General features: G+C 54.6%; 60 protein-coding genes and 2 pseudogenes (2 of these 62 only partly in view). 24 read left to right on the top strand and 38 right to left on the bottom strand.

Going from position 1 to position 53,752, the window contains the following annotated elements; genetic code table 11:
* The 4 genes from ACZ47M_RS08140 to ACZ47M_RS08125 all read right to left on the bottom strand — a co-directional run.
* A protein-coding gene (locus tag ACZ47M_RS08140) for a KaiC domain-containing protein (RefSeq protein ID WP_315342024.1) crosses the window boundary here: on the bottom strand, positions 1 to 676 show its 5' portion. 71 nt of this gene lie to the left of the window's left edge; only the first 676 of its 747 coding nucleotides appear in the window; it begins with the start codon at positions 674 to 676; the stop codon falls past the left edge of the window.
* Between the two features lie 84 nt (positions 677 to 760).
* Positions 761 to 1,264 (bottom strand): PUA domain-containing protein, encoded by a 504-nt coding sequence (locus ACZ47M_RS08135; protein ID WP_315342026.1) that lies wholly within the window; start codon positions 1,262 to 1,264, stop codon positions 761 to 763.
* Positions 1,257 to 1,784, bottom strand: coding sequence for a YkgJ family cysteine cluster protein (locus ACZ47M_RS08130; protein WP_315342029.1), 528 nt, complete (start codon positions 1,782 to 1,784; stop codon positions 1,257 to 1,259). Before ACZ47M_RS08130 ends, ACZ47M_RS08135 begins: the two co-directional genes overlap by 8 nt.
* A 9-nt stretch (positions 1,785 to 1,793) precedes the next feature.
* Positions 1,794 to 3,569 carry a tRNA uridine(34) 5-carboxymethylaminomethyl modification radical SAM/GNAT enzyme Elp3 gene (locus tag ACZ47M_RS08125; protein WP_315342318.1) on the bottom strand — a complete coding sequence of 592 codons (1,776 nt, stop codon included), beginning with the start codon at positions 3,567 to 3,569 and terminating at the stop codon, positions 1,794 to 1,796.
* Positions 3,570 to 3,656: 87 nt separating this feature from the next.
* Here ACZ47M_RS08125 and ACZ47M_RS08120 point away from each other — a divergent pair, with 87 nt between their 5' ends.
* Positions 3,657 to 4,409, top strand: coding sequence for a Nif3-like dinuclear metal center hexameric protein (locus ACZ47M_RS08120; RefSeq protein ID WP_315342032.1), 753 nt, complete (start codon positions 3,657 to 3,659; stop codon positions 4,407 to 4,409).
* Positions 4,410 to 4,414: 5 nt separating this feature from the next.
* Here ACZ47M_RS08120 and coaD read toward each other — a convergent pair whose 3' ends face one another.
* From coaD to ACZ47M_RS08105, 3 genes are read right to left on the bottom strand one after another with little or no spacing between them, the layout of a single operon-like run.
* Entirely contained in the window at positions 4,415 to 4,891 is a 477-nt protein-coding gene (coaD, locus tag ACZ47M_RS08115; protein ID WP_315342034.1) for a phosphopantetheine adenylyltransferase, read from the bottom strand.
* A 9-nt stretch (positions 4,892 to 4,900) separates the two neighbouring features.
* On the bottom strand, positions 4,901 to 5,671 hold the full coding sequence (locus tag ACZ47M_RS08110; protein ID WP_315342037.1) for a DUF835 domain-containing protein: 771 nt from the start codon (positions 5,669 to 5,671) through the stop codon (positions 4,901 to 4,903).
* On the bottom strand, positions 5,662 to 6,639 hold the full coding sequence (locus ACZ47M_RS08105; protein ID WP_315342039.1) for a bifunctional N(6)-L-threonylcarbamoyladenine synthase/serine/threonine protein kinase: 978 nt from the start codon (positions 6,637 to 6,639) through the stop codon (positions 5,662 to 5,664). Before ACZ47M_RS08105 ends, ACZ47M_RS08110 begins: the two co-directional genes overlap by 10 nt.
* An 88-nt stretch (positions 6,640 to 6,727) precedes the next feature.
* On the opposite strand from ACZ47M_RS08105, the gene hflX reads away from it, so the two are divergent.
* The 8 genes from hflX to porB all read left to right on the top strand — a co-directional run bounded on the left by hflX (position 6,728) and on the right by porB (position 13,989).
* Positions 6,728 to 8,038, top strand: a complete 1,311-nt coding sequence (gene hflX / locus ACZ47M_RS08100; RefSeq protein ID WP_315342041.1) for a GTPase HflX — start codon at positions 6,728 to 6,730, stop codon at positions 8,036 to 8,038.
* A gap of 324 nt (positions 8,039 to 8,362) precedes the next feature.
* Positions 8,363 to 8,920, top strand: coding sequence for a pyruvate/ketoisovalerate ferredoxin oxidoreductase subunit gamma (locus tag ACZ47M_RS08095; protein ID WP_315342043.1), 558 nt, complete (start codon positions 8,363 to 8,365; stop codon positions 8,918 to 8,920).
* A 38-nt stretch (positions 8,921 to 8,958) separates the two neighbouring features.
* A complete protein-coding gene (locus ACZ47M_RS08090; protein ID WP_315342046.1) occupies positions 8,959 to 9,276 on the top strand; it encodes a 3-methyl-2-oxobutanoate dehydrogenase subunit delta in 318 nt (105 codons plus the stop codon).
* 1 nt (position 9,277) lies between these two features.
* A complete protein-coding gene (gene porA / locus ACZ47M_RS08085; protein ID WP_315342049.1) occupies positions 9,278 to 10,465 on the top strand; it encodes a pyruvate ferredoxin oxidoreductase in 1,188 nt (395 codons plus the stop codon).
* Between the two features lie 5 nt (positions 10,466 to 10,470).
* Complete coding sequence (locus tag ACZ47M_RS08080) at positions 10,471 to 11,406, top strand: 3-methyl-2-oxobutanoate dehydrogenase subunit beta (protein ID WP_315342051.1); 936 nt, start codon at positions 10,471 to 10,473, stop codon at positions 11,404 to 11,406.
* 63 nt (positions 11,407 to 11,469) lie between these two features.
* A complete protein-coding gene (porD, locus tag ACZ47M_RS08075; RefSeq protein WP_315342321.1) occupies positions 11,470 to 11,787 on the top strand; it encodes a pyruvate synthase subunit PorD in 318 nt (105 codons plus the stop codon).
* 11 nt (positions 11,788 to 11,798) lie between these two features.
* A complete protein-coding gene (gene porA / locus ACZ47M_RS08070) occupies positions 11,799 to 12,983 on the top strand; it encodes a pyruvate synthase subunit PorA (RefSeq protein ID WP_315342054.1) in 1,185 nt (394 codons plus the stop codon).
* A gap of 10 nt (positions 12,984 to 12,993) precedes the next feature.
* Positions 12,994 to 13,989, top strand: coding sequence for a pyruvate synthase subunit PorB (porB, locus tag ACZ47M_RS08065; RefSeq protein ID WP_315342057.1), 996 nt, complete (start codon positions 12,994 to 12,996; stop codon positions 13,987 to 13,989).
* A gap of 45 nt (positions 13,990 to 14,034) precedes the next feature.
* Here the strand turns inward: porB and hypE are convergent, their stop codons facing one another.
* The 6 genes from hypE to ACZ47M_RS08035 form a co-directional block, all read right to left on the bottom strand.
* Positions 14,035 to 15,051, bottom strand: a complete 1,017-nt coding sequence (gene hypE / locus ACZ47M_RS08060) for a hydrogenase expression/formation protein HypE (RefSeq protein WP_315342059.1) — start codon at positions 15,049 to 15,051, stop codon at positions 14,035 to 14,037.
* A gap of 2 nt (positions 15,052 to 15,053) precedes the next feature.
* A complete protein-coding gene (locus ACZ47M_RS08055) occupies positions 15,054 to 15,341 on the bottom strand; it encodes a HEPN domain-containing protein (RefSeq protein ID WP_315342061.1) in 288 nt (95 codons plus the stop codon).
* Positions 15,338 to 15,661 carry a nucleotidyltransferase domain-containing protein gene (locus ACZ47M_RS08050; RefSeq protein WP_315342063.1) on the bottom strand — a complete coding sequence of 108 codons (324 nt, stop codon included), beginning with the start codon at positions 15,659 to 15,661 and terminating at the stop codon, positions 15,338 to 15,340. Before ACZ47M_RS08050 ends, ACZ47M_RS08055 begins: the two co-directional genes overlap by 4 nt.
* A 42-nt stretch (positions 15,662 to 15,703) precedes the next feature.
* A complete protein-coding gene (gene hypF / locus ACZ47M_RS08045) occupies positions 15,704 to 18,022 on the bottom strand; it encodes a carbamoyltransferase HypF (protein ID WP_315342066.1) in 2,319 nt (772 codons plus the stop codon).
* Between the two features lie 91 nt (positions 18,023 to 18,113).
* Entirely contained in the window at positions 18,114 to 19,223 is a 1,110-nt protein-coding gene (gene hypD / locus ACZ47M_RS08040; RefSeq protein WP_315342069.1) for a hydrogenase formation protein HypD, read from the bottom strand.
* 2 nt (positions 19,224 to 19,225) lie between these two features.
* Entirely contained in the window at positions 19,226 to 19,450 is a 225-nt protein-coding gene (locus ACZ47M_RS08035; RefSeq protein ID WP_010479816.1) for a HypC/HybG/HupF family hydrogenase formation chaperone, read from the bottom strand.
* A gap of 98 nt (positions 19,451 to 19,548) precedes the next feature.
* Here ACZ47M_RS08035 and mobA point away from each other — a divergent pair, with 98 nt between their 5' ends.
* Positions 19,549 to 20,136: a molybdenum cofactor guanylyltransferase MobA gene (gene mobA, locus ACZ47M_RS08030; RefSeq protein WP_315342071.1), complete on the top strand. Its 588-nt coding sequence runs from the start codon at positions 19,549 to 19,551 to the stop codon at positions 20,134 to 20,136.
* 58 nt (positions 20,137 to 20,194) lie between these two features.
* Here the strand turns inward: mobA and ACZ47M_RS08025 are convergent, their stop codons facing one another.
* Genes ACZ47M_RS08025 through hypA form a run of 5 tightly spaced genes read right to left on the bottom strand, consistent with a single transcriptional unit; the run spans position 20,195 to position 22,416 of the window.
* Entirely contained in the window at positions 20,195 to 20,425 is a 231-nt protein-coding gene (locus tag ACZ47M_RS08025; protein WP_315342073.1) for a hypothetical protein, read from the bottom strand.
* The gene (locus tag ACZ47M_RS08020) at positions 20,418 to 20,903 is read right to left on the bottom strand and encodes a hydrogenase 3 maturation endopeptidase HyCI (RefSeq protein WP_315342076.1); all 486 of its coding nucleotides are present in this window, start codon (positions 20,901 to 20,903) and stop codon (positions 20,418 to 20,420) included. Before ACZ47M_RS08020 ends, ACZ47M_RS08025 begins: the two co-directional genes overlap by 8 nt.
* 14 nt (positions 20,904 to 20,917) lie before the next feature.
* A complete protein-coding gene (locus ACZ47M_RS08015; RefSeq protein ID WP_315342077.1) occupies positions 20,918 to 21,229 on the bottom strand; it encodes a nucleotidyltransferase domain-containing protein in 312 nt (103 codons plus the stop codon).
* 45 nt (positions 21,230 to 21,274) lie between these two features.
* Positions 21,275 to 22,000, bottom strand: coding sequence for an Mrp/NBP35 family ATP-binding protein (locus tag ACZ47M_RS08010; RefSeq protein ID WP_315342080.1), 726 nt, complete (start codon positions 21,998 to 22,000; stop codon positions 21,275 to 21,277).
* On the bottom strand, positions 21,997 to 22,416 hold the full coding sequence (gene hypA / locus ACZ47M_RS08005; protein ID WP_315342083.1) for a hydrogenase nickel incorporation protein HypA: 420 nt from the start codon (positions 22,414 to 22,416) through the stop codon (positions 21,997 to 21,999). The genes ACZ47M_RS08010 and hypA overlap by 4 nt, the downstream gene beginning before the upstream one ends.
* Before the next feature lie 83 nt (positions 22,417 to 22,499).
* Between hypA and nikR the strand changes: the two genes are divergently transcribed.
* From nikR to ACZ47M_RS07980, 5 genes are all read left to right on the top strand, one after another.
* Positions 22,500 to 22,916, top strand: a complete 417-nt coding sequence (gene nikR / locus ACZ47M_RS08000; RefSeq protein ID WP_315342086.1) for a nickel-responsive transcriptional regulator NikR — start codon at positions 22,500 to 22,502, stop codon at positions 22,914 to 22,916.
* Positions 22,917 to 23,030: 114 nt separating this feature from the next.
* On the top strand, positions 23,031 to 23,720 hold the full coding sequence (locus tag ACZ47M_RS07995; protein ID WP_315342089.1) for an FmdE family protein: 690 nt from the start codon (positions 23,031 to 23,033) through the stop codon (positions 23,718 to 23,720).
* Between the two features lies 1 nt (position 23,721).
* On the top strand, positions 23,722 to 24,831 hold the full coding sequence (locus ACZ47M_RS07990) for an iron ABC transporter substrate-binding protein (RefSeq protein ID WP_315342092.1): 1,110 nt from the start codon (positions 23,722 to 23,724) through the stop codon (positions 24,829 to 24,831).
* A gap of 5 nt (positions 24,832 to 24,836) precedes the next feature.
* Positions 24,837 to 25,874: a FecCD family ABC transporter permease gene (locus tag ACZ47M_RS07985; RefSeq protein WP_315342324.1), complete on the top strand. Its 1,038-nt coding sequence runs from the start codon at positions 24,837 to 24,839 to the stop codon at positions 25,872 to 25,874.
* Complete coding sequence (locus tag ACZ47M_RS07980; protein WP_315342095.1) at positions 25,871 to 26,617, top strand: ABC transporter ATP-binding protein; 747 nt, start codon at positions 25,871 to 25,873, stop codon at positions 26,615 to 26,617. Before ACZ47M_RS07985 ends, ACZ47M_RS07980 begins: the two co-directional genes overlap by 4 nt.
* Here the strand turns inward: ACZ47M_RS07980 and ACZ47M_RS07975 are convergent.
* The 3 genes from ACZ47M_RS07975 to ACZ47M_RS07965 form a co-directional block, all read right to left on the bottom strand.
* A complete protein-coding gene (locus ACZ47M_RS07975; protein WP_315342326.1) occupies positions 26,614 to 27,843 on the bottom strand; it encodes an FprA family A-type flavoprotein in 1,230 nt (409 codons plus the stop codon). The genes ACZ47M_RS07980 and ACZ47M_RS07975 overlap by 4 nt on opposite strands.
* A gap of 186 nt (positions 27,844 to 28,029) precedes the next feature.
* The gene (locus ACZ47M_RS07970) at positions 28,030 to 28,914 is read right to left on the bottom strand and encodes a thiamine pyrophosphate-dependent enzyme (protein ID WP_315342098.1); all 885 of its coding nucleotides are present in this window, start codon (positions 28,912 to 28,914) and stop codon (positions 28,030 to 28,032) included.
* Positions 28,911 to 30,623, bottom strand: a complete 1,713-nt coding sequence (locus ACZ47M_RS07965) for a 2-oxoacid:acceptor oxidoreductase subunit alpha (protein ID WP_315342099.1) — start codon at positions 30,621 to 30,623, stop codon at positions 28,911 to 28,913. The genes ACZ47M_RS07970 and ACZ47M_RS07965 overlap by 4 nt, the downstream gene beginning before the upstream one ends.
* A 146-nt stretch (positions 30,624 to 30,769) precedes the next feature.
* Here ACZ47M_RS07965 and ACZ47M_RS07960 point away from each other — a divergent pair, with 146 nt between their 5' ends.
* Positions 30,770 to 31,294: a ferritin-like domain-containing protein gene (locus ACZ47M_RS07960; protein ID WP_315342329.1), complete on the top strand. Its 525-nt coding sequence runs from the start codon at positions 30,770 to 30,772 to the stop codon at positions 31,292 to 31,294.
* Positions 31,295 to 31,483: 189 nt separating this feature from the next.
* Here the strand turns inward: ACZ47M_RS07960 and ACZ47M_RS07955 are convergent, their stop codons facing one another.
* The 11 genes from ACZ47M_RS07955 to gapN all read right to left on the bottom strand — a co-directional run bounded on the left by ACZ47M_RS07955 (position 31,484) and on the right by gapN (position 42,739).
* Positions 31,484 to 31,912 (bottom strand): pyrimidine dimer DNA glycosylase/endonuclease V, encoded by a 429-nt coding sequence (locus ACZ47M_RS07955; RefSeq protein WP_315342102.1) that lies wholly within the window; start codon positions 31,910 to 31,912, stop codon positions 31,484 to 31,486.
* A gap of 217 nt (positions 31,913 to 32,129) precedes the next feature.
* On the bottom strand, positions 32,130 to 33,212 hold the full coding sequence (locus tag ACZ47M_RS07950; RefSeq protein ID WP_315342332.1) for an NAD(P)/FAD-dependent oxidoreductase: 1,083 nt from the start codon (positions 33,210 to 33,212) through the stop codon (positions 32,130 to 32,132).
* A 49-nt stretch (positions 33,213 to 33,261) separates the two neighbouring features.
* Positions 33,262 to 33,618 carry a thioredoxin family protein gene (locus ACZ47M_RS07945; protein ID WP_315342105.1) on the bottom strand — a complete coding sequence of 119 codons (357 nt, stop codon included), beginning with the start codon at positions 33,616 to 33,618 and terminating at the stop codon, positions 33,262 to 33,264.
* Positions 33,619 to 33,711: 93 nt separating this feature from the next.
* Positions 33,712 to 34,830: an ABC transporter ATP-binding protein gene (locus ACZ47M_RS07940; protein WP_464883394.1), complete on the bottom strand. Its 1,119-nt coding sequence runs from the start codon at positions 34,828 to 34,830 to the stop codon at positions 33,712 to 33,714.
* 4 nt (positions 34,831 to 34,834) lie between these two features.
* A complete protein-coding gene (locus ACZ47M_RS07935; protein ID WP_315342935.1) occupies positions 34,835 to 35,851 on the bottom strand; it encodes a TrmB family transcriptional regulator in 1,017 nt (338 codons plus the stop codon).
* A 1-nt stretch (position 35,852) separates the two neighbouring features.
* Positions 35,853 to 36,713 (bottom strand): carbohydrate kinase family protein, encoded by an 861-nt coding sequence (locus ACZ47M_RS07930; protein ID WP_315342937.1) that lies wholly within the window; start codon positions 36,711 to 36,713, stop codon positions 35,853 to 35,855.
* Positions 36,677 to 37,927 carry a glycosyltransferase gene (locus ACZ47M_RS07925; RefSeq protein WP_315342939.1) on the bottom strand — a complete coding sequence of 417 codons (1,251 nt, stop codon included), beginning with the start codon at positions 37,925 to 37,927 and terminating at the stop codon, positions 36,677 to 36,679. Before ACZ47M_RS07925 ends, ACZ47M_RS07930 begins: the two co-directional genes overlap by 37 nt.
* 6 nt (positions 37,928 to 37,933) lie before the next feature.
* Positions 37,934 to 38,770: a carbohydrate ABC transporter permease gene (locus ACZ47M_RS07920; protein WP_315342941.1), complete on the bottom strand. Its 837-nt coding sequence runs from the start codon at positions 38,768 to 38,770 to the stop codon at positions 37,934 to 37,936.
* A 10-nt stretch (positions 38,771 to 38,780) separates the two neighbouring features.
* A complete protein-coding gene (locus tag ACZ47M_RS07915) occupies positions 38,781 to 39,584 on the bottom strand; it encodes a carbohydrate ABC transporter permease (RefSeq protein ID WP_315342943.1) in 804 nt (267 codons plus the stop codon).
* Positions 39,585 to 39,703: 119 nt separating this feature from the next.
* A complete protein-coding gene (locus ACZ47M_RS07910; protein WP_315342945.1) occupies positions 39,704 to 41,044 on the bottom strand; it encodes an ABC transporter substrate-binding protein in 1,341 nt (446 codons plus the stop codon).
* 174 nt (positions 41,045 to 41,218) lie between these two features.
* Entirely contained in the window at positions 41,219 to 42,739 is a 1,521-nt protein-coding gene (gapN, locus tag ACZ47M_RS07905) for an NADP-dependent glyceraldehyde-3-phosphate dehydrogenase (RefSeq protein WP_315342947.1), read from the bottom strand.
* A gap of 68 nt (positions 42,740 to 42,807) precedes the next feature.
* Between gapN and msrA the strand changes: the two genes are divergently transcribed.
* Together msrA and ACZ47M_RS07895 are read left to right on the top strand one after the other, a co-directional pair.
* The gene (gene msrA, locus ACZ47M_RS07900; RefSeq protein ID WP_315343094.1) at positions 42,808 to 43,809 is read left to right on the top strand and encodes a peptide-methionine (S)-S-oxide reductase MsrA; all 1,002 of its coding nucleotides are present in this window, start codon (positions 42,808 to 42,810) and stop codon (positions 43,807 to 43,809) included.
* Positions 43,810 to 43,823: 14 nt separating this feature from the next.
* Entirely contained in the window at positions 43,824 to 44,267 is a 444-nt protein-coding gene (locus ACZ47M_RS07895) for a hypothetical protein (protein WP_315342949.1), read from the top strand.
* A 10-nt stretch (positions 44,268 to 44,277) separates the two neighbouring features.
* Here the strand turns inward: ACZ47M_RS07895 and ACZ47M_RS07890 are convergent, their stop codons facing one another.
* Entirely contained in the window at positions 44,278 to 44,664 is a 387-nt protein-coding gene (locus tag ACZ47M_RS07890; RefSeq protein WP_315342951.1) for a transcriptional regulator, read from the bottom strand.
* A gap of 200 nt (positions 44,665 to 44,864) precedes the next feature.
* Between ACZ47M_RS07890 and hcp the strand changes: the two are divergent.
* The 4 genes and pseudogenes from hcp (at position 44,865) to ACZ47M_RS07870 (ending at position 47,270) form a co-directional block, all read left to right on the top strand.
* Positions 44,865 to 45,832, top strand: a pseudogene (gene hcp, locus ACZ47M_RS07885) (hydroxylamine reductase).
* Positions 45,833 to 46,049: 217 nt separating this feature from the next.
* The gene (locus ACZ47M_RS07880; protein ID WP_315342953.1) at positions 46,050 to 46,199 is read left to right on the top strand and encodes a hypothetical protein; all 150 of its coding nucleotides are present in this window, start codon (positions 46,050 to 46,052) and stop codon (positions 46,197 to 46,199) included.
* A 40-nt stretch (positions 46,200 to 46,239) separates the two neighbouring features.
* Positions 46,240 to 47,040, top strand: a complete 801-nt coding sequence (locus ACZ47M_RS07875; RefSeq protein WP_315342955.1) for a hypothetical protein — start codon at positions 46,240 to 46,242, stop codon at positions 47,038 to 47,040.
* Positions 47,041 to 47,057: 17 nt separating this feature from the next.
* On the top strand, positions 47,058 to 47,270 hold the full coding sequence (locus tag ACZ47M_RS07870; RefSeq protein WP_315342957.1) for a hypothetical protein: 213 nt from the start codon (positions 47,058 to 47,060) through the stop codon (positions 47,268 to 47,270).
* Between the two features lie 121 nt (positions 47,271 to 47,391).
* On the opposite strand, the gene ACZ47M_RS07865 is transcribed toward ACZ47M_RS07870, so the two are convergent.
* Positions 47,392 to 47,868 carry a DUF1858 domain-containing protein gene (locus ACZ47M_RS07865; RefSeq protein WP_315342959.1) on the bottom strand — a complete coding sequence of 159 codons (477 nt, stop codon included), beginning with the start codon at positions 47,866 to 47,868 and terminating at the stop codon, positions 47,392 to 47,394.
* A 112-nt stretch (positions 47,869 to 47,980) separates the two neighbouring features.
* Between ACZ47M_RS07865 and ACZ47M_RS07860 the strand changes: the two genes are divergently transcribed.
* A complete protein-coding gene (locus ACZ47M_RS07860) occupies positions 47,981 to 49,321 on the top strand; it encodes a DUF438 domain-containing protein (protein ID WP_315342961.1) in 1,341 nt (446 codons plus the stop codon).
* A 26-nt stretch (positions 49,322 to 49,347) separates the two neighbouring features.
* Here ACZ47M_RS07860 and ACZ47M_RS07855 read toward each other — a convergent pair.
* A pseudogene (locus ACZ47M_RS07855) lies at positions 49,348 to 50,328 on the bottom strand (glycoside hydrolase family 1 protein); the annotation flags it as partial.
* A gap of 55 nt (positions 50,329 to 50,383) precedes the next feature.
* Between ACZ47M_RS07855 and galT the strand changes: the two are divergent.
* Complete coding sequence (gene galT, locus ACZ47M_RS07850) at positions 50,384 to 51,376, top strand: galactose-1-phosphate uridylyltransferase (protein WP_315342963.1); 993 nt, start codon at positions 50,384 to 50,386, stop codon at positions 51,374 to 51,376.
* Between the two features lie 119 nt (positions 51,377 to 51,495).
* Here galT and ribH read toward each other — a convergent pair whose 3' ends face one another.
* The 3 genes from ribH to ACZ47M_RS07835 form a co-directional block, all read right to left on the bottom strand.
* Complete coding sequence (ribH, locus tag ACZ47M_RS07845) at positions 51,496 to 51,960, bottom strand: 6,7-dimethyl-8-ribityllumazine synthase (protein ID WP_315343096.1); 465 nt, start codon at positions 51,958 to 51,960, stop codon at positions 51,496 to 51,498.
* Positions 51,961 to 51,987: 27 nt separating this feature from the next.
* Positions 51,988 to 53,148, bottom strand: a complete 1,161-nt coding sequence (locus ACZ47M_RS07840; RefSeq protein ID WP_315343099.1) for a bifunctional 3,4-dihydroxy-2-butanone-4-phosphate synthase/GTP cyclohydrolase II — start codon at positions 53,146 to 53,148, stop codon at positions 51,988 to 51,990.
* A gap of 67 nt (positions 53,149 to 53,215) precedes the next feature.
* Positions 53,216 to 53,752, bottom strand: the 3' portion of a protein-coding gene (locus ACZ47M_RS07835) for a hypothetical protein (RefSeq protein ID WP_315342965.1). The gene runs 432 nt beyond the window's last position; 537 of the gene's 969 nt are visible here — the last part of the coding sequence; its start codon lies off the right edge, out of view — the gene reads right to left on this strand; its stop codon occupies positions 53,216 to 53,218.

Genomic DNA, 53,752 nt, shown 5'->3' with positions numbered 1-53,752 from the left:
TCTCGAAGGGGTGCCTCCTCATGCTGTGGCTCGTCCCGCGCATCTTCCAGACTATCAGCGAGCGCTTGAGTTCTCCATCTATCTCGTCGAGGTCGAGGCGGATTATGCCATCAACGCCGTGCTCAACTCCCGGCCCACCGAAGCCTCTCTCTCCAACGCTTATCTGGCTGACGAAGATGCTCGTAACTCCCAAACCCGCGAGAACCCTCTTCAACTGCATGACTATGCTTCTCGCCATTGCGGGCTTGTTTATGTAGAGGGTCGTGACGGAGTCAACCACAAGTCTCTTCGCCCCGGTGTCTTTCACGGCCGTCCTGAGGACGTCTATGAACCCCTTAAGGTCTGTTAAATCAGGAACCAGGTACTTTTCGTACTCCTTGCTCTTGCCGATTCCCGCTGTGAAGGCGTCGACCATCGCGAAGAGCCCTTCCTCTTCGTACTTCCTGACGTCCCAGCCGAACTGGGCCATGTTCTGCCTTACCTGGACCGGGTGCTCTTCAAGGGCCACGTAGATCCCCGGCTCACCCATCTGGAGGCCGTTCCAGAGGAACTGCTGGGAAAAGATGCTCTTCCCCGTTCCGGGCCCACCGCTGAGCAGGACAACGTTTCGCTCCGGGATTCCCCCGTGGAGTATCTCGTCCATCCCTGGAATTCCCGTTTTCACTCTCTTGATCATGAGCGTCACCCCCTTTAGTTACCTTTCGTTACCATTGTACTCTAACGCCGATGTTCTTAAAAAGGTTACGTCTGGTGAAAAAAGTCAGCGGTTCCTTCTCAAAAACTCTCCAACGTCAGTCACGTTCAGGATGAACTTTTCCCTGCTCCCGGGGTTTATCCTGCCTATGCCGAGGATTACACCGTTCTCGTCGTAGATCACGAGCTTCTTTGTGCCCTGCCAGTTGTAAGAGCGCACGCCGCTCTTCGGCACGTCTTTCCCGGTCGTGAAAAGGAAGCCCGCCCTGGGGGTTAAGACCGCGTAGTTCTTCTTAACATCAACGAAGTAAAAGAACTCGACGTTGGGGTAGAACTTCTCCACGAGGTTGTCCACTTTTATCGTGCCAACGAAGGTGCCGTAGGCGTAGGGGTTTATCCTGAGGTTCTCCACTTCTTTCCAGACCCTCCCGTTCACCGCGTAGACGTCCCTGAACTTGCCCTCAACCACCGCGAACGTGCGGTGTTTAAGCTCGCCGTACTTCTCGGCCTCGCGGAGGATTAGATCGTACTCCCAGGCAGAGGCGCGGCGGTAGCGGAGAACCTCACTCATGGCTATCTCCCTCAAGACGCTCTATCAGCTCAGCAAGACCCTCCAAGTCCGTTCCCTCGAGCTCCCTCTCGAATTTAAGGCCGAATTCAGCTATCTCTTCCGGGCTTATCACCGTTTCAGACCCTTCTGCTTTTATCCCAGGACAGCCCTCGTCGTAGTAGAGCCAGAGCTTTTTACCTTTGTACTCGAAGGGCTTCTCGCCCTCGATGCCTAGGGGTTTCCTGGAGACCATGAACGGGTAGATCCTGCAGATTATTGGATTGACATCGTGGATCCCGCATTTGCCAGTCTCCAGGTCGTGGAAGACGCAGCCGAGGTCCCACTCCCTCACCGTGAGGACGAAGCGGATTTGATTTCCTTCAACAGAGAAAGTAACGAAGTCCTGGGGATCGTGGCCTTTTCTTGCTATCCTCTCGATGTCCTTCAGCGTCAGATAGACGTGTCTCCCCCTGCAACAGTCGAGGCAGTGGAGGCATTTGAACGGCACCGGCCTGGTGAAGGGTTTGGGCTTGAAGCGCATGGAATCACCTCAGGTGTTGAGGTGGGCGTCGAAGTTCTTGCTCTTTTTGTAGTCAGCGTAGCTTTTGTCGAGCCTTTTGGCGACGTAGGGGCCGTTCTTCCTGTAGCCGAACTTCCTGTAGTACTCCCTCACGCCAACGCCGCTTATAACGAGCATCTTCTTCATATCAAACTCTTCCCTGGCTATCCTCTCCGCCTCAGCCAGCAGTTCCCTGCCATAACCGCGGTGCTGCCACTCGTATTTTGGTTTCTCGCCTATAGGCACCAGCGGGCCGTAGACGTGGAGCTCCCTGACTATTGCCGAGGGACAGCAGTTTATCTCTTTCCTGTGGGCCTTTTCGCTCGGAATCCTCAGGCGGAGAAAGCCTATCAGGATGTCGTTTTTGACATCCTCAAAGCTGAGGAAGATTTCTTTCCCGCCAGCGGCATCATAATCCTCGCGGAGGAGCTTTATGTGCTCGGTTTCGGGCTCGATTCCGAACTTCTCCATCTGATGGCCGACTTCCCTGAAGCGTATCTCCCTCGGCCTTATGCCGCGCTTGATGAGCTCATTGAAGACGAGCTGGCCAAGGTTCGAGTGCTTCACGCCATCAACGATTAACTGAACCGGTATGTCGCGCTGGATTCTCATTACCCTGACCCACTTGGGGAAGTGCCTGTAGGCCTCGACGAGGAGCTCAACGGCCTCCTCGGTGGTGTAGGGCCTGTATTTTCCAGCCTTGTACAGCGAGTAGAGGGGCGCATCTGCTGTGACCAGCGTCGGGTAAATCTTGAGCATATCCGGCCTGAAGCGCGGGTCATCGAAGATGGCCTTAAACGTGTACAAATCCCTCTCAAAGTTGCTTCCGGGCAAACCGGGCATTATGTGGTAGTTGATTTTAAGTCCAGCATCCCTTAAAAGCTGGGTGGCTTTAACTATCTCCTCAACGCCGTGGCCCCTCTTCGTTCTCTCGTGGATGAAGTTGAAAAGCGTTTGGACGCCCAGTTCAACCCTGGTTGCCCCGAAGCGGAGCATCCTGTCTATCTGCCTCTCGAAGGCCCAGTCCGGGCGCGTTTCTATAGTTAAGCCAACCATCCTGACCCTGGCCCTCTCGTTCTTCCTCTGCTCGTCTTCGAGATAGTAGTAGGGCTTGCCATGTGTTCTCTCCCAGGCCTCCCTGAACTTGGGGTCTTCCTCAAAAACGGACTCGTCTTTCTTCACTATCAGCCTTACGAGCTTCTCCTCGAGGTTCTCGATGTCTTTGAAGTGCAGGAAGTCGTTCATCGCCTTGAAGGCCTCTTTGATGTACCACTCCTGATAATCGAGGTCAACCGCTGGAAACGTCCCCCCCTGGATTATCACCTCGACCTTGTCAACGTCGTGGCCTATGTCGGTGAGCTGCTTTAGCCTGCGCATCATGATAATGTATGGATGGTAAGCGCTCTGCACTGCCCTCAGCGCGGAGGGCTCCTTTCCAGTGTAACTCTGCGGAGAACCAACGGCGGGCCCGCCGGGACAATAGAGGCAACGCCCGTGCGGACAGGGGAAGGGTTTCGTCATCATGGCCACAACGGCCACACCGCTTATTGTCCTGGTCGGCTTCCTCCTGAGGAGCTCCCTAAAGCGCTCGCGCTCCTCCTCGGGAATAGCCTTGAGTATGTCTGAATTGCCGGGAATCTTTGAGAGGTGGTACTTCCGGGATACGATAATCTTCCAGCGGTTGAGCTCTTCCCTGTTCCTTATCTCGCCAGACAAGACGGCCCTCGCTATCTCATCGACGGCCCTCTCAAAGCTCTCGCCTTCCATATCCATCCTCCCGCCAAGATTGATGGGGGGTTTTAAAAGGGTTTGCCGGACATGCCAAAGTGAACGATTCGCGACAGAGGTGGGAATATGGACCGGGACGAGTTGGTCACCTTCCTTGATGGCTACCTCCAGGTCTCTGCCTATCCGGACAAGTCGAGCAACGGCCTTCAGGTTGAGGGAAAGGGGGAAGTTGAGAGGGTCGCTTTTGCGGTCGACACAACGCTGAGAACCATTGAGAAGGCCGCAAAGGCAAAGGCTGACATGCTTGTTGTTCACCACGGCATGATATGGGGCGGGCTGAGCTACATAACGGGGGTGCACTACAAACGCCTCAGGGCCCTCTTCGAGAGCGGTATAAACCTCTACGTCGCCCATTTACCACTCGACGCTCACCCGGAGCTGGGGAACAACGCCGGGCTCCTGAGGCTCCTCGGCCTTGAACCCAAGGGCCCCTTCGGGGAGTACAGGGGCCTTTCAATCGGCTTCTGGGGGGAATTTGAGGAGGCGCACTCAATTGAGAAGATCGCGGGAATGATAGCTGAGAGGCTCGATACAGCGGTTAAAACCTACGGGTTCGGGAAGAGAGAGATTAAAACGGTTGGAGCGGTAAGCGGTGCGGGCGCGTTCGCCTTAGAAGAGGCCTGGAGGAAGGGGGTCGACCTCCTCATAACAGGTGAGCTGGGGCATGCAGATTATCTAATGGCAATGGACCTTCCGCAGAGCGTCCTCGTTGCGGGCCACTACAAAACTGAGACGCTCGGAGTAAAGGCCCTCATGGGGCTTTTAAGGGAGAAGTTTGGCCTCGAGGTTTTCTTCATAGACGAGCCTACTGGTCTTTGAGGCTTTCACTTTTTCAGCGGGTTCCCGAAGGGGTCTATAAGCCCGGCCCGTATTAGGGAAGAGCTTATTTTGGCTCCCATCTTGCCCTTCACGAGCCCGATGGTTATTATATCAAGCGGTGGCAAACCCCTCTCTTCCCTTGCCCTGTTAACTACCAGGGCGCCTTTGTAGGTCTCTTCGCTCACAACGATAGCTTCGAGGCTTTTCATCCTGTCTGCAAAGCCTATTGCCGTGTGGATTTTTATAACGCGGTAGTTTGAGTAGCCGTTGACCTCGAAGAACTTGAGCAGATCCCTCAAGCGGGCCTCGTAGGGAAGGATCATCCCGGCGTAGGGCTTGTCCTTTACCATCCCGTCAGATGTGAGTCCGACGTATACGTATTCTCCCACCTCGAAGGCCTTCCTGAGCAGAACCTTGTGCCCGAGGTGGAGCCTGTCGAAGGTTCCCCCAACAACTACTTTCCTGTAGGGTTTCTTTCCCATGGGCAACCCTCACAGGGGCTCGAACTCCCGGAGGAGGAGCACCTTCTGCTTCTCGTCAAGGGCGTTCTCGTCAACAACCACGATGAGCGCCGCCCCCGCGGGCAGGAGGCGGTCTTTAAGGTTCACGAGGAACTTGAAAACGCCCGGAAACTCGTTGTAGAGCAGGAGGTACTCGAGGCAGTCTATAAGCACCACTGCTCCAGGGTTTTCCAGGATGAACTTTATGGCCTGATCCTCAATGACGTGCAGCTTGGTGGGAGGAATTCCCCTGTCGGCGGCCTGGGTGATCCAGATGGGGACGGCGAACTCGATTCCTTCGTAGAGGTGAGGATTCCTCGTGAAGACCAGGGTGGGGAGCCTCAGAGATCTTACCAGGTTCAGTACGTCCACAACTCTGGACCTGGAGCCAGCCATTATGTAGGCGCCTTTGAGCGGCTTGCCCGGGGAGGAATCCCCCACAACTTTGACTTGCTTGGGCAGGTAAGAGCTCTCCAGGAGCAGTACGTATTTTGTCATCGTGTATATCACGCCGAGGATTGAGACCCCGTAAAGGAGGGTCAAAGCCGCGTCCTGGTGAGGGATCTCGTAAAAGTCCCCTATGAAATCAATAAGCCTTCCAGCGAAGGCAAGGCCCAAAAAAATCGTGGCGTTTATGACAAAAAACTTTAGTTCAGCTGTGTATCGGTTCCACCTCTTGAGGAAGAACCACCATATGTAACCCATTCCCGCCAGAAGGACAGCGTCGTACACTACGTTATACCACGGAGCCGTTAGTCCCATACAACTTCCACCTCATCGGTGCGGAACTTCTGCCTCACAACGGTATCCTCTATTTTAAACCTTACGCCACCGAGGTACATTCTGAGGCCAGTGTAAGCTATCATCGCCCCGTTGTCCCGGCAGAGGTCGTAGGGCGGGACGAAAAAGGCAATTCCCCTCTCTTCGGCCATTGTTTTGAGCATCTCGCGGAGCCGATTGTTGGCTGCAACGCCGCCGACCAAAACAACTTCTTCCTTGCCAGTATGTGCAACCGCCCTCTCCGTGACCTCCACTAAAGCCGCAAAGGCGGTCTCCTGGAAGGAGTAGGCCAGGTCCTCGACGCGGTACTTTCCAGTCCTGTACTTCCTGACGGCCTCCGTTAAAACGCCTGAGAAGCTCAGATCCATCCCTTTCACTGCGTAGGGAAGCTCGATGTAGCGCTCCCCCTTTTGGGCAAGCCTCTCTATCTTCGGCCCTCCTGGAAAGCCTATTCCCAGTTCACGCGCGAAAGTGTCTATGGCGTTTCCTATGCCTATGTCGAGGGTTTCTCCAAAAACGCGGTAGCGGCCGCCCTCCAAAGCGAGAACCTGCGTGTTGCCGCCGCTGACGTAGAGGCCGACCGGGTCTTTGACGCCGAACATCTTTGTGATTTCCACGTGGGCTATGCAGTGGTTGACACCGATAATCGGCTTGTTGTATTTTATCGCCAGGGCCCTCGCGGCGGTCGCCACCACGCGGAGGGCTGGCCCAAGACCCGGCCCCTGGGAGAAGGCTATGACGTCAACGTCTTCCATCTTTATTCCGGCCTTTTCCAGTGCCTTCCTGAGGAGGGGCTTCAAAAGGTGGGCATGGTGCTCGGCCGCCTCCTTCGGGTGGATTCCGCCCTTCTCGGTGGTGAGAGTGTCGAATAAGTTAGCGAGGACTTCCTTTTCGGTAACGATACCTATGCCAAGGGTGTGGGCAGTGCCCTCTATGCCCAGGGCAATCATACAAACCCTTCATGCTCGGCAGTGTTAAAAAGGTTACGGATTCCGATGCCGTTTTAAAGCCCTTCTCCAATTGGGTTACAGATGGAATATGAGGGCAATAGGCGTCATACGAAATTCGAGGCGCGAGAGGCTCAGCAGGGATGAATTTGAGGAGCTTTTGAGGAGTGCTGGCTACGAAGTTCTGGAGATACTTGAGCAGAACAGGGAAGAGCATCCGAGGTACAACATAGGCAGGGGAAAGCTCGAGGAGCTCAAAAGGCTCGTTGAAGAGCTGAGGCCGGATAAGGTGGTCTTCGCGAACAGGCTCACGCCAAGCCAGGCCTACAACCTGTGGAAGGAACTCAGGGTTGAGGTCATCGACCGCTGGCAGCTCGTCCTTGAGATATTCGAGAAGAGGGCCCACTCCAGGGAGGCCAAGCTCCAGGTCGAGCTCGCCTCGCTCCAGTACGAGGTGCCCCTCGTCAAAGAGGCAATAAGAAGAATAAAGCTCGGCGACAGGGCGGGCTTCAAGGGGATGGGTGAGTATCAGACCCAGCAGTACCTGAAGCACATACGCTACAGGATGGGGAAGATAAGGGAGGAACTCGAAAAAGTCAGGGCGGACAGAGAAGTCAAGAGAAAAAGAAGGGAGGAGATGGGGTTTATTCTCGTGGCCTTAGCTGGCTACACCAACGCGGGCAAATCCACCCTGCTTAATGCTTTAGCCGGTGAAGAAGTCGAAGTAAAGCAACAGATGTTCACAACCCTTGACACGACCACCAGGAGATTCAAGCTTGGACAGAAAAGGGCCCTGGTAACGGACACCGTTGGCTTCATCGACAACCTCCCGCCGTTCATTGTCGAGGCCTTCCACTCCACTCTGGAGGAGATAACCCGGGCTGACATAATAGTCCTCGTTCTGGATGTGAGTGAGCCCTGGGCGGAGATAAGGAGGAAGTTCCTCGCCTCATTCAGGATCCTCAGGGAGCTCAAAGCCCTTGACAAGCCCATGATAATTGCCTTGAACAAGATTGACCTCGTGGAGGAGGAAGATGCCAGGGAGAAGGCGAGACTGCTGGGGAATCTCCTTGAAGAAGTTGCTCCGAACGTCAGAGCCATAGTTAAAATCTCGGCAAAGGAAGGCCGCCTTGAGGAGCTTTATAGCGCACTTGAGGAGTCGATTCCAGAACTGCCTAAATACAGGGCATTTAGGGTCGTAATACCCCCAACCGAGGATGCTAGGAAAATAATCTCGATAATTGAGGCAATCGGAGAGGTTTTGAACGTCCAGTACGGGGAAAGCACCGTTGTCCACGCGCTCCTTCAGGCGGGAATGATAAAGGAGCTCACAAAGATGAACGTCAGGATAGAGCATTTAAACGAGCCCGAGGAAGTGGAACAGCCGGAAAACGGCGGGTGAGCCTGACTTGAGCTCACCGAGGGAGCAGTTATCTTCTCACCCACTGTGTGCGACCTCTGCCCGAGGAATCCAGCACCAATAAGATCCTCCAGGGGTGGCGAGAGCCCTGTAGCGGGAACACCAGCAACACCCCTAACCATGGCCTGAGCTGTGGATACCTAACCGGGCGGCATACTTCCATTTCCTGCAAGGATACCATCACCAGTGCCCCGGAATATTCACTCTTGCCCAAAGACGTCTGCCGAGGAGGTTTTAGGTCAATACCGAAACCTAAATAAATGCCCCGGACTAATCCAGACTGAAAAACTCAGGGAGGCATGGAGAATGATCGAGATTCGTTTTCACGGTAGGGGTGGACAGGGTGCGGTTACGGCCGCCAACATTCTAGCCTCAGCCGCTTTTAAGGAAGGCAAATACGTCCAGGCGTTCCCGTTCTTCGGGGTTGAAAGGCGTGGAGCGCCGGTTACAGCCTTTACCAGGATCGACGACAAGCCGATAAGGATAAAGACCCAGATCTACGAGCCGGACGTCGTTGTGGTCCTCGACCCCTCGCTCCTCGACACCGTCGACGTTACGGCCGGTCTCAAGGAAGGTGGAACCGTCATCGTAAACACCGAGAAGAGCAAGGAAGAGGTTCTCACGAAACTCAAGAAGAAGCCGGGGAAGCTGGCCCTCGTTGACGCTACCGGCATAGCCCTCGAAATCCTCGGCGTTCCCGTTACCAACACGGCAATCCTCGGTGCAGTCGCCAAGGCCACCGGAATAGTCGGGCTCGACCACGTCAAGGAAGCCATCCAAGAGACCTTCTCGGGAGCGCTCGGCGAGAAGAACGCCAAGGCCGCCGAGGAGTCCTTCAACAGGACAGTCATCTACGAGCTTTGATCTTCTCTGCTTTCCCTACTTTGGAGGAGGGGAGGAGGTTGAACACGCTGTTTGGAGAAAAGAAGGCGGAGGCAAAAAAACTGGTATTCGCCTCCATTGACCAGTACCCCGAGGCACCTGTAAGCCTGGACACCACTTTGAGCAACTTCACCGGCGACTGGAGGACTTTCATACCTGTAATCAACGAGGAGAAGTGCGTCAAGTGCTACATCTGCTGGAAGTTCTGCCCCGAGCCTGCAATCTACATCAAGCCCGACGGCTACGTCGCGGTTGACTACGACTATTGCAAGGGCTGTGGAATCTGCGCGAACGAGTGCCCGACCAAGGCGATAACAATGGAGAAGGAGGAGAAGTGATATGGCCGAGTATAAGCCAATTAAAAAGGTTGTGAGCGGCAACTACGCGGCCGCTTACGCAGTAAAAGACGCGAGGGTTCAGGTTGTGGCGGCTTACCCAATCACACCCCAGACGAGCATCATCGAGAAGATAGCCGAGTTCATAGCAGATGGAGAGGCCAACATCCAGTACGTCCCGGTGGAGAGCGAGCACTCAGCTATGGCAGCCTGTATAGGCGCCTCGGCGGCTGGAGCCAGGGCCTTCACGGCCACCTCAGCCCAGGGTCTCGCTTTGATGCACGAGATGCTCCACTGGGCGAGCGGCGCGAGGCTTCCGATTGTCATGGTCGACGTTAACCGCGCCATGGCTCCCCCATGGAGCGTCTGGGATGATCAGACTGACAGTTTAGCTCAGCGCGACACCGGCTGGATGCAGTTCTACGCGGAAAACAACCAGGAAGTTTACGACGGTGTCCTGATGGCCTTTAAGGTGGCGGAGACCGTTAACATTCCGGCAATGGTCATCGAGAGCGCCTTCATTCTGAGCCACACTTATGACGTCGTTGAGATGATCCCACAGGAGCTCGTGGATGAGTTCCTACCTCCGAGGGAGCCCCTCTACGACCTCGCGAACTTCGAGAAGCCCTTCTCAGTCGGCGCCCTGGCAACCCCGGCTGACTACTACGAGTTCCGCTACAAGTTAGCTAAAGCCCACGAGGAGGCGAAGAAGGTCATCAGAGAAGTCGGCAGGGAGTTCGGCGAGCGCTTTGGAAGGGACTACAGCAGGATGATAGAGACCTACAGGACTGACGATGCCGACTTCGTCTTCTTGGGCATGGGTTCTCTCATGGGAACCGTCAAGCAGGCGGTTGATCTCCTCAGGGAAGAGGGCTACAGGGTCGGAGCGGCAAAAGTTCTCTGGTTCAGGCCCTTCCCGAGTGAGGAGCTCTACGAGCTGGCGAAGGGCGTTGAGGGCATAGCAGTCCTCGACAGGAACTTCTCCTTCGGCCAGGAGGGCATACTCTTCAACGAGGCCAAGGGGGCCCTCTACAACACCAAAGCGAGGCCGCTGATGAAGAACTACATCGTCGGCCTCGGAGGCAGGGACTTCACGGTCAGCGATGTGAGAAAGATAGCAGAGAACATGAAGGCCATCATCGAGAAGGGAGAGCTCGATGTAGAGGTGGACTGGTACCACCTTAAGAGGTGAGAGAGATGGAGATTCCCGAGAACGTTAAAAAGAGGCTTAGCATCCCTGCGGAAGAGCACTTTTACGCCGGTCACACCGCCTGCCAGGGCTGCGGTGCTTCCCTCGGGCTGAGGTACGTGCTGAAGGCCTATGGAAAGAGGACGATATTCGCAATCCCGGCCTGCTGTTCGACCATCATCGCCGGTGCCTGGCCCTACAACACCCTCGATGCCAACCTCTTCCACACTGCCTTTGAGACGACCGGCGCTGTGATAAGCGGCATCGAGGCGGCTCTCAAGGCCAGGGGCATCAAGGTCAAGGGCGAAGACGGCGTCATGATAGTCGGCTGGGCCGGCGACGGTGGTACAGCCGATATAGGCCTTCAGGCCCTGAGCGGTTTCCTCGAGAGGGGGCACGATGCCGTCTACATCATGTACGACAACGAGGCCTACATGAACACCGGAATTCAGAGGTCAAGCTCAACGCCTTACGGTGCCTGGACGACCAACACGCCCGGAGGAAAGAAGCACTTCCTCGAGAAGAGGCACAAGAAGAAGGTCATCGACATCGTTATAGCCCACGAAATTCCCTACGCGGCAACTGCCAGCGTTGCCTATCCAGAGGACTTTATAAAGAAGCTCAAGAAGGCCCAGAAGACGCCTGGCCCGAGCTTCATCCAGCTCTTCGCGCCGTGCCCGACCGGCTGGAGAAGCCCGACAGATAAGAGCATCGAGCTGGCCCGCTTGGCGGTTCAGACGGCCTACTTCCCGCTCTTCGAGTACGAGAACGGGAAATACAGGATAAACATGCCCAATCCAAAGAATGAGCCGAAGCCCATCGAGGAGTTCCTGAAGTTCCAGGGCAGGTTCAAGTACATGACCAAAGAGGATGTTGAGGCTCTCCAGCAGTGGGTCAACCGCGAGTGGGAGAAGCTCAAGAAGCTCGCCGAGGTCTTCGGCTGAGCTTTTAATTTTTAAATCCAAAGGTTTAAGTGCTGACCTGGTAACTCACTGGAGGTGATACATATGGCTGAGAGCCCGTTTAAGGCCGAGATTGAGAGGGTTCAGAGGGAGTATAGCGAAAAAATGACACCTGGAGCGATAGCCTACATCCCGGGAAGCAGCGTCATAAACAAGACCGGAAGCTGGAGGGTTTTCGTGCCCGAGTTCCACAGGGAAAAGTGCGTCCGCTGCCACCTCTGCTACGTCTACTGCCCCGAGCCGGCCATCTACCTGGACGAGGAGAACTACCCCGTATTTGATTATGACTACTGCAAGGGCTGTGGCATCTGCGCAAACGAGTGCCCGGCCGAGGCCATAGTCATGGTTAGGGAGACCAAGTGAGGTGGTGGAATATGCCGATTAGGACCGTTATGAAGGCTAACGAGGCGGCCGCCTGGGCGGCCAAGCTCGCAAGGCCGAAGGTTATAGCGGCGTTCCCGATTACGCCCTCGACCCTTATCCCGGAAAAGATAAGTGAGTTCGTCGCCGATGGGGAGCTCGACGCAGAGTTCATCAAGGTGGAGAGCGAGCACTCGGCGATTTCAGCCTGTGTCGGTGCCTCAGCGGCCGGCGTCAGAACCTTCACGGCAACGGCCTCTCAGGGACTGGCCCTAATGCACGAGATACTCTTCATTGCCGCGGGAATGCGCCTCCCGATAGTCATGGCCATTGGAAACCGCGCACTCAGCGCTCCAATCAACATCTGGAACGACTGGCAGGACACCATAAGCGAGCGCGACTCCGGATGGCTCCAGTTCTACGCAGAGAACAACCAGGAAGCCCTCGACCTCATACTCATGGCCTTCAAAGTGGCTGAAGACGAGAGGGTTCTCCTTCCAGCTATGGTCGGCTTCGACGCCTTCATATTGACCCACACAGTTGAACCGGTTGAAATCCCCGACCAGGAAGCCGTTGACGAGTTCCTCGGCGAGTATAAGCCAAAGCACGCTTACCTCGACCCGGCTAAACCGATAACCCAGGGTTCCCTCGCCTTCCCGGCCTACTACATGGAAGCCAGGTACACCCTCTGGGAGGCCAACGAGAGCGCCAAGAAAGTCATCGATGAGGTCTTTGCCGAGTTCGAGAAGCGCTTTGGCAGGAAGTACCAGAAGATAGAGGAGTACAGAACTGACGACGCCGAGATAATCTTCGTCACCATGGGCTCCCTCGCCGGAACCGTCAAGGAGTACGTGGACAGCCTCCGCGAGAAGGGCATCAAGGTCGGTGCGGCAAAGCTCACCGTTTACAGGCCGTTCCCGACCGAAGAGGTCAGGAAGCTTGCGAAGAAGGCCAAGGTTCTGGCTCTGCTGGAGAAGAACGTTACCTTCAGCGTCGGTGGAGCCCTCTTCCAGGACTTCAGCAGGGCTTTGATCAACCAGGAGGAGAAGCCAATCCTGGTGGACTTCATCCTCGGCCTCGGCGGCAGGGACGTCACCTTCAAGGAACTCGACCAGGTTCTCGAGATAAGCAGGAAGGCCCTCACCGGAGAGAAGTTTGAGGAAGTTAACTGGATTGGACTGAGGAAGGAGATACTGTGAGGTGAGGAATATGGCCGTTAGGAAGCCCCCCATCACAACTCGCGAGTACTGGGCACCCGGACACGCCGCCTGTGCTGGCTGCGGCTGTGCCACCGCCCTCAAATTGGCCACCAAGGCCTTCAGCGAGGCCATGGAGGAGAAGTACGGCGATCCCAACGCCTTCGCCATAGCCCAGGCAACCGGATGTATGGAGGTAGTTTCGGCAGTGTTCCCCTACACCGCCTGGAAGGCCCCCTGGATCCACGTCGCCTTCGAGAACGCGGCGGCAGTTGCCAGCGGCGTTGAAGCCGCCTGGAAGAAGCTCGGCAGGAAGGGCAAGGTCCTGGCCATAGGCGGTGACGGTGGTACGGCAGACATAGGTATGCAGGCCCTCAGCGGTATGCTCGAGCGCTGGCACAACGTGGTCTACCTCATGTACGACAACGAGGCCTACATGAACACCGGAATTCAGAGGTCAAGCTCAACGCCTTACGGTGCCTGGACTACAACGTCACCGCCGGGCAAGTACTCCATCGGTGAGGACAAGCCCAAGAAGTGGGTCGCGCTTATAGCTGCCGCCCACCAGATACCCTACGTCGCCACAGCGAGCATAGGCAACCCCTTCGACTTCGTCAAGAAGATGAAGACCGCAGCGAAGGTTGATGGCCCGGCGTTCGTGCAGGTCCACTGCACCTGCCCGACGGGATGGAAGAGCCCGCTCGAGAAGGGCATTGAGATAGCCCGCCTCGCCATCGAGACCGGTATCTGGCCGCTCTTCGAGATCGAGAACGGCAACTTCTTCAACATCAAGATACAGCCGCCAGGAGGAGGCGCCAAGGTCAAGCGCGAGGGAGACAGGATAGTCGCCATCGAGTTCAAGAAGCCCATTGAGGAGTACCTCCAGCTGCAGGGCAGGTTCAAGCACCTTTTCAAACAGCCCGAGGCAATAGACCAGCTCAGGGAGCAGATAAAGGCCATGTGGAAGGTTCTCGGTGTTGATGTAACCCTCCCGAAGCCGGGGGAGTGACTTTTCCCTTTATCTTTTCTCACGCGTTCAAAGAAAAGGGAAAGGTCAGCATATCCTCGGGACTGGGTCGCCTTCGGGAGGCTCCATAAAGCGTTTTCCCCCGATTCCAGTCTCGAGGATAACCTTCCCGCGGTATTGCCCTATTACCTCGCCGATTATTGCGGCGTTCCTGCCCTTCTCGGTTTTTCTCATCGCCTCAAGGGCCTCCTCGGCGTATTCTTTAGCCACAACCATCGCTACCTTGCCCTCGTTGGCAACGTCGTAGGGGCTTATGCCGAGCATATCGCTGGCAGCCCTAACTTCCGGCCTTACCGGAATATCGGCCTCCCTCACCAGGATTCCCACGTTGCTTTTTCTCGCTATCTCGTTGAGCGCGTTGCTCAAACCGGCTCTCGTCGGGTCCTTCATGGCGTGGATGTTCTCCCAGCCTATGGCATCGGCAACAGCTTTAACAACGTCCCATATCGGCGCAACGTCGCTCTTCAGCTCGGTCTCAAAGGCTATCCCCTCGCGGTGGCTCATCAGCGCTATTCCGTGGTCCCCTATCGTCCCGCTGACCAGAACAGCGTCTCCAACTTTGGCCCCGGCATCGCTTATCGGCCTCTCTGCTACCCCTATTCCAGCTGTGATGATGAACATCCCTACCGGCTCCTCAACCACCTTGGTATCGCCCGTGATTATTGGAACCGGCACTTCCTTAGCTGCCTCGTCCATTGAGCGGAGAACCCTCCTGAGGACGTCCATGTCTAACCCCTCGCTGAGTATCATGGAATTCGCCAGAGCTAAAGGTTTGGCACCCATGACGGCTAAATCGTTCACCGTCCCGCTGACCGCCAGTCTTCCAATGTCCCCTCCCGGGAAGAAGAGCGGCTTTACCGTGTGGCCGTCTATCGTGAAGACGATGTGTTTATCACCAAGCGGTATAGTTGCCCCGTCGTCCAGTGCATCCAGCCCTATTCCACCGGCGCTCTTGAGGGTCAGCGTTTTGAGTATCACGTCCCTCAAAAGCTCCTCCATTATCTCTCCACCGGCCCCGTGTTCGAGCCTTATCTTTTCTCCCATCCTCAACCCCCCAACAGGCCTTTTTTGCGGAGGTAATCAACGGTGAAGCCTAAAAACTCACGGGCACGCTCTATCCCGGCTTGAGCTTCCTTTTCAGTCACCTGGATTTCAAAGGAGTAGTCCGCAACCTGTCTGGTCTTGAACGCAAGGTTCACATAGGTCAGGTATCTCCTCGGAACTTCGCCGTTTTTAACGAACTCCCTCCCGAAAAGGGCAATTGCGGAGGAGTGCTTTGAAGCGTGCAGGCTCCTCTCAGCCTTCTGGATTATTCTCTGGTACTCTTCGCTCATACTTTTATACCCTCCTCCATCGCGGTGAGGAAGAACGGATCCTTAGGTTCCTCCCTCTTGGGATACACTACGAGTGAAACCACGACCCCATACTTGAGGACGAGATCTGTCATCAGCTCTCCAAGCTCCCAGTCCTCCTCCGGAGTGAGCCTTCTGCGTGTAATGACAAGCACATCGACGTCGCTCCCTTCCCTGGCTTCCCCCCTCGCGTAAGAGCCGAAGAGGATGACCTCAACCAGGTCATCGCCGAGCAGCTCCTTCAGCTTTCCCTTGACCTCCCGCAGGATTCCGAGGAGTTCGTCCCTCGGTATGACGGGCATGTTTCCTCCCCCGGTGAAAGTTTGGCGTTCTAAACTTAAACCTTACATCATCAAGCCCTCCCTGCTCAGGTAGCCCTCAAGGTAGAGGCCGCCGAGGAAGGCCTGGCCGACGTTTATTCCGTTGTCCCCGCGCGGAACTTCTATTGTGGCATGGAACCTCAGTCCGGATGCCTCAACGGCCTTCCTTATCGTCTTCACTATGAGCTCGTTGTAGGCTACGCCGCCGCTTATGGCAACGTCCTTCACGCCGAAATCCCTGGCTTTCTCCATGGCAACGTTGGCGAAGGCCCTCGCGAGTGCCAGGTGGGCTGAGTACGCTATGTCAGCAGGGGAAGCTTTCTCCCTCGCCTCAAGCACCTGAACAAGGAGCTCTTCAACCCTTATCCGCCCACCTTCAACGGGAACTTCGAACTTCAGGTCGTTCTTGCCCTTCATCGCAAAACTCTCAAGCTTCATCGCCGGTTCGCCCTCGTAGTGCCTTATGTAAGCAACGTTGAGCAGAACGGCGAGCGAATCGAGAACCCTTCCAGTTGAGGAGGCGTAGACAGTGTTTAAGCCCTTGGCGAGCTGGTTCAGGATAACGTTGAACTCGACCTTTCCATACTTGAGGCCCTCGAGGGCCTTGGGACAGCAACTCCTTATTATCCCCTCAAGCTCCTCAATGGGGTAGACCTTGCTCAGAATCCCCATCAATGCCCTCAGCGGGTAGTAGCTCGCTAAATCTCCCCCCGGAAGCGGGTAGTAGTCTATATGAGCCAGCCTCTCGACGTCCTCGTAGCTCAGATAGAGGACCTCCCCGCCCCAGACGTTCCCGTCCGTTCCGTAGCCGACTCCATCGAGGGCTATCCCAACGGCAGATTCAAGGTTCCTCTCGGCCAAAACGCTCGCGATGTGGGCGTAGTGGTGCTGAACCTGGAGGAGCTCGACGTCCAGCTCGTTGGCCAGCTCCATGGCCAGCTTTGTCGTATTGTAGCCCGGGTGGAGGTCAGCGATGATTAAATCGAAGTCTTTAACGCGGAGGATTTTTCTAAAGTGCGCTATGGCTTCCCTCATGAACTCAAGGACTTCGAGCTTCCCGGTGTCGCCTATGTACTGGCTCGGGTAAACCTTTCCGTTCTTTGCAACGCCAAATGCGTTCATCAGCTCTGCCCCAACGGCCAGACCGCTGTAATCGAAGGGGATTTCCACCGGCAACGGCACGAAGCCGCGGGAACGCCTTATAACGGCCCTGTTACCATCGACGAAGCGGACAACGCTGTCATCTGCCCTGTTGAGTATTTTCCTGTTGTGGAGCAGGAGGTAGTCGGCCATCTCCTTAAGCTCTTTGAAGGCCTTCTCGTTGTCCTTGACCATCGGCATTCCCGGGTAGTTCGCTGAGGTCATCACGTAGACCTTACTCCTGCTCCAGTGGAAGAGTATGTGGTGGGTTCCCGAGTAGGGGAGCATAACCCCAATGGTGTGGAGGCCAGGGGCTAAATTTTCCGGCAGGGGAAAGGGCTCCCTCTTGCGGAGAGCTACTATGGGCCTCCTGTAGCTGGTCAGTTCTTCTTCCTCTTCCGTGCTCACGTAGGCGAAGCTTTTAACCGTCTCAAGGGAGTCCGCCATTATGGCGAAGGGCTTCTGTGGCCTGGAGACCCTCCTCCTGAGTTCTGCAACTGCCTCTTCGTTGGTCACGTCGCAGGCTAAATGGATTCCGCCGATTCCCTTTATCGCCACGATGTAGCCCTTGTCTATAAGCTCGGCCACCTTCTTCAGAGGGTCACCAGTTAGCTCTTTCCCGTCGTTTGTGTACAGGCGATAGCTCGGCCCGCAGACGGGACAGGCCGTCGGTTCAGCATGGTAACGCCTGTTGAGCGGGTCTTTGTACTCGCTCTCGCAGAAGTCGCACATGGGGAACTCCCTCATGGTCGTGTTCTCGCGGTCGTAGGGGAGGTCTTCAATTATCGTGAACCTCGGCCCGCAGTTGGTGCAGACGATAAAAGGATACATGTAGCGCTTGTTAGTGGGGTCAAAGAGCTCCCTTAAACAGTCCTCGCATATCGCTATATCCGGCGGAATTATGGAGTCGCCGCCGTTTTCCCCCTTCGAGCTTCTCTCGATGTAGAACTCGGGAAAGCCCTGGGGCGGGATTTCCCTCTTCTCAACCTTGTCAATCCTCGCGAGCGGCGGCTTCTTGCGGTGCAGATCCCTGAGAAAGGCCTCTATGTCCTCCTCCCTGCCCTCAACCACTATCTCAACGCCCGCGTCGCCAAGGTTCTTGACGTAGCCCTTGAGGTTGTGCTCGTGGGCTATCCTGTAGACGAAGGGGCGAAAGCCAACCGCCTGGACTATCCCCTGAACGTGAAGGTGATACGCCTTCATCCTCCCACCAGTTCCTCCTTTGCAATCGAAGGCTTTATAGGTTTCCAAAACCAAAAGTTGAAAACGATTGGGGAGTTTTTAACCTCCGGTGTCAGAACAAGACGCCGTACTTGTAGAATATCTGACATGTCCCCTCGTAGGACACCATGCACGGGCCAACGGGGCTCCTCGGCGTGCAGGTCTTTCCGAAGTGCGGACAGTCCGTCGGCATCGCTAAACCCCTCAGCACCGCCCCGCAGAGACAGCCCTTTTCAAGATCCGGAAGCCTGGGGACTTCTGGGTTATAGTAGGTTCTTATCTCAAGCTCCCTCCACTCCCCCTTCAGCTCAAGCCCGCTCTTCGGAATAACCCCGAGGGCGCGCCACTTCGCATCTTTGACCTCGAAGAACTTCTCCATGAGCCTCTGGGCTGCAACGTTGCCCTCGTACTTAACGGCACGCGTGTACTCGTTGAGTATCTTTACCTCCCCGCTTTTGACCATCCTAAGGAGCATGAGGATTCCAATCAGAACGTCAACGGGCTCGAAACCTGCTATGACCTGAGGTATGCCGTAGTCCCTGGTGAGGTACTCCCAGCCCTTAACGCCGATTATCGTCGAGACATGGCCAGGATCTATGAGACCGTGGAACCTGGTGCCCTGCTTTACAAGAGCCTCAACCGCCGGCGGCGTTAGGCGATGAACCGAGTAAATCCTGAAGTTCTCCAGTTTTTCTTCCACGACGGCGTTGAGCATCCCGGCAGTCGGGGCAGTTGTTGTCTCGAAGCCGGGGCTGAAGTGAACAACAGTCCTGTCCGGGTTCTCCTTGGCTATTTTGTAGGTGTCGAAGATGGAGTAAACTATCCTCACGTCGTAGCCCTCGCCCTTCAGATCGGCGAAGCTTCCAAGGGGGGTGGGGATCCTGTACATGTCCCCAAAGGTCGTGAGGATCATCCTGTCTCCTTCGGCGTAGGCCTCCTTCATGATCTCGCGCATCTTGACTATATCCTCCACGGGGGTTATGCAGACCGGACAGCCGGGCCCGCTGACGATTTTGACGTTTTCAGGGAGAAGGGAGCGTATCCCGGAGCGCGTTACCGTGTCCTCGTGGGTGCCACAGACGTGCATGAAGCGAACCTCTCCCAGCCCCTTTGCCTCCTCATGTATCTTTCCTACAATCCTCTGGGCGAATTCCCTGTCCTTAAGTGCACCGAGCGGCTCCATGGTCAGCCCCCCAGGGCCCTCTCGACCTCTGCCCAGGCCTCGAGTATCTCAAGTGCCCTCTTTTCGTCGAGCCTCTCTATGGCAAAGCCCGTGTGAACTATCACGTAATCGCCCACCTTGGCCTCAGGGAGGAGGTCGAGCCTCACCTCCCTCTTAACGCCTCCGAAATCAACGATGGCGGTTTTTCCTTCGATCTCGATGATCCTTCCCGGGACAGCTAAGCACATTTTTTCACCCCTGACAGTTCTCGCAGGCCTTTTTAGATATTTTCTAAACCTACGGTTTGAAACCGCAAACCTAAAAACCCCGAACCCAACCCCGCAACATGATTGCCGCGGTTCTGGCAGGGGGCTCTGGGAGGCGCTTCGGCGGAGACAAGCTCCTCTTCAGGATAAGCGGCAAACCCCTGATCCTCCACACAATTGAGAGGCTCGAAAAAGCTGACTCAATAGATGAAATCGTTATAGTGGCCTCCCCCGAAAACGCCGAGAAGCTCAGGCCCTTTGGCAACGTCGTTGTTGATGAGCTCCTCGTCGGCCCCATCGGCGGCCTCTACACGGCCTTATCCCGGGGAGACGCCTTTGTCGTGGCGGGGGACATGCCCCTCCTCGTTCCGGAGTTCGTTGACTTCATAGTTGAGCTCTTTTATTCGGAAAAAAAGCCCGTCTGCGTTCCGAGATGGGGCAACGGCTACCTTGAGCCGCTCCATGCAGCCTATTCTTCGGAGTTCAGGGAGCTTTTGGAAGAGAAGATCAGAGCAGGGCAGTATTCCATAAATCGGGCAATAAGGGAAAGCGACGCCTGCTACATCGAAATCGAGAGCCTTCCGGTGGATTGGAGGGAGAGCTTCTTCAACGTGAACACGAGGGAGGATCTGGAGAGAATCAGGGGCACCCGGGAAAGGGTTCTGTGACCCCTTTGGAGCGGTCTGTCGAGTTCCGCTCGGTGGCTTCGCAGGTTTTTGCATTCTCTCATCCGTGCCTCCACCTGATCAATTTCTTCCTGAACTCGGGCAGGTAAACGAGCGCCGCCGCAAGCATGAAGACGGAGCCGAGAACGTCCCTTCGGAGATACCACAGCAAGAAGCCTGTGCCGAGGAATAGGTCTTTCAGCGTCTCCTCCTTGTTCTCCCCAGCTTTCAGGTCTAACATGGCGAAGACAACGCCCAGGATACCGGCCACAAGCCAAACGTATTCAATCATACCCACCACTATCCAGGATCCTCGCGAGCTCCTCTGCTACCCCCTCAGCGCGTTCTTTTATCAGCTCGCTCGGCTCCTCGAAGAGTCCAGTTGAAGCCGACTGGCAACCTATTAAGACGAAATCAGCCTTAGTCTGCACCTTTAGGTATTTCACGAGCAACCTCAGGGGCAGGCTGTGAGTCGAGACCACCTCCCCCATCGTTCCCTCGGGATCGGCGATTATCAGCTCCCCGTGCTCCCCTCCAAAGTCAACCGCGTCCACAAAGACGACTAAGTCTGGCTTAAAGGAGATGATTTTTCCCACGTAGCTCTCCGGCACTTCGCCGCAGTTCAGAACGAGGACTTTCGAGCGGTTAAGGAGCTCCTTAAGCTTCTCTGCAACTAAAACACCAAAGGCGTCATCCCCTCGGACCTCGTTGCCGATGCCGCAGATTACTATCCGCTTTTTTCCTTCGAAGATTTCTTCGAGAGCCTTCATTGGAAACACCCCAATTATCCAGCACAAACCGGAACTAGCGGCAATCTCCCCCGGAACAGTGTAGTAGCCCGGATATCCAACTTCAACGGCAAAATCCGAGAGGTAGTGGGCTTCATTTCGTAGAGCCTTTTCCTTATCTCCCCACTGAGGCGGAGGCGCTCCTTCCAGCCAAGCTCTCTCCCGGTAACGAGTAGGATATTCCAGTCGCTATCCTCACTAAAATCCCCCCTCGCGCGGGAGCCGAAGAGGACGACTTCCTCCAGCCCTATCCCTAGTTCCCCGCAGACCTCGACAACCGTTTCCTTGATGGGTTCTTTTTCCATCATTCTTGACCCCTAAACAAATTTGAAAACTGGAGAAAACCCTTTCGCTCAGAGCTTTCCGGCTACCTCCCTTATCCTCTCCGCGAACTCGGTCTCCATGAGTTTGTCAGCGTTTCCTATCTTAGCGTCGAGGTCTGGGTAGAAGGGTATCCCCGCCAGGTAGGGAATTCCGAACTCCTTTGCCAGAGCCTCGACGTCCTTTTCCTCGTCCAGCTTCATGTTTTCCACCATTCCGAGGACCCTGTGCCCCTCCTCGAGGAGGAGCTGGACGAGCTTTCTGACGACGCTGATGGCGAGCTTTGAGGGCGTTGCCACCACCAAGAACTCACCCCTCTTCAGGAAGCGGAGCACATCGAGGAGCTGGTCGCCCAAACCCGGGGGCATGTCAATGACGAGGTAGTCGAGTTCATCCCAGCGGGTTATCGTCAGGAGCTCGATCAGGGCATCGCTTATCTCCTTCCCGCGGAGCGGCGTCGGCCTGTCCTCGGTGTAGTAGGCTATCGTCATAAACTTGATTCCGTGGACCGTGTGCGGAACAACGCCCTTGTCCTCCTCAGGAAACTCCCCCGGCTCGAAGCCGAGGATGACGTGGTCGCTCGCCCCGTGGAAGTCTAAGTCAAGGAGGCCGACTTTATGGCCTTTTTCGGCCAAAGCTAGAGCCAGCGTTGTGGAAACCAGCGACTTTCCGACGCCTCCCTTCCCGCTGACGACCGGGATGATCCTCCTGACGTTCTCAAGCCTCGCGCTTATGGCTATCCCGCGCGGGTCCATCATGCTTTTCCCCCCTTCTCGATCTTTATTCCAGCGACGTAAACGCCCCTGCCCTGAACAACTTCAAAGTCGTGGCTCCCGCACCTCGGACAGGCCATAAAGGCGTGCACCACCTCTGGGATGAAGTGGATGTCCTCCCTGATGCGCTCGTCAAACTTGTCTTTCACCTCCTTGAGCTTCCACTCATGGCCACAGTTCCTGCACCTGAAAGCCGCTTCCTCCTCCTCAAAGATTATCTCCGCGCCTTCAGCTATTGTTCCAGCAAAAAGCTGTTCCATGGCGAACTTCACTATGTCCTCCGCAACGTCCTGCAGTTCGCCGAGAACCACCTTTACGGCCTTAACGCGCTCCGCCCCCTCCCTGTTGGCGTAATCGAGGACAGTCCTAACTATGGCATCCGCCAAGGCCCACTCGTGCATGCTATCACCATTGGGCGTTGGAGGTGCTACCTTAAAAAGGGTTGAGTTTAAAACCATACGTTGAACCGGTATCGGGTGAGACCATGGGCGTCGTTCGCTTTGGCGTTTCGGTTCCCGAGGAGCTCCTTGAAAAGTTCGACAGGATCATCGGGGAGAAGGGCTACGTCAACAGGAGCGAGGCCATACGCGATATGATGCGCGACTTCATAGTCAGGCACGAGTGGGAGCAGGGCGACGCTGAGGTGGCCGGGACTATAACGATGCTCTACAACCATGACGAGGCCGACGTTGTGAGGGAACTCCTCGATTTGCAGCACGACTACCTCGAGGAGATAATCTCGAGCATCCACGTCCACATGGACGAGCACAACTGCCTTGAAGTTGTCATCGTCAAGGGAAAGGCGAGCAGGATAAAGGAGATAGCCGACAGGCTGTTGAGCCTGAAGGGGGTAAAGCACGGGAAGCTAGTCATGACCGGAACAGGAAAGGAGCTGGTTTAGGCTCCAGGGGCACTCTGTTTTTGGGTTCTTTAGACGTTTGCAACCTCCGGTTAATAACACCAGGATTAGAAAATTGTTAAAAATCGTGCTACTTTTTCAGTGGTTGGTGATACCATGCTCGCCCTTAACAGGCTCGTCGAAGAAAAAGACCTCGAGGGCATCCTCGAGTACGCGAGGGAGTTCCACGGGCACGTCTGCCCCTACCTCGCGCTCGGGGTAAGGGCCTCCCTCCTGGCCATGGAAGAACTCGGCGTCGGAAGGCTCGACTACTCAGGAAGCGTTGACGAGAGCATCTTAGCCATAGTTGAAGTTAACAACTGCTTCACCGACGGCGTGCAGGTCACAACGGGCTGCACCCTCGGGAACAACTCGCTGATTTACTTTGACCTCGGAAAGACAGCCCTGACGCTCGTGAAGCGCTCTACCTGGGAAGGGGTGAGGGTCTACGCGGACGCCGAAAAGCTGGCCAGGTACTATCCTCCGGGGGCGAGGGAGCTCTTCAACAAAGTTATCAGGGAAAGGAGAGGAACCCCGGAGGAGAGGGCAAAGCTCAGGGAGCTCTGGGAGGAAATAGGGCACACAATGCTCCACTTACCAGGGGAGGAGTTCAAGGTCGAGCGCGTTAAAGTGCCGCCTATAGAGCAGGCGCCCATATTCGATAGCGTTCGCTGCTCGAAGTGCGGTGAACTCGTCATGGAGACGAGGGCCGCTTACATTGACGGGAAGCCCTTCTGCCTCCGCTGTGCCGGGGAAAAGTACCTCGGCGTTGTCGGCAGTGGAATAGTCGAACTCGGGGGGAGGTGAAATGAGAAAGTTACTCTCCCTTTTCATTATCGTGCTTGTCGTATTCACCAGCGGTTGCATAGGGAGCACGAACACGGGGGACCCCGGTAAGGGAACAATGACCGTCACTGACTCCCTGGGGAGAACGGTCGAGGTGCCGGCTAAGGTCACTAAGGTTGTAGCCGCCGGCCCGGGTGCGCTGAGGCTCATCGTCTACCTCAACGCCAGCGACATGGTGTGTGGCGTTGAAGACCTTGAGAAATCCTCCCCCAACGGCAGGCCCTACATCATGGCCCATCCGGAACTCAAAAATCTTCCCAGCATAGGGCCCGGCGGGCCCGGGAAACTTCCAAACGAGGAGGCCCTGATAAACCTCAAGCCCGACGTTATATTCATGACCTACGTCGATGTGAAGACAGCGGACGATATACAGGAGAAGACAGGGATTCCGGTGGTTGTTCTCAGCTACGGTGCTCTTGGAACCTTCAACGATGAGGAGCTCTTCAAGTCCCTTGAGCTCGCTGGAAAGATACTCGGAAAGGAAAAGAGAGCTAAGGAAGTCATAAACTTCATCAAATCCCTCCAAGACGACCTTTCAAAGCGCACTGAAGGAGTGGAACCAAAGAGGTCCTACGTCGGCGGGATAGGCTACAGGGGCTCCCAAGGTATAGAGAGCACCGAGGGGGAGTATCCTCCCTTCGTAGCTGTTAGGGCCCACAACGTCGCCAGCGAACTCGGCAAAGAGCACTACTTCATAGATAAGGAGAAGCTCCTCGAGTGGCAGCCGGACTACATCTTCATCGACGAAGGCGGGTTGAACCTCGTCCTCGACGACTACAGGAAGAACCCCGAATTTTACAGCTCGCTGAAGGCAGTAAAGAACGGCAACGTCTACGGGTTACTCCCCTTCAACTACTACACCACCAACATAGACACCGCGCTGGCGGATGCCTACTACATCGGGAAGGTCCTTTATCCCGAGCGCTTCAGCGACGTTGATCCGGAGAAGAAGGCCGACGAAATATACACTTTCCTCGTCGGGAAGCCAGTTTACAGGGAGATGGCCGGGCAGTTCGGCGGCTTCGGGAAGATAAACCTCGCGAACGGAACCGTTAACTACTCCTCACCGTGATGGCTATGGACTACGAGAAGTACGTTGCCAGGAAGTTTTTCATTGGCCTCCTCCTCTTGCTCTTTACCATCTTAGTCAGCCTCTACTCCCTCTCCCAAGGCTCCTACTCCCTCTCCTTCTGGGAGGTGCTCGATGCCCTCCGTGGAAAGGGGAGCGAGAATGCCCTCCTCGTCATCTGGAAGGTCCGCATGCCGCGCATAGTGGCAGGCCTTTTAGTTGGCTCTTCCCTCGCCGTTGCAGGTGCGGTGATGCAGGGTTTCCTTAGGAACCCCCTTGCCTCGCCCTTCACAATGGGCGTCTCCCACGGGGCCATGTTCGGCGCTTCCCTTGCGATACTCCTCGGTGCCGGCTACTCCACGAGCTCGGGGAAGGTATTCCTCAACAACCCCTACTTAGTGGTGCTCTTCGCCTTCATCGGCGCGATAACAGCTGTCGGGGTAATCCTGTTCTTAGCGGGGCTCAAAGGCCTGTCCCCTGAGGCCATAATCCTCGCAGGAGTTGCCATGAGCTCCCTCTTCACCGCGCTTACCACCTTCGTCCAGTACCTTGCCAACGAGCTTCAGTTAGCAGCGATGGTCTACTGGAGCTTCGGAGACCTCGGAAGAGCGACCTGGAGGGAGAACGCCATAATGCTTGCCGTGTTCATCCCGGTCTTCGTTTACTTCGTCATAAAGGGGTGGGACCTGAACGCCTCAGCCTCAGGAGACGAGGTGGCGAAGAGCGTCGGCGTTGAGGTCGAGAGGGTTCGACTCGTATCCACATTCCTCGCGGCGCTGATAACTGCCGTCGGCGTTGCTTTCGTCGGGGTCATCGGTTTCGTCGGCCTTATAGCGCCGCACACCATGAGGCTCATCGCCGGTGGTGACTACCGCTTCCTGATACCGCTCTCGGCCCTCACGGGTGCGCTCCTGCTCGTGACGGCCGATACCGTTGCCAGACTGATAGTGGCTCCAATGGTGCTTCCGGTTGGGGTTGTGATGTCTTTCTTAGGGGCACCGGTGTTCCTCTACCTGCTCATCAGGATGGAGGGGAGGAGGGGATGAAGGCCATAACGATCGAAAACCTCAGCTTTTCCTACAACGGCGTCGAGGTTCTCAGAGAAATAAACCTCGAGGTCGAGGAGGGCGAGTTAGTTGCCATCCTCGGCCCGAACGGGGCAGGAAAGAGCACCCTCCTCAGGTGCATCGCCGGGATTTTGAGGTGCAGGGGTGTAGAGGTCTTTGGAAAACCCTTGGAGAGGTATTCCAGGAACGAGTTAGCTAAAATAATTGCCTACGTTCCCCAAAGAACAGAACCGGGCTTCATGACGGTTTTCGACACGGTTCTCCTCGGGAGGAGGCCCTACATGGGGCTGAGGCCGTCGAAGGAAGACCTCGAGGCCACCAGAAGGGCGCTGGAAAGAATAGGGATAGCCGGCCTTGCCCTGAAAACAACCAACAAACTGAGCGGCGGTGAGCTGCAGAAGGTAAGCATTGCCCGGGCGCTGGCCCAGGAACCGAGGATCCTCATGCTGGACGAACCAACCAACAACCTCGACATAAGGAGCCAGCTTGAAGTTATGCGCTTCGCGAGGGATTTCTCCTCAGAGGGCGGAACGAGCATTCTGGTGATGCACGACGTCAACCTTGCCCTTCGCTTTGCCAGGCGGTTTGTTTTCATGAAAAACGGCAGAATAGTTGCTGACGGCGGGAAGGAGATACTGAAACCCTCCCTCTTCCGGGAGGTTTACGGGGTTGATGTGGTAATAGAAGAAATAGGGGGAACCCCCCTCGTCGTGCCCGTTTAGCTTATCCAGCTCACGAGCTTCCTAACTCCTTCGCGGAGCTTTTCCTCGTCTTCTTTGGCAGGCATTCCCCTGCTCTCGACCGTGTCAACGAGGTCGAACTTGCTCGTGGTTATGAGGCCCTCTATCTTCTTGCCAGCGACGCCGCCCCAGCCGAAGGCGCCGACGATGAGGACTGGCTTCTCGTAGTTGGTCTTGTCGAATATCTCGTAGAGGACATAACGTATGCGTGGGTGGATGTCGGCTTCGTAAGTTGAGACCCCTATTATCAGGGCCTCGCTGTCTGGAACCTCGCCGAGGATGTCGCTCACAGCCGAGGCCTCCTTGTCAGTGAAGCGGTAAACGATTGGCTTCTTGTTGAGCTTCTTCAGCTCATCGATAACTATCTCCATCCTCCCCTCAACGAAGCCGTACATCGAGTCGTAGATTACTAAAACTTTGTCCTTCGTGGGAATTCCAGCGCCGACGCGCTCGTAGTGCTCGAAAATCCTCATCGGGTTCTTTCTCCACACGAGTCCGTGGCCAGGAAGTATCATCTTAGCGCTTTCAATGATTCCAAGCTCCTTGAGCTTCTTTATGTTCTGGACGATGTACTTGTGGTAGTGGCCGATGACCGTAACGATGTACTTGGTGACGTGTGGTAAATACTCCTCAACAACTTTCCCGTCGCTGTCGTCTATACTTTCCGGAATTCCGTAGCCGCCGCCCGCGTCGCAGGAGAAGATGAGCTTATCTTCAACCACGTATGTTATCATCGTGTCCGGCCAGTGGAGCCAGGGGACGGCTATGAAGCGGAAGGTTTTGCCCCCGATCTGCATCTCTTCCCCATCATTGACGACCCTGAAGTTCTCAACGACCTTCTCACCGTAGAACCCCTGGAGGAGGTTCCTCGCGAAGGCCGTGCCTATTATCTGAGCCCTGTAACCGTTCTCCTCAAGAACCTTCGGCAGTGCCCCGCTGTGGTCGGGCTCCGTGTGGTGGACTATTATGTGCGTTATCTCCTTCGGGTCAACGAGCTTTCTCAACGCCTCCATGAAGAGGTCGGTATAGTCCCCTTTGGCTGTATCGAAGAGCACAACCGCGTCCTTCAGCTTCATAAGGTAGGCGTTGTAGGTTATCCCCTCCGGGATGTCCCAGGTGGCCTCGAAGTACTTTATCCGGTCATCGTCAATCCTTATCAGGTGTACCTCAGGATCCGAGCACACCTTTTCAACTCGTACCTGCGGCATGTCCATCACCGAACTCACCTGGTGCGAAAACATAAAAAGCTTTCCCCAAACCAAAGGTTCTGGACAGGGTTGTTTCCTCGGCCCCTCACCCGGGAACTCAAAGACCTCCAGATCCGGGAGCCCCCAGCTTTCACAGCAAACATCCCAGTCAATTTTAAACCTCAGAAAAGAAAGACCGCAATGCCATCAGAGCTTCCTGGCCTCGAAGAACTTCTTCACCAGCTCCAGCCTCGGCTCGCGCTTCCAGAGCGGCGTCCTGTCCTTCCAGTAGGCCGGAACCATCTCCTCAAAGGTTGGCCTCTCGTTTATGTAGAATATCCCCAGCGGGAGCGGGTCGCTCTCGAGGGCGCGTTTAAACGCCGCTTCCCTGTCGTAGGGGTCGTGGTCGTCCATCCAGTAGGTGTGCTCCCTGTACCACGTGTAGGTGTTCACCTTGTTGAAGCTGACGCAGGGGTGCAGGATGTCGACTATCGCGAGCCCTTTGTGCTGGATTGCTTTCTTGATTATCTCCACGCTCTCCCTGAAGTAGCCCATGAACGTCCTCGCCACGAAAGAGGCGTTCAAAGCCACCGCAAGCGCGACAGGGTTGAAGGGCTCCTCAAAGACGCCCCAGGGCTGTGTCGGAGTTTTCATTCCCTTCATCGTCGTCGGCGAGGCCTGCCCCTTGGTGAGGCCGTAAACCTGGTTGTCGTGGATAAGAACGGTTATGTCCGGGTTCCTCCTTATCGCGTGCAGCAGGTGGTTTCCGCCCTCGGCGTACATGTCCCCATCTCCGCCTTCCGCTATGACGGTAAGCTCCGGGTTTGAGGCCTTAACGCCAGTAGCTATGGGTATTGCCCTACCATGGAGCGTGTGGTAGCCGTTGGCGTTGATGTAATGGGGCATCTTTGCTGCTTGCCCAATTCCGCTGATTATCGCGACCTGGTTAGGTTTTAAGCCGAGTTCAGCTAAAGCGGAGATGAGTATGTTCCTTATGCCGAAGTTTCCGCAGCCCGGGCACCAGGCTACGTCCGCGCTCCCCGGTCTCTTTGACTCGAAGAGCTCCCTCCCAGTGGGAAGCTGGACGTTCATTCTACCACCCCCTTTAAGGCCTCAAGAACCTCCTCAACCGAGAAGGGCCTCCCGTCGTACTTCAGAACCCTGTGGTTTGCCTTAACGCCGAGCTCCTTCCAGAGCAAATCGGCGAACTGGCCGGTCACGTTGTTCTCCACCACTATCACCTTCTTGCCCTCGAAGAACCTCCTGACCTCCGGGTTGATCGGGTAGACCCAGCTAAAGTGTAAGTGTGCCACTTTCCCGCTCCCGAGCTTCTCCAGGGCCTCCTCCACGACATGGAAGGTTGAGCCCCAGCTGACCACAAGGTACTTCGCGTTTTCATTTCCAACGAGCTTCGGAAGCGGGGCGTTCCTCTTTATTGTTTCGAGCTTCCTTATCGCCCTCTTTTCCTGCATCTTTATCGTCAGCCCAGCGTCTTCCGTTATGTCCCCCCACTCGTCGTGCTCGTTTCCGTTGCCTATTATTACCTCCTCCCCATAGCCGGGGATGGCCCTCGGGGAAATTCCGTCCTCGGTAAGCTCGTATCTCCTATAGCCGGGCTTCGCTTCAACGATGTGGCGCTCGAACCTGACTTTTCCCACATCCGGCGCTGGCAGGTTGTAGTAGGTGTCCACGAAGTACTGGTCGGTGAGGATCATAACAGGCACCTGGTATCTGTCGGCCAGGTTAAAGGCCTCCGCGGTGAGGTAGAACGCCTCCTCAAGGCTTCCCGGGGCGAGGATTATCCTCGGGAAGTCGCCGTGGCCGGCGTAGAGGACGAGGTTAAGGTCTCCCTGCATGGTTCTCGTCGGCAAACCAGTTGCGGGCCCGGGCCTCTGGGCGAGATGGATTACTACCGGGTTCTCGGCCATTCCAGCCAAGCTTATCGCCTCGCTCATGAGGGCGAAGCCGCCGCCCGAGGTGCTCACCATTGCCCTCGCCCCCGCGAACCAGGCCCCAAGGGCCATGTTTATCGCCGCTATCTCGTCCTCGACCTGTTCAACGACTATCCCAAACTCTTCAGCGTGCTGGGCCGCGAAGGTGGAAACGCCCGTTGACGGGCTCATTGGATAGAAGCTCAGGAAGTTCATGCCCCCGGCCAGGGCTCCTATTCCCACGGCCTCCGTCCCGGTTAGAAGAACCTCGTCCCTAACCTTCTCGTCCCTCGAGATTTCGACCCTTATTGCCCCTTCCTCGCAGAGCTTAACCCCAAGCTCGTAGCCCTTCTTAGCGGCCTCAACGTTCTTCTTCACGACGTTTTCATCTTTGCTCCCGAAGCGCTTCCTTACGTACTCCTCGACGGCACTGAAATCGCCGTGGAAGAGCCCCACTATCAGGCCAGCCGCAATCGTGTTGGGGTAGAGCTGGCTTCCAACCTCCATGGCCATCTTCGTAAGCGGAACCTCGACGAGGTGTATTTTCCCCAAAAAGGCCTCCTCGATATTTTCCTTCTCTCCAAGGACAACGGTGCCTTCGCCCAACCTGTCCTTTACCCAGCCCAGGGTGCCCCTGTTGAAGGGCACGAGGATGTCTATCCTCTTCACAAAGGCCCTCACGCGCCTTGATGAGACCCTTATTTCGGTGGTGTTAATGCCACCCCTGACGCGGGACATGTACTCCTTGTTTGCATAGACGTGGTAGCCTGACTTCTTGAGTGCATAAGTAAGTATCTCCTCGACCGTCTGCACGCCCTGTCCGGCCGCCCCGCCCAGGACTATCGAGACTTCGTCTTTAAACTCAGCCATCCTCTCAGCTCCCACAAGTTTTGATGTTTGCATTATCTGGTTCGTTAAGCAACCTTATATAATTTTCCATCCGCGTTTACTGTTACACATTTATGACCCAAAAAGTTAATATGCGAGAAGGGAGAAACAAGTTTGAGGTGATTGCCGTGGAAGTAACCGACAGGGAGGTTTTTGAGATAGCGGTTAACGCAGAAATAAAGGCCAAAGAGGCCTACGAAAAGCTGGCTTCTATAACCAGGAGTGACATCATACGGGACGAACTGCTCTTCCTGGCAAGGGAGGAGGACAGGCACCGCGAGATAGTAGAAAAGATGGCCGAGAGATTCCAGAGCGAAGAAGGGACTCCGCAGAAGATGGAGGTCAGCACAATGGGTGAGTTCAAGGTCATAGCGGAGAAAATGGCCGAAGCGATAAAGAAACCCACCCTAAACCTTGACGAGGTCTACGAAATAGCCATGGAGGCAGAGCTCGTCAGCGAAAGGCTCTACAGGGAGCTGGCTGGCTACGCCGCAAACGAGAAGACTAAGGTTATCCTCAACATGCTCGCCGACATGGAGGCCAACCACTACGCCATCCTCAAAAAGCATTATGACTACCTAACCCGCTATCCCGAGCTCTACAAGGAGGAGTTCTACGACCAGCTCATGAAGGACATAAACTTCAACTTCTGACCTTTTCCCTTTCAGCCCTCAGCTCCCCTTAGCGCCACCCATGTCATTTATAAGACCAGCGTTGCATACTCCTCCGTCTTTCACCCACCTTGCCAGGACTCCTGTTCTGATGTGAAACCACCGAAGGAGGCATGGTCAGATACTCAACTTGTTAGGTGTTGTCGGAGGGAGCAAAGCGGGGGGAAGCTGTTAGATTTTTTCCCAGGGTTCGATTTCCCCTTTTATCACCTTGAATATGGGATGAGGCTCGATTTCTTTGGTGTTCTTTATTTCTTCGTATTTCCTCCTGTCCCTGGATTTTAACTTTTTTAGCAGGTGCTGAAACTCATAGGCAATCTGCCCGTCCGTAACCGTCAGTTTACCGTCAATCTTCACTTCATCAATTTTGCTTTCATCGAAATTGTAACCTCTTCTTTTTGCTTCAAGCAAAACTTCGTAGAGATAAGCGTTTATGCAAGCGACCGGATCTTCTGATTTTTTAAACCTCTCAAGCTGGGGGTGATTTCTGTAGCCTCTGGTTTTTCCTTCCAGCACTTTTTTAGCCAGCAAACCTTCGCGCCAGAGGGCAAGCAGACCTTTTGTGTCTAAATACTTCGGATGAATCGACCACAAACGCATTCCATCACCTCGGCTATATTTTCCGCCACGCAATTAAACCTTTTTTCCACAGCGACAAGCAACTGACTTTTTGCTAAAGCAGCAAGCTAACCCTATTTTGCCCAGCGAGCATCTTCTCAAGTTTCATTGCCCCGTTAACGAGGTCTTCCACGTGCCATCCCTCCTCCGCCGGTACACTCCAACGTGGGGGCGTCTTCAAGCCAGGCTTTGAAGGTCTTCAGCTGGGGTTCAGGGCTTCCCTGATTTCCTTTTCGAGCCTGAGAGCCTTCCTGAGGTCCCCAAACACAACGGCACCGACTGGCTTATCCCCCCTGTAGAAGACCCTGGTTTCGTCGTCGAGCCACTTTCCCTCGCCGTCCGTTCTCCCGATGATTGCCAGGCTTAAGTCTGCGAACTTAAAGACTGTTGAGCCGAAGAAGTCGTAGCTCGCACTCTCGCCCTTTAAGATGCTGGCCAACACCCTTGCCTGCTCCGCCGCCGCCCGTGCAGTTCCTAAAATCATACCATTGTATTCCGCGCAGTCACCTATTGCGTAAATCCCCTCCGCGGAGGTTCTGAAGCTGTCGTCTATGAGAATCCCTTTCCCGGTCTGAATCCCGCTCCTGAGTGCCAGCTCGACGTTGGGAGCTATCCCGAAGGCGCAGACCTTGAGCCGTCCCGGGATATAGCCTCTGTCCGTGTTAAGGCCATTCTCGCTGGCGCTCAAAACGTTGGTCTCAAGGTGGAATTCAACGCCGATCCCCTCGAGTTCTTTTCTTATTCTCTCGCTGAGCTCTTCATCGAGCCCGAGGAGGTTTCTCTTCCTGTGCACGAGCTTAACCCTGTAGCCTGCCTTTGCAACGTTGCCCGCAAGCTCGAGGGCTATGAAGCCACCGCCAAGGATTACAATCTCTCCCTCTTCCTCAAGTTTCTCCTTTATCCTCCTCGCATCGTCGAGGGTCCTGAGGGTTAGTAAATGCTCCTTTCCGGGGACAGCAGGTTCCGCTGCCCTCGCGCCCGTCGCCAGAACCAGAACATCATAGGGGAACTCGCCCTTTGAAGTTGCGAGAACCCTCTTTGCCCTGTCTATGAAGAGGGCACTGGTTCCGAGGCGCAGTTCAATCCCCCGCCTGTCGTACCATTCCAGAGAATACGGGAACAGCTTCTCCTCCGGCAGGAAGCCGGCTATGTAGTGGCTCAGCATTGGCTTGGAATAGTGCGGTAGTTCCTCCTTCTCGATTACCGTGACCTCAAACTCCCCGGAGAGGTTTTTTGCGAGCTCAACCCCTCCGGGCCCGTTGCCAACGATGACGACCTTCATAGACATCGATAGGAATTATGGGAGATGACGTTAAAAAAGAATCGCAAACCTAAGGTTTTCTACTGGCACTCAGCAGTTCCCTAACCCTCCTCTCAAACTCCGCAAAGTTCGGGAGGCCTATGAACTCCACGCGGTTGTTTATCAGTATCGTTGGAGTGCCCAGGATGTTGTGCTCCATGGCCTTCCTCCTACCTTCTGGAGTCGCAACGCTCAGCTCCCTCGCGATTACGCCGTCGTATTTTCTTTCAAGCTCCTGGGCCATCGCCCACGCTATCGGGCAGTAGGGACAGCCTGGTGAGGTTATGACCTCTATGACGACCTTTGGCCCGTTGTTCCCCTCAATCATCCCCGCCCTCTTCATGAGCTCGAGCATCTTCTTGCGCCTTATCATCTCCAGCTCGTCCATGCCCTCACCCCAATGAAAGTGAGAAGGCCCGGTTTAAAAGAAATTGGGTGAAAAAACTTTCAAAAACCAGAGCTTCTGATCTTCTGGTGAAATTCAGAAGACTGCCTTTCCGCTGCCCTTTTCAAAGATGTGGATTTTGTTCATGTCGAAGACCACATCGACTTCCTGGCCTTCCCTGACCTTCGACTCCGCCGGGAACTTGCCAGTGAAGACAACGTCCTCAACACTCAGGTGAACTATCTTCTCCCCACCCAGGTTCTCAATTATCTCCACCATGGCCCTGACCATGTTCTCCCCCGGAATCTTCACCTGGGCAAAGAAGGCGTCGTAGACATCCTCCGGGCGAATGCCAAAGATGACGTCCTTTCCGAGGTAACCCTTCTCCTCCAGCACTTCAACCTGGTCAGGCAGGAGCTTGAGCCTGAAGGGGCCAAAGTCCACGAAACCGTCTTCTGTGACGGTTGCATCGAGGAAGTTCATGGGCGGCGAGCCGATGAATCCCCCCACGAATGTATTAGCCGGCCTGTCGTAGACCTCATCCGGCGTCCCAACCTGCTGGAGTTCCCCGGCGTTTATGATCGCCACCCTGTCACCCATCGTCATCGCCTCGACCTGATCGTGGGTGACGTAGATTGTAGTGACCCCAAGCTGCCTCTGGAGCTTCTTCAGTTCGGCGCGCATCTTCACCCTGAGCTTCGCGTCCAGGTTCGAGAGCGGCTCGTCCATGAGGAACACCTGGGGCCTCCTGACGATGGCCCTCCCAAGGGCGACACGCTGCCTCTGACCACCGGAAAGCTCCCTCGGTTTTCTGTTTAAGAGTTCACTCAAGCCCAGCATTTCAGCGACTTCCCTGACACGCCTGTCTACCTCGTCCTTGGGAACCTTCCTGAGTTTGAGCGGGAAGGCGATGTTGTCGTAAACACTCATGTGTGGATAGAGAGCGTAGCTCTGGAAGACCATGGCGATGTCCCTGTCCTTGGGGGGAACGAAGACTCCCTTCTCGGGGTCAGCAACGAGGGTGTCCCCGACGTAGATTTGACCCTTTGTGGGCTCCTCGAGGCCGGCTACCATCCTCAGCGTCGTTGTTTTACCGCAACCGCTCGGGCCCAGAAGAATCATGAACTCCCCATCCTTTATGTGGAGGTTGATATCCCTAACCGCGGTGAAGTCACCAAACTGCTTCCACACGTTGACAAGCCTCACTTCTGCCATAAAATCACCCCCGTGACTCTTCATTGGGGTAGGTTCTTTTTAGGTAAAGCACGATACCCATCCCTTCATACTCCTCAAGTATCGAGAAAGGCCCCCCAACGAGGATCTTCCTCTCCCCTGTGTCCAACAAGATATTGTTTATTATTTTGGTGTTGGTGAAGTCGGTAATCCTGCCTCTGAACACCTCTCCGGAGGTTGTGTGGACTTCTGCGTCCAACTCCACTCTTTCGGCAAACAGCCTTTCAATTGCCTGAATGGCGTGGTAGAACACCGCGAACCTAATCTCGCCATTTCCATTCAACGCGAAACTCACAGGCTTCGATTCTTCGAAGATGTCCCTGAGATAAATGTAGTGGGAGAATATTATTTCCGGGAAGTTGGACTTGAAGCCGGAGGGCAGCTCCTCCTCAACATTGAAGACCAGACTGGGGGAGACAAGAACCTCAGCGGTGTCCCTCATGGCGATTATGTGCCCTATCTTGTCGGTCAGTCTTATAAAGACATTCCCTTCCGCGGCTAGGCCTGGCTCCTCGTTCGTGTAGATTGAGACCGTGACCCCGTTCTCCAGAAGCCCTCTGAGCCCGTCCTCGACCTTCGGGAGGAAGCTCTTCGGAGCGAGCAGTGTGAACTCGAACTTTGCCTTCTTCATCATGGTTTCCAGGCTCAGGAGGACTTCCTCGGGGGATGAGAACCGCCATATCGCGTGCTTCTGTTCCTTGACGCTCATACTCTCTGCAAACTTCTTGATATCCTCTACCAGCTCCTTTAGCGACCTGCTGTAGCGGTGGAATGCCACTTCAGGCTCAACCGCCACGAACGTCCTGGCCTTGCTCTCCAGCTCCTCAACGAAGCCTCTCTCTTTAAGGGAAGTTAAGACGTCATATGTCCGGTTGTATGGAATCTGGCCCTTCTGGGAAATACCCCTGGCGGTTAGGGGGCCGTAGGTGAGGAGGGTTATGTAGGCAAGGGCCTCGTACTTTGTGAACCCAAACTTCTTGAGCTGTTCCAGCAGGCTCTCCACGTTACCTCACCTTTACCAGTGTTCCCTCCGCACTGACGACCTTTGAGGCAACTTTTACCCCGGATCTTATAGCCTCTTCCATGTCGTAGCCCTGTGAGAGCTTTGCCAGCACCGTCCCCAGAAGCGAGTCCCCTGCCCCCGTTGGGTCAACCAGCTCTGCCTTCTCTGCCGGTACCCTGATGTACCTGCCCTCCTCGGTGAGAGCTATGACACCCTTCGAGCCCATGCTCAGAATGACATTTTTGGCCCCCAGGTTTTTAAAGCCCCACAGAACGTCTATTGGGTCCTTGCGTCCCAGCAGCTCCCTGGCGTCGTCGAGGGAGGGCTTGACGAGGTCTGCAAGTGAAATGGCCTCAAGTAGGGCCTTCTCGTCCGCTTCCCACTTTTTCCATATCCACCTTCTGTAGTTTGGATCAACGGAGATTAAAGCTCCATTTTCTTTGGCGGATTTCAGCGCCTCCAGTATCGTTTCTTTGGCCGGGGAGAGGGAGAGGGCAAAGGCCGATGTGTGCACAATCCTTGCGTCCTTCCATTTCTCATCCAGCTGCTCCTTTGTTATGAACATGTCCGCTCCCCTGTAGATTATCGGGATTGGGGTCTCCCTCTCGGCCTTTATTAGCACAAGGGTCGTGTTGCGATCGACAACCGAGAGCGCCGGCCTGAAGTCCAATTCCTCGAGCTCCTTCTTTATATAGGTACCAAGGAAGTCATCCCCTATAGTACCTATAAACGAGGACTTCGCCCCTGCCTGCCAGGAATAAAAGGAAACGTTGAGGCAGGAGCCCCCAGTGTGCATGCTAATCTTCCCGTTTATAATCTTCAGGTCTACCAGTATCTCTCCGATTGATAGCACGTCCAGCATGTCTTTTCCCCCCACAGCTTCTCGTAAAGGTTCCTCATTTCCCGAGCTACACTGTCCCAAGAGTACTTTTCGGTAACCTTCCTGTATGCTCTTTCGGCGAATATCTGCCTAAGCTCCTCGTCCTCAAGCAGTAAGGCTATCTTCTTGCCCATCTCCTTTGAGTCCTTCGGGTCAACGAGGAAGCCGTCGTAGCCGTCCTGGAGAACCTCTGCCGGGCCTCCGAACTTCGTGGCGACGATTGGAGTCTTGCACGCCATAGCCTCGAGCATGACTATCCCGAAGGGCTCGTAGGGTGAAGGCAGAACGAAGACGTCCGCAGCTGAGTAGTACTTGGGAACCATACTGACGGGCTCTATTGCGGGAATGATTTTCACGTGTTCCTTGACTTTAAGCTCCTCAATGAGGCTTAGGAGCTTGTTCATCTCCTTCTCCTCTTCCTTCGCCCCGGTACCAGTGCTTATGAGCACGAGAAAGTCTCTTTGATAGTACTCCTTTATGTAGGGGACGCTCTTTATCAGTAGGTCGAGGCCCTTCCTGGGGTCGAGCCTTGCGAGGGTGAATACCAGAGGGACTTTTGGGAGGCCGAGCTCCCTCTTCAGCTCTTTTTTGTCGCCTAGGGGTTTGTAGAAGGTCGTATCCACGCCAATGGGGATGACGTATATCTTGCCCTCGTCGACCCCGTAGAGGCTTGCAATGTCCTTCTTCTCGATCTCCGTTGTAGCGACTATTGCATTGCTTGTCTCGTAGATCCTCTTCTCAAGTTCTATCCTTTCACGGTATGGCTCGAAGTCGCCGAGAGCCTTAGCCTTCAGGATCCCCAGCGAGTGGGAGGTGTGAACCATCTTAACCCCGTGGCGCTCCTTGAGTTCCATTCCCACAAAGCCGCCGTCCCAGTAGTGGGTGTGAACAATATCGTAACCCTCTTTCTTGAAGTACTCGGAAACTTTGTCCGTAAACTCTGGCAGGTAAGGCATGAGCTTCTCCTTGGGGATGAAACCCTCGGGTCCGCACTCTATCCTGATGACTCTGACGTTCTCGTTTATGTACTCTATCTCCTTCCTTCCACCCCTCTGTCTCGTGAATATGTCAACCTTTACTCCCAAAGCCCCCAAGTGCCTGCTTAGCTCCTTAACATAGACGCACTGGCCGCCCGTATCGGGCTCGCCGAGCTTCCCGAGGGGATCACCGTGAGGAGTTACCATAGCAACTTTCATCCCCCATCACCCCTTAACTCCTGTTGTGGCAATACCTTTGATGTAGTACCTTTGACCGATGAGGAACAATATTACCGACGGCAGGGAAACGAGTATTGTAGCCGCTGTCAGGAGGTTGTACTGGGCGATAAACTGCTCCTGGAATATGGTCAGGCCGAGCTGGACGTTCCTCATCTCTGGGGACTTGACAATGATCAGCCACTTGAAGAGGGAGTTCCACTCCGCTATGAAGGTGAACATGAAGAGCGTCAGCACCGCCGGAGTCGCCAGGGGGAGCATGATCTGCCATAGTATCCTGAACCTCGATGCCCCGTCAACTATTGCCGCTTCTTCTATGTCCTTCGGGATTGTGAGAAAGAACTGTCTAAAGAGGAAGACCCCAAAGCCGTTAAAGAACCACGGGATCGCGAGTCCCTTGTAAGAGTCTATCCACCCGAACTTAGCGAGCATGACGTAGAGTGGGACTATAATGATCTGCTCGGAGATAAGCATTGAGGTTATTGCGCCGTTGAATATGAGATCCCTCCCCCTGAACTCCATCCTAGCGAGGGCGTAACCGGCCATGGCGGAGGTGACTATCTGGCCGAGGGTAACCGTTATCGCCACGATGAAGCTATTTAAGAATTTTCTCGGGAAATCTGCCTGCTCCCATGCTATTCTGTAATTTTCCCATCTCCAGGCTTCCGGGAGGATAGTTCCGTGTGCTATCTCCACAGGGGTCTTCAGAGACGTGAAGAACGTCCAGAGAATTGGAACCAAGATTATCCCGACGAAGATCCAGAGGACTGCATGGGTTAACAGGCTCTTTATTGAGATTTTTATACGTGTCCTGACCCCGTACATCTCTCCCACCTCAGTATATCGCCTCCTCCCCAAAGACTTTTCTCTGAAGGTACTGGACTGCTATCACAATGAACAGCAGAATGACAGCCACAGTGGCGCCCTCTGAGAACCTGAACCTCACAAAGCTCAGAACGTAGATGTAGTACGCTAGAGTTGTCGTTGACATCAGGGGCCCTCCGCTGGTCATCGTGTAGATCTGGTCGAAGTCCCTGAAGGAGAATATTGTGAGCATAACCAGAACCAGCACGTGGGTTGGCTTGAGGAGCGGGAGGGTTATATGGAGGAACTTCCGGAAGGATGTGGCTCCGTCAACCTCAGCAGCCTCGTAGTAATCCTCGGGTATTGTCTGCAGGCCAGCGAGGTAAATCACCATGAAGTAACCAACTCTGGCCCAAACCGTGGCTATTATCACCGCCAGCATCGCGTAGGATGTGCTCCTCAGCCAGTCCGCGGGTGAAAACCCGAGGGCCTCGAGGACGCGGTTAACGAGACCGTAGTCCGAGTTGAACATCCACACCCAGATAATACCCGTCGCAACGAAGGAAATGGCAGTCGGGGAGAAGATTGAAGTCCTGTAAACGCTTTTTAACCTGATCTTGGAGTTTAAAAGAACCGCCGCGATGAGCGAGAGGATCATCGTAGTGGGAACCACGCCGAGGATATAAATGAACGTGTTCTTCAGGACGAGACGAAACTCATCCCGCTGAAGAATCATCTTGTAGTTGTTAAGGAAAACAAACTCTTTCGCACCAAGCCCCTTCCAATTGAAGAAGCTTATGTAGACGAGGTACAGTACTGGGTATATGATGAACATGATGAGAATTACAAGTGCAGGAGCCAAGAAGCCGTAAGCTTCTAGTGTATATTTCATTTTTCTGCGAGTAGGCAATGAAACCATTCTCCACACCTCCTTAGAGAGAAAAGAGAAAGAGGTCAGGACCTGAACAAGAGTTCAACTTCCGCCTGGGCCTCTTTGAGGGCGGTGGCGGGATCCTTCTTCTGAAGCAGGGCTGCCTCAATGGCTTTTCCGATGGCCGCGGACATGTCCGGGTACTGCGGAACTGGAGGTCTGGCCTTACCGTACTGTAGGTTATCCACGTATATCTTTATGAAGGGGTTCTCCTGCATGAACTTCTTGTACTCAGGGTCTTCGAGAGCGCTCTTACATACCGGGAGGTAACCCGTCTTAAGCGCCCATGTAACCTGGAACTCGGGGCTCATGACGAACTTGGCGAACTCCCATGCAGCCTGCTCCCTTTCGGGCGTTGTCTTGAATATAAAGAGGTTCTCACCGCCAATGTTGGTGGCTATCCTCTTGTCGTAGGGCATCAGCATGACCCCGGTCTTGTTGAGCCACCCCTGATCCTTCAGGACGGGATAGTTCCAAGGCCCGTTTATGGTCATTGCAACCCTACCGGCGAAGAAGTCATCGAGCTTGTAGCCCGCGTCGGGGTCGCTGAGCTTTGCAACCTTATCCTTGTAGACGAGATCAACCCAGTACTGGAGGGCTTTAATACCGGCGTCGCTAGCGAAGGTTGGCTTGCTCTGGTCTTCAGAGAGAAGCTCACCACCGGCCGACCAGAGGAAGACCTCCCACGTCCAGACCGTCCACTCGAGAGTTCCGAAGGGGACCATGAACCCGTACTGATCGATCTTACCATCACCGTTCTTGTCCTTTGTGAGCTTCTTGGCCAGCTCCCTGAACTCGTCCCAGGTCAGGGCTTTGCCCATGTAGGCCTCGGGGTCAAGTCCGGCCTCCCTGAAGAGGTCCTTGTTATAGTAGATAGCCAGGTTGTTGGTGTCGAAGGGAGCAGTGTATATCTTGCCCTTGTAGGTTCCAAGCTCCCAGAGTCCTGAGTAGATATCGTCCTTGTTAAAGGAGGGGTCATTCTTTATGAAGTCCTCAACCGGGGCGAGAACTCCAGCCTCTGCAAAGAATCCGGTCTGGGCTGGGTTGAGCCAGACAAGGTCCGGTGGGGTGCCCGCCTGAACGGCGGCCATGATCTTGGTAACCGCCTTGTCTTGAGCGCCATAGTTAACAACTTTTATCTTGATGTTGGGGTGCTCAGCCTCGAACTTGTTGACGAGGTCTTCCAGAACCTTCTGGTTTTCTGGGGCCTCTATCCCATGCCAGAACTCAAGCTCTATGACTTTGCCACTCGAAGAAGTGGTCGTTCCTGTTGAAGTTCCCTGTCCCGAGATACATCCGCTGGCAATAACTCCCAAAATCAAAACACCAACAAACAAAATCCCAAAGAGGGGGTTTTTCTGCATGGTTCACCACCATGTTGTACTTCTAGTACACTATAGCGGGTTCAAGGTATATAAGTTTTTTCAGTACAAAAGAGCACCTTTGGGCACTATCCTTGGGGTTTTGAAGAATGCCCGAGAAAGCCACCACCAGAACGGGACTCAGTAAATTGGCCGTGTAAAGGAAAGGAAAAGTCTTCACATGTACTCCCACACGCCGGTGCCCCTGAAGTTGTGCACTATGCTCTTGGTCGTGGTCAGCTGTATGACCGAGTAGCCAATGCCCTCCCTCCCGACGCCGCTGTCCTTGACGCCTCCGAAGGGGTAGTAGCCTATTCCGTGCCTCGGGTACTCGTTGATGAAGACGCTTCCAGCCTCCAGCTTCCTCGCCACCCTCCTGGCCCTCCGCTCGCAGGAGGAGAAGATAGCCGCGTCGAGGCCAAAGCGAGAGGAGTTCGCTATCTCTATTGCTTCGTCCTCGTCTTTGACCTTCACCATCAGCGTGAGCGGCCCAAACACGTCCTCCTGAAAGGCCCTGAGCTCTGGAAGGACATCCTTTCCGACCTCGAGGAGGAGGGGCCACACGTAGTTCCCCTTTCTCCTGAACTCCGTCAGGGGCTTGGCCCCCTTCTCCACGGCGTCCTTCCACACTTCCTCAATGTAATCCGCCGACTTCATATCGATCAGTGGGCCCATTACCGCGTTTTCGTCTTCCAGCGGATTCTTCGGCTCTATCCCCCTGAGCCTCTCTAACATTCTTGCCTTCAGCTCCCCGTAGATTCCCTCCTGCGCCAGGATAAGCCGTATCGCGTCGCACCTCTGGCCTGAGAAGCTCACCATCCCCTTTACTATCTTTTCGGCCGCCAGCTCAAGGTCTGCATCGTCCAGAACTATGGCAGGATCCTTGCCCCCGAGTTCGAGGTGGTAGGCTTTTATGCCGCCGGTTTTTACTATGTGCTCCCCAACCTCGGTGCTTCCGGTGAATGTTATCGCCCTTATCCTCTTATCGGCCACGACGCTGTCCATCAGCCCGCCGGGGATGGTGAGGAGTCCAAGGCTCTCGGGAGGAAAGCCCGAGACCTCGAGGATCCTGATGAAGAGTATCGCCGCCAGAGGATCCGCCGAGGCTGGCTTTAGAAGTACAGCGTTGCCGCCCAGCAGGGCCGGAATTACTTTCGCCGCAGGAATGAAAAGCGGGTAGTTGAAGGGGCCTATGGCCAACACAAGGCCGTAGGGCTCTCTCTTTACAATTCCCTCACTCTCAAGGGTCTCCTCGCTCCAGTCCCCGGGGATGTAGTCGCCGAGTATCGCCCTGGACTCGAAGGTCGTCTTTTCGAGCCTCTCAATGGTTGCCTTTACTTCTCCAGCAGCGTTCGACTTTGGCTTACCCGCGTCAAGGACTAAAACCCTCACGAAGTCTTCGAAGGTTTCTTTCATCAGCTCTGCCGCCCTGAGAAAGCTCTCTATCCTCTTCTCGCCCGGGTAGTTCCTTATAGCCTTACGTCCTGAGCTGTGGGCGGCGCTTATGGCCTCCTCAACCTGATCCCTGGAGAGCACGCTGACCCTCGCTATAACCCTCCCGTCTATCGGGCTCTGAACCTCGGCAAACCTCTCCCCGAAGACCCATTTACCAGCAACGAAAGCCTTGAACTCCGGAATCCCGTCGCTGCCGAGCCGGTATACGGGCTCGAAAACAGAATGTTGGACAAGTTTGGCCATTTGTAATCACCGATATGTAATACTGCCCAAAACTATTTAAGCATTGCTTCCCAACCCTGCCCGGAGTGATGAATATGGAGGTGGCCATATTCGCGGGCGGCTGTTTCTGGTGCATGGAGGAGGCCTTTGAGAGGTTGCCAGGGATCATCGAGGCCATCTCGGGCTACACCGGCGGCTGGGTTGAGAACCCCACCTACGGGCTGGTCTCAGCAGGAGAAACCGGCCATCGTGAGGCTGTCAAGGTAATTTATGATCCTTCAAAAATCTCCTACGAGCGCCTCCTGGAGGTCTTCTGGAGGAACATTGATCCAACGGACCCCCACGGCCAGTTCGCCGACAGGGGAGAGCAGTATAAAACCGCCATCTTCTACCTCAACGAAACGCAGAAGGGGCTGGCTGAAGAGTCCAGGAGGAGGCTTGAGCTCTCGGGAATCTTTGGTGAACCCATAGCCACGGAGATTCTGCCAGCGAAGGACTTCTACCCGGCCGAGGACTACCACCAGGGCTACTACTTCCGCTTCGAGACGAACTACAGGCATTACAAGCTCTACTCAGGAAGGCTTGGCTTCATCAAGTCAGTCTGGGAGAAGAACAGGCACTTCCGCCTCTTTCCGGAAAGGAAGCACTATTGGCTGGGCTGGCAAAAGCCAAGCAATTCAGAGCTCAGGCGCCTTTTAACACCCCTCCAGTACCGGGTTACCCAGCTTGGAGATACTGAGCCGGCCTTCAAAAACGAGTACTGGAACAACCATGGGGAAGGCATCTACGTTGACATCGTTTCAGGGGAACCGCTCTTCAGCTCGCTCGACAAGTACGAGGGAGAAGCAGAGATGCCGAGCTTCACAAAACCGCTGGAGGAGTGGGCGGTCGTTGAGGCAGGGGAATGCGGGGGCTTCCTCTGCGGGAGGGAGGTTAAAAGCCGCTTCGCCCGCTCCCACCTCGGCCACGTATTTGATGAGGAGACGCCAACGGGAAAGCGCTACCGCATAAACTCCGCCTCGCTGAGGTTCATCCCGCGGGAGGAGCTGAGGAAGTACGGCTACATCGCCTACGAGAGGCTTTTTCTGTAACTGGAGGGTGGCGGATGGCGGCGGTGAAAAAGAACCAGGACGGGGACTTTCCCCTGAGGCCGGACTCGTGGTATCTCGTGGTCTACTATGACGGGGATATCAGGTATCTCTCCATCCCCTCCTCCAATAAGACGGACTTGGAGAGACTCCTCATCCTGGTTTTCGGCTTCGAAATATCGGGGTTGCCCCACAGGGTCTTCGGGGTCAGCAGGGAAGGGATTTTTGAGCTGGGGCGCGGGTTTTTTGAAAGGCTGGAAAAGGAAATGGGAACTGATCTGAGGAAAAAAGCAGAGAGGGACGTTGAGGAACTCTTGGATGAGCTGGAGCACATGGAAAAGCTCTACGCCAGGCTCGGTTTTTTGGAAGACCTCGAAGAGGTCGCGGAGATGAAAGATGCTTACGGTGAATACCTAAAAAAGCTGAGGGAGGCAAAGGGGAGGGAAAATAGCCGGCCATAACTGAGGAAGGTCATCCAAAAAGCTCGATGCAGACCCGGCACTCTTCTGGGTTTATGTCGGGGTCAATGCCGGCATGGAAGGAGCAGCCGTAGCCCTTGCCCAGGAACTCCAGGGAGAGCTTCACGAGCTCGGTGTGTATCCAGTATTCTCCCGGTCTCTCCGCAAGTATTCTCTCGGCCAGTTCTCTCACTTCCCGGTCTACGTCGGGAAAAGAGGAGACGTCGATGAGCTTGCCCCTTTCCTCCCCCAGATAGCGCGAAACCGCTGACTGGGTTATGTGGAGCAACTCCGCTATCTCGGTCTGCTTGAGGCCCCTCTCCCTCAGCACCCCGACCAGGCGCCTCCTGAGGGAGGGGTAGACGTAGCGCGAGGCCACTTCGAAGGCGTTCGTCTTCATGGTTCCTGCTATGACGCATGGAATATTTAAACCTTTCCCTCAAATCCCTACGGCCTTTGTCATGACATAAGTCATATAAGCCCTTTAGGTTAAGAAACCGCAAAGCTTTTATGGGGGTTAATTCGGCTATAATCGATTATATGACATCTGTCATAAAGTGAGGAAGTTGGAAAATGGCGGTAAAGGTTCCAGAATCGGTTATGCTCTGCAACCAGTGCTCGATGAGCCTGGCCGGAGGATGCACCATATCTACTCCACCCTCACCAACGTGAACTTCGACAAAAACCGCTTTCTTGAGCTTATCCTTGAGAATGGAAGAATCCACCTTGAGGCCATGAAGCTCCTCGATAACTGGGGAGGCTCGTGGCTCTACCAGAGGAGGGAGTTCGCTGAGTTCCCGGGAGTGATCCTGGGGACGAGCAACTGCGTCCAGTAGCCGACGAAAGCCTACCAGGACAGAATCTTCACCGTCGGAATAGCGGGCCTTGAGGGAGTTCCTCACATAAAGGATTACAACTTCGAGCCGGTAATCGAGAAAGCCCTTCAGACCCCAAAGATGAAAGCTTACAACGGTGGAAAGCTCCTCACAGGCTTCCACCACACCAACGTTCTGGCCATGAAGGACAGACCGATAGAGCTCATAGGGAAGGGCAAAATAAGGCACATTTTCGTTGTCGGCGGCTGTGATACCCCGCACAAGGGCATGGGTTACTACGAGAGGCTCACCGAGCTTATTCCAAGGGATGCGCTCATACCCTCAGCAGCGTGCGGCAAGTTCCGCTACAACGCGAGGGACTACGGTACCATCGAAGGCATTCCGAGGTTCCTCGACTTTGGCCAGTGCAACAACGTCTATTCGAGAATCGAGATTGCGGTTGCTTTGGCCAACGAGCTCGGCACCGACGTGAACTCCCTGCCGGTAAGCATAGTCCTGAGCTGGATGGAGCAGAAGGCAATAGCAATACTCTACTCACTCCTCTACCTCGGCATAAAGGGCATCTACATCGGACCAAAGCCGCCGGAATTCCTGACACCGAACGTCTTCGAGGCTCTAAAGAAGCAGTTTGACCTAAAGCTTATAGGGGAGCCTGAGAAGGACTTGAAGGACATGCTGAAGGAAGGCACAAGCGTTGATGAGAGCGCTCCGCTCGCGGAAGAGCTGGAGTGAGCTTTCTCTCTTTTTGATGCCTGTTGTTAGCGGTAATGGGTTGTCACGTTTTTGGTGGTTGTATCTCGTGAACTCGCCCCAGTTGAATTTACTTTCAATTTTCATCGTTTTGTTAAACTTTTGATAGTAAATTTTTTAAAGGCTTTGATTACAACACATACTCACAAACGTATACAAATTCAAGGACAAATTTAAGTATCTCTCTGCCCAGGATATCATGAGGGAAATAAAGGAAACCATACGAAATCCAGATTACATGGACTGTGGAAAGAAACCGAACAGAATAGTGCTCGTGAGATACTCTCCAAAACTTGGAACAAAACTGGCAGTAGTTCTTGAAAAGTGGGGAAAGGGTGGTATAGGATAGTCACCGCATTCCCTGCACCTAAATATTAGGGGGTTGTGTCATGGCCCATCTTTCCTTTTATTTCACTGCAGAAGATGAAGGATTTCCCATTCTAATAACAGCCGCGGAAACCGTATTCCTCACCGATGAACCCGTCCCGGTACAGGAGTTCATGGAAGTGCTGGAGAGGCTTGCGAAGTTGAAGGGTTCCGGTGACTTTTTCGGACTGAAAATTGTGAGAACTGGAGAACACGTTACGATTAAACTTCCAGACGGCAGAGACTTTCGGATCCCAGTTAGAGGGTTTAATAAAAACATTCAACGCACTATCAAAAACATAAGCTTTGTTATACAAAGGAAGCCGGTAGATGTGGAGTATTTAAGATTTAGACTCTTCCGTCCCGGTGAGTTCTGGGACGAGGGCGAGGAGAGCTACCTGAATGAGTATGACATAGAGGTTTATGGTGACGTTTACGTTCTAAACGCCACCATCAACTTAAAGGATTACATTGATGACCTGAAAGAGCTGAAAGAGTTCATTGAGAAAGGAAAACTGCCCAAGGAAGAGTGGAGAGTAGTGTGGAACCCCGCCCAGCTAAAGCAGGATCTGGAAAAAGCGCTATCAACACTGGTTGGGTCAGCCAGCCTTACCCATCCGCCTTTTGTCAGGTTTACACTTGGTACTTACGACCCGCTGGAAATAATCTACGCCTCCAGCATTGGTGACACGGTGGTTCTGTTCTTTGTTGCAGGGGCAAAAATCACCGTTAAAGTTTCAAAGAACGTCCTCCTAAGGGCCATTGATGAGGCAATTGAGGAGGCAGAAAAAGAGCTCGGAAAACTCAGCAGAAAGGTTATTTAAAACATGGGGGTGAGTTTGTGTCCTTTTCTATATTTTTCCTTGGATGGCGTGAAGCCCTTCAGAGGAAAGTGTCACTGGACGACCTGGCGATAGCAATAGAGCACAGTGGCAAGATTATTCCACTGGGAATGTGCACCGCGAGGAACGCGGTTAGGGATGTTATTGAGGCGGCAGCTTTTGCAGTTGACTCCTGTGAGGGCGTTAGGGGCTGTGCCTGGGGGGGAAGATAGGCTCCACACAAAATCAGAGCCATGAGGATACCAAATCCAGTTACTGTGAGAGTCTCCTTTCCCGGGAGGTCATCAAGGGCCGAGGTTAAAGCAGGCTAAGGAGGAAGAGGAGAGCGCGCAGTCACTTCTTTTCCAGTCTTTTGAGTTCTGCCATCATTTCCATGAACTTCTCGTCGCTCATGCCGATGAGCCCCTTTGCACCCTTCAGGATTATCGTCCTCGCCAATGTTCTCTTCATCACCGGGTTCTCGAGGGGAGAGAAGCCGTACTTGACCAGTATCTTGAGGGATTCTGGATAGGCCTTCAGCAATTTAGCCACGTTGATGTCCTCCGTTATCTCCTCCACCTTCTCATCGCATTCCTTTACTTCTATGCCGAGCTCCTTAGAGCTTTCGGTTTTGGTCACCCTCAAAACGAAGAAGCCTCCGACCTCCCTGACCTCTACGCTATAGCCCGCCTCTTCGAGCTTGGGTATCATATCAACGAAGGGCTTGTCGCCTATAACTTCAAGCGTTTCCCCCGTTTTGAGCTTTCCAAGGGCTTCTATAATCATAACCGCCGGCTGCGGTGGCTTCAAACCGCGAACGTCGAGCATCATTCTCTATCACCGATTCAACATATGACAAGCGACATATAAACTTTATTGAGCAAATTTGCCCAGTAATGCCTATAAGTATTTGACATGACACTTGTCATAGAGGTGATTAAAGATGACCGAATTACTGAAGGCAAGGGAATACAAGAAAGAGCAGCTGAAGGAGCTGCTCCTCAGAATCCACAGGGGAGAAAGCGTCGAGAAGCTCAAAGAGGAGTTCAGGCAGGTTTTAAGTGGCATATCCCCCCTTGAAATTCCTATCATTGAGCAGGAGCTCGTTAAAGAGGGGATTTCGGCAAAGGACATAGCCAAGATGTGCGATTTGCACGTCGAGCTCTTCCGCGAGGCCGTGAAGGGCACAGACGAGCTTGAGGAAAAGGACTTGCCGGACGGCCACCCGCTCAAGACCCTCTACCAGGAAAACAAGGAGATACTGAAAGATGCGGAGATTCTCAACCTCTATGCCAAAACTTTGGCCACCACAAAGGACGAGCGCATGAGGGAGGAAATCCTGGGAGTTCTTGAGGAGATAGTGGGCAACCTCAGAAAGATCGGCTCCACCCACTACAACCGCGAGGAGATGCTCATATTCCCCTACATCGAGAGAAGGGGCCTAACGGCAATAGCCACTGTCCTCTGGACGAAGCACGACGAGATAAGGTTCATGATAAAGTATCTCGCCGAGCTTTTGAGGAAGAGAAGTGAGATGCCCTGGGAGGAGTTCGTCGAGCGATTCAAGGCTAAGGCCGGTGAAGCTGCATTCGCACTCAGCGACATGGTTTTTAGGGAAAACAACATATTCTACCCAACGCTAAAGGCCCTCCTGAGCGAGGGCGAGTGGAAGGCCATAAGGATGCAGGAGAAAGAGGCAGGCTTCTATAAGGTCAATCCACCCGCATGGGATCCGGGTGAGGACGTTAAACCGCTCCATCCGTGGGAAATAAATCCAGAGCTGAGCGTTGAGCAGCTCCTCAGCCTGCCTAAGGAAGTCCAGGGAGCGCTGAGGGGACAGCCCTTAGAGTTCGACAGGAGCAAGCTTAAGAGGGAGGGCGACATAGACCTCGGCACAGGTTATCTGAATCTAAAGGAGCTCAAGGCCATTTTCGAGGCCCTACCGGTGGATGTTACATTCATAGACAGGGACGACAGGGTAAGGTTTTTCTCCCCTGGAGAGAGGATATTTGAGAGGACACTCTCGGTGCTCGGCAGGCCGGTTCAGCTCTGCCACCCGCCGAAGAGCGTACATATAGTGAACAAAATCCTCCAGGCCTTCAAGGAGGGCAGGAAGAGGGAGGCAACCTTCTGGCTCAGGCTTGGGGAGAAGTACGTCTACATCAGATACGTGCCCCTCTTTGACGAAAATGGCGAATACATGGGAACCCTTGAGATAACGATGGATATCGCCCCATACAAGGCCATAGAGGGCGAGAAGAGACTGCTCGACTGGAGGGATTGAGATGAGGGGAAACCCGGAGATATTTAGATGCCGTTCTCAGTTATGTACATGGGTTTCCCATAGTTGGCCATTTTACTGATGGCCCGGTAAATACCCTCGGGATAGACGCTCCACCCCATCTGGGTCTTCCTGTCCCCGATTTCGGCGTTTTTGGCATCAAAGAAGAACTTCAACAGGTTCCAGCTGTGCCTTACCTCCGCTGCGGTGTAGTAGTTTATCCCGATGAAGTCAACGTCGCTCTCCGGGACCCTGTAGGATTTAAAAGCTCCCCTGAAGTTCCCGCTCCATATCGCGTCCATGAAATTCCAGTTGAAGAGGTTGTCCGCCCTCTGAGCGGCCTTTTTGTCCCTCTCACTATCGCTCGCGGGAAGCATCACCGGGACGTTCTTGACGATGCCCACGTTGAAACTGCCATGTAAAGTCTCGTAGGCAACCGCGTGGGCCCTGAGCAGGTTAGCAGCGACTCTAAACGCCTTGAGGGGGCTCCTGACGAAAGGCGGCCAGTAGACGGTTAAATAGCCCATCATGACGTACACCATCGGCTCGTTGAAGGTTGCGACGAGTTTTACCCCCTTTAGGATGTCGGCAACGGTTTCCACGTACTTCTCCCAGTATTTGAGGTTCTCCTCCCTGAGGAAGCCCCCTCTCTTCATGAACCACAGCGGTGATGTGAAGTGGTGCAGTGTTACGTTCGGTTCTATGCCCTTCCCGCGGAGAAGCTCGAGGATTTCACTGTAGCGGTTGAGGGCATCTTCGTTCAGCCTCCCCTCCTCCGGGAAAATCCGGCTCCACTCTATTGAGAAGCGGTACGCGTTGTAGCCGAGCTCGGCCATGAGCCCAATGTCCTCTTCGTATTTCTCCCAGTGGTTGCAGGCCTTGCCCGACTTATAGGGGAGCTTCCCGGTTTGCTCGTAATGCCACCAGTCGTTCCAGCGGTTTTCACCTTCTATCTGGTGTGCCGCGGTCGCGGTACCAAAAAGAAAACCCTCCGGGAACTTCAGGGCCATGGGTTCACCCGGAAAATATAATAAGCTTAAAACTAATTAAACTTGCGGTGGTACGATGAGAGAACTCCGCTACAACCCTTTAACCGGACAGTGGGTGATGGTCTCAGCGGTGAGAAGGGAGAGGCCCTGGAGGCCCAAAGACTACTGTCCATTCTGCCCGGGAGGTGAAGAGACAGGCCACGGCTGGGAGGTTCTCATCCTTCCAAACCGCTTTCCAATGCTCTCCTTCGATGCCCCAAAGCCAGAAACTTCCGGCTTCTACAGGAGGGCCCGCGCCATCGGCCAGTGCAGCGTGATAGTTGAAACCCCTGAGCATGGCCTCAGAGACCTCGACGGGCTCTCCCGGGAGCAGATGGTCAGAGTTGTTGAACTGTGGAAAAACGTAACGGCGGAGTTAAAAAAGAACCCTGGGGTTGCCTACCTAGCCATCTTCCGGAACAAGGGCGAGGAAATCGGCGTAAGCCTGACACACCCCCACGGTCAGCTCTACGCGCTTCCCTTCATACCCCTGAAGGCGAGGCTCAAGCTTGAGAACTCAAGAAACTATTACAACCGCCACGGGGAGTGCCTCTTCTGCAGAGTCCTCAAGGAAGAGCTCAAAGGGGAAAGGCTGATCTACGAGAACGGGAGCTTTGCCATCTTCATGCCTTTCTTCGCGAGCTGGCCCTTTGAAATCCACGTCTACCCAAAGAGGCACGTCCAGTGGCTGACTCAGCTGGAGGGAAACGAGGTGGAAGACCTGGCGGAGGCTATAAGGGTGGCCACCGGAACCCTCAACGAAGTCCTCGGCAGGGACATGCCCTACTCCATGATGGTCTTCCAGGCGCCCTTCAAAGGGAGCTACGAGTTCTACCACCTCCACATAGAGTTCTACCCCATACTTCGTGACAATGGCAAGATAAAGTACGCCGCGGGGATAGAGATAGGGACGTGGGAGTTTACCTACGACGGTGTTCCGGAGGAGAACGCGGAGAGGCTGAGGGAGGCGTGTAAAAAGGCCATGGAAAGACTCGGTGCCAGGGGGAGATGTCCTGAAGCATTGGAATGAGAACGCGGGATAACCTCTCCCTGAACCTAACGGGGGGTTATCCCCTCAAAACATTAAAATCACCAAGAAGGCCAGCGCGCATATTTAACGCCTTCCGCGCTCCCAAGAGCTCGGGGAGGTCAGTCCTTCAGCTCCTTCATGAGGTTGGCCATCTCAAGGGTTGCCATGGCATACTCGAAGCCCTTGTTGGCCTTTATCCCCGCCCTGTCCAGACCCTGGAGCTCATCCTCGACAGTTATGACCCCAAAGATGACGGGCACACCCGTCTGCAGGGAGACGTTTGCGACGCCCTTCGCCACTTCGTTTGCCACAAGGTCGAAGTGCTTAGTCTCACCCCTGACCACAGCCCCAAGGGCGAGGACAGCGTTGTACTTCCCGCTCTCGGCGAGCTTTTTGGCAACGAGCGGTATTTCAAAGGAACCGGGAACCTTTACGACGTCAACGGCATCAACGTTGTGCCTCCTGAAGCAGTCTAAGGCCCCTTCAAGCATCTGGCCGGTTAAGAGGTCGTTGAACCTGCCAACCACGACCGCTATCCTCAAGCCTTTCCCGTCGAAACTTCCCTCAAAGGTTCTAACCTCCATCCCCACCACCGTTCCGCAATTATCAAGTCAGACCTCAACCGGGAGTCTGTGGCCGAGCTTTTCTTCCTTTACCTTTAAATAAAGCCTGTTGTGCTCCGTCACTTCTGGAGGAATGGGGACAGTCTCGACAACTTCTATCCCGAACTCCGCGAGGGCCTTCGCTTTTGCGGGGTTGTTCGTTATGAGCCTGACCTTTGAGACGCCGAGGGCGCGGAGCATCTGGAACGCGGCCTCATATGTCCTCTCGTCGGCCTTATGGCCTAAAGCCTCGTTGGCCTCGACCGTGTCGAGACCTTTATCCTGAAGCTCGTAGGCCTTTATCTTCTCCTTCAGGCCGATTCCCCTGCCTTCCTGGTCCATGTAGAGGAGTATGCCCCCTTCTTGCGCTATCATTCTGAGCGCGTTGCTCAGCTGGCTGCCGCAGTCACATTTGAGTGAAGCGAGCGTATCACCGGTGAGACACTTCGAGTGAACCCTGACGAGCGGAACCTCGCCGTAGGGCTCCTTGACCACCGCAACGTGCTCCTTGAAGTCAAGCTCGTTGTCGAAGGCTATTATCCTGAAGTCACCGTACTTGGTTGGAAGCCTGGCGTTGGCGTAGACTCTGATCAGCTGTTTCTTTTTCACAAACTCCTTCCAGACGTCGTCGATGTTTACAACGGGTAAATCGTGCTTTTCAGCAAGCATCAGCGCGTATTCCCTGTTGTGGGAGTCACCCTTTTCGTCGAGTATCTCCACGATGAGGGCGTAGCGCCTGAAGCCGAGGATTTCCATCAGCTCGAGCGAGCCTTCGGTGTGGCCGCGCCGCCTGTTCAGGCCAATCCCCCCGAGAAGGTGGAGATGGCCAGGATACCTGAAGTGTTCAACCGATAAGCCTTGGGCAAGCTTTCTGGCCGTTAAGGCCCTCTCCCCGGCCGTTATGCCCGTGAAGTTCTCCCTGTAATCAACTGGAACCAAAAAGTTGGTCTCCCCTTCTTTGCCCGGCAGTGGGAAGAAGCCCCTCCTTAAGGCCTCGTCCATGTCCATCGTGAGGCATAGGAGGCCCTTCATCGAGAGCATGAAGTTAACTACCTCAGGAGAAGCTATCTCCGCCGGATAAACCAAATCGGCCTCGAACTCTCTTCTGTCGTCGATGAGAACGACCGGTTTTCCTCCAAGAACTTTCTCTCTGATCGACTCCCAGTTCATCCTTCCTTCCCCGAAAACAACTTTGTTCCACATCTTTTAAAAATTTGTTCCAAAAACGGAACAAAAGTCACGGTTCAACCACGAGGTCAAGAATAACGTGGCCGGAAGAATCCACGAACAGCGGCCCATCGCCATCCCCGTTGTGGACGGAAAAGTTGCTGAAAACGCCGAAAATTGACCTCATATGCCCATTCTCCTTGATGGATTCCCCAGATCCACCTAACGTCCCGACAAATGTGAACCACACCGCAGGCCTACATCCAGTAGAGGTGAAGCTCACGAATATTGTCTCCGCATTCTTCCCCGAATACTCGAAGAGGTAGTAGTTTCCGTCACTGTAGAGGCCCGAACTGCCCAAGAGCCTCGTGGACGACGCCTTGCTACCGTTTGCCGTAAATTCAGCACAGTAATCCTCCGGAGGAACCGGTTCTTCGGGGATTTCAATGTGGCCGAGCTCCTCCTCCGTTATCAGCCTCTTATCAACCAACTCAAAGAGGCTCTTGAGGTGGTTCCTGTACGCCTTTTCAAATTCGCTGTCCCTTCCCAGTCTCTCCGGGATCATGAGCGAGGCGTTCCAGCCCTTATAGCCTTCGGGGATTTGTGC

The sequence above is a fragment of the Thermococcus waiotapuensis genome (genome assembly GCF_055384795.1).
The sequence above is the reverse complement of the archived record's forward strand: the minus strand, read 5'-3'. Positions and strand labels throughout refer to the sequence as shown.

Bases quoted from the DNA above. Each gene is read 5' to 3' on its own strand.
- ACZ47M_RS08135 (WP_315342026.1), bottom strand. From the start codon at position 1,264: ATGAGTGAGGTTCTCCGCTACCGCCGCGCCTCTGCCTGGGAGTACGAT.
- ACZ47M_RS08130 (WP_315342029.1), bottom strand. From the start codon at position 1,784: ATGCGCTTCAAGCCCAAACCCTTCACCAGGCCGGTGCCGTTCAAATGC.
- ACZ47M_RS08125 (WP_315342318.1), bottom strand. From the start codon at position 3,569: ATGGAAGGCGAGAGCTTTGAGAGGGCCGTCGATGAGATAGCGAGGGCC.
- ACZ47M_RS08120 (WP_315342032.1), top strand. From the start codon at position 3,657: ATGGACCGGGACGAGTTGGTCACCTTCCTTGATGGCTACCTCCAGGTC.
- coaD (WP_315342034.1), bottom strand. From the start codon at position 4,891: ATGGGAAAGAAACCCTACAGGAAAGTAGTTGTTGGGGGAACCTTCGAC.
- ACZ47M_RS08110 (WP_315342037.1), bottom strand. From the start codon at position 5,671: ATGGGACTAACGGCTCCGTGGTATAACGTAGTGTACGACGCTGTCCTT.
- ACZ47M_RS08105 (WP_315342039.1), bottom strand. From the start codon at position 6,639: ATGATTGCCCTGGGCATAGAGGGCACTGCCCACACCCTTGGCATAGGT.
- hflX (WP_315342041.1), top strand. From the start codon at position 6,728: ATGAGGGCAATAGGCGTCATACGAAATTCGAGGCGCGAGAGGCTCAGC.
- ACZ47M_RS08095 (WP_315342043.1), top strand. From the start codon at position 8,363: ATGATCGAGATTCGTTTTCACGGTAGGGGTGGACAGGGTGCGGTTACG.
- porA (WP_315342049.1), top strand. From the start codon at position 9,278: ATGGCCGAGTATAAGCCAATTAAAAAGGTTGTGAGCGGCAACTACGCG.
- ACZ47M_RS08080 (WP_315342051.1), top strand. From the start codon at position 10,471: ATGGAGATTCCCGAGAACGTTAAAAAGAGGCTTAGCATCCCTGCGGAA.
- porD (WP_315342321.1), top strand. From the start codon at position 11,470: ATGGCTGAGAGCCCGTTTAAGGCCGAGATTGAGAGGGTTCAGAGGGAG.
- porA (WP_315342054.1), top strand. From the start codon at position 11,799: ATGCCGATTAGGACCGTTATGAAGGCTAACGAGGCGGCCGCCTGGGCG.
- porB (WP_315342057.1), top strand. From the start codon at position 12,994: ATGGCCGTTAGGAAGCCCCCCATCACAACTCGCGAGTACTGGGCACCC.
- hypE (WP_315342059.1), bottom strand. From the start codon at position 15,051: ATGGGAGAAAAGATAAGGCTCGAACACGGGGCCGGTGGAGAGATAATG.
- ACZ47M_RS08055 (WP_315342061.1), bottom strand. From the start codon at position 15,341: ATGAGCGAAGAGTACCAGAGAATAATCCAGAAGGCTGAGAGGAGCCTG.
- ACZ47M_RS08050 (WP_315342063.1), bottom strand. From the start codon at position 15,661: ATGCCCGTCATACCGAGGGACGAACTCCTCGGAATCCTGCGGGAGGTC.
- hypF (WP_315342066.1), bottom strand. From the start codon at position 18,022: ATGAAGGCGTATCACCTTCACGTTCAGGGGATAGTCCAGGCGGTTGGC.
- hypD (WP_315342069.1), bottom strand. From the start codon at position 19,223: ATGGAGCCGCTCGGTGCACTTAAGGACAGGGAATTCGCCCAGAGGATT.
- ACZ47M_RS08035 (WP_010479816.1), bottom strand. From the start codon at position 19,450: ATGTGCTTAGCTGTCCCGGGAAGGATCATCGAGATCGAAGGAAAAACC.
- mobA (WP_315342071.1), top strand. From the start codon at position 19,549: ATGATTGCCGCGGTTCTGGCAGGGGGCTCTGGGAGGCGCTTCGGCGGA.
- ACZ47M_RS08025 (WP_315342073.1), bottom strand. From the start codon at position 20,425: ATGATTGAATACGTTTGGCTTGTGGCCGGTATCCTGGGCGTTGTCTTC.
- ACZ47M_RS08020 (WP_315342076.1), bottom strand. From the start codon at position 20,903: ATGAAGGCTCTCGAAGAAATCTTCGAAGGAAAAAAGCGGATAGTAATC.
- ACZ47M_RS08015 (WP_315342077.1), bottom strand. From the start codon at position 21,229: ATGATGGAAAAAGAACCCATCAAGGAAACGGTTGTCGAGGTCTGCGGG.
- ACZ47M_RS08010 (WP_315342080.1), bottom strand. From the start codon at position 22,000: ATGATGGACCCGCGCGGGATAGCCATAAGCGCGAGGCTTGAGAACGTC.
- hypA (WP_315342083.1), bottom strand. From the start codon at position 22,416: ATGCACGAGTGGGCCTTGGCGGATGCCATAGTTAGGACTGTCCTCGAT.
- nikR (WP_315342086.1), top strand. From the start codon at position 22,500: ATGGGCGTCGTTCGCTTTGGCGTTTCGGTTCCCGAGGAGCTCCTTGAA.
- ACZ47M_RS07995 (WP_315342089.1), top strand. From the start codon at position 23,031: ATGCTCGCCCTTAACAGGCTCGTCGAAGAAAAAGACCTCGAGGGCATC.
- ACZ47M_RS07990 (WP_315342092.1), top strand. From the start codon at position 23,722: ATGAGAAAGTTACTCTCCCTTTTCATTATCGTGCTTGTCGTATTCACC.
- ACZ47M_RS07985 (WP_315342324.1), top strand. From the start codon at position 24,837: ATGGACTACGAGAAGTACGTTGCCAGGAAGTTTTTCATTGGCCTCCTC.
- ACZ47M_RS07980 (WP_315342095.1), top strand. From the start codon at position 25,871: ATGAAGGCCATAACGATCGAAAACCTCAGCTTTTCCTACAACGGCGTC.
- ACZ47M_RS07975 (WP_315342326.1), bottom strand. From the start codon at position 27,843: ATGCCGCAGGTACGAGTTGAAAAGGTGTGCTCGGATCCTGAGGTACAC.
- ACZ47M_RS07970 (WP_315342098.1), bottom strand. From the start codon at position 28,914: ATGAACGTCCAGCTTCCCACTGGGAGGGAGCTCTTCGAGTCAAAGAGA.
- ACZ47M_RS07965 (WP_315342099.1), bottom strand. From the start codon at position 30,623: ATGGCTGAGTTTAAAGACGAAGTCTCGATAGTCCTGGGCGGGGCGGCC.
- ACZ47M_RS07955 (WP_315342102.1), bottom strand. From the start codon at position 31,912: ATGCGTTTGTGGTCGATTCATCCGAAGTATTTAGACACAAAAGGTCTG.
- ACZ47M_RS07950 (WP_315342332.1), bottom strand. From the start codon at position 33,212: ATGAAGGTCGTCATCGTTGGCAACGGGCCCGGAGGGGTTGAGCTCGCA.
- ACZ47M_RS07945 (WP_315342105.1), bottom strand. From the start codon at position 33,618: ATGGACGAGCTGGAGATGATAAGGCGCAAGAAGATGCTCGAGCTCATG.
- ACZ47M_RS07940 (WP_464883394.1), bottom strand. From the start codon at position 34,830: ATGGCAGAAGTGAGGCTTGTCAACGTGTGGAAGCAGTTTGGTGACTTC.
- ACZ47M_RS07930 (WP_315342937.1), bottom strand. From the start codon at position 36,713: ATGCTGGACGTGCTATCAATCGGAGAGATACTGGTAGACCTGAAGATT.
- ACZ47M_RS07925 (WP_315342939.1), bottom strand. From the start codon at position 37,927: ATGAAAGTTGCTATGGTAACTCCTCACGGTGATCCCCTCGGGAAGCTC.
- ACZ47M_RS07920 (WP_315342941.1), bottom strand. From the start codon at position 38,770: ATGTACGGGGTCAGGACACGTATAAAAATCTCAATAAAGAGCCTGTTA.
- ACZ47M_RS07915 (WP_315342943.1), bottom strand. From the start codon at position 39,584: ATGTTCATCATATACCCAGTACTGTACCTCGTCTACATAAGCTTCTTC.
- ACZ47M_RS07910 (WP_315342945.1), bottom strand. From the start codon at position 41,044: ATGCAGAAAAACCCCCTCTTTGGGATTTTGTTTGTTGGTGTTTTGATT.
- gapN (WP_315342947.1), bottom strand. From the start codon at position 42,739: ATGGCCAAACTTGTCCAACATTCTGTTTTCGAGCCCGTATACCGGCTC.
- msrA (WP_315343094.1), top strand. From the start codon at position 42,808: ATGAATATGGAGGTGGCCATATTCGCGGGCGGCTGTTTCTGGTGCATG.
- ACZ47M_RS07895 (WP_315342949.1), top strand. From the start codon at position 43,824: ATGGCGGCGGTGAAAAAGAACCAGGACGGGGACTTTCCCCTGAGGCCG.
- ACZ47M_RS07890 (WP_315342951.1), bottom strand. From the start codon at position 44,664: ATGAAGACGAACGCCTTCGAAGTGGCCTCGCGCTACGTCTACCCCTCC.
- ACZ47M_RS07880 (WP_315342953.1), top strand. From the start codon at position 46,050: ATGAGGGAAATAAAGGAAACCATACGAAATCCAGATTACATGGACTGT.
- ACZ47M_RS07875 (WP_315342955.1), top strand. From the start codon at position 46,240: ATGGCCCATCTTTCCTTTTATTTCACTGCAGAAGATGAAGGATTTCCC.
- ACZ47M_RS07865 (WP_315342959.1), bottom strand. From the start codon at position 47,868: ATGATGCTCGACGTTCGCGGTTTGAAGCCACCGCAGCCGGCGGTTATG.
- ACZ47M_RS07860 (WP_315342961.1), top strand. From the start codon at position 47,981: ATGACCGAATTACTGAAGGCAAGGGAATACAAGAAAGAGCAGCTGAAG.
- galT (WP_315342963.1), top strand. From the start codon at position 50,384: ATGAGAGAACTCCGCTACAACCCTTTAACCGGACAGTGGGTGATGGTC.
- ribH (WP_315343096.1), bottom strand. From the start codon at position 51,960: ATGGAGGTTAGAACCTTTGAGGGAAGTTTCGACGGGAAAGGCTTGAGG.
- ACZ47M_RS07840 (WP_315343099.1), bottom strand. From the start codon at position 53,148: ATGAACTGGGAGTCGATCAGAGAGAAAGTTCTTGGAGGAAAACCGGTC.